The following is a 55600-nucleotide window of genomic DNA, read 5'->3' on the forward strand; positions in this document are numbered from 1 at the left end:
TAGGTGTCCTTCCAGTCCCAACCGCGTTTTTTCGCCTCGGCGGCCATGGCCGCGCCCTGTTTCTGGCCGACTTCAAAGGCGGCCATGCCCAGGTACGGCACGTCCTCCATGAAGTTGCCCTTGGCATCGACAAAGCGGTCATCCACGGCAATCACTTTCAAGCCGTTGGCCTTGGCCTTGGCGACGATCGCCGGGCCCAGGGACACATCCGGCGGGCAGATCACAAAGCCCTTGGCGCCGTTGGCGGCCAGGCTGTCGATGGCCGAGAGGGTTTTCTCGCCATCGGGCACGGCGATCTTGATCACGGTAAAGCCATGTTCCTTGCCGGCTTTTTCGGCAAAGGCCCATTCGGTCTGGAACCACGGTTCCTCGGCCTGCTTGACCAGGAAACCGATCTTCACTTCCTCGGCAAATGCGAAAGTACTGAGGCCGCTGAGCACGGCGGCAGCTGCCAGTACGCGTATTGCTTTTTTCATGAACGGCACCTCTTGTTGTTATTGGGAGTGGCAAGTTCTAGTCGTGGTACATCACCGACCGCCCGCCATCGATCATCAGGCAGGTGGCATTGATAAAGGGCGCCTCGTCGGTGGCCAGGAACAGCGCCGTCATCGCCACCTCGACGGGCTGGCCGATGCGCTTGGGCGGGTGCAGGTCGAACGCGCGCTGGCGCTCGGCGTGGGGGTCGGGGAAACCGTTCCAGTAATCGACGTTGAGCTGGGTCTCGATATAACCCGGGGCGATGGCATTCACGCGGATGCCCTTGGGCGCGTATTCGATACCCAGGGCGCGGGTGAGCCCGAGCAGGCCATGCTTGGCCACGGGATAAGGGAAACAGCCGGGAATGATGTGGCTGGAATGGGTGGAGGCGATATTGATGATGTTGCCGATGCCCTGCTCGATCATGTGCGGCAACACCGTGCGGCAGCCGTACCAGGCGCCGTCGAGGTCGATGGCGAAGCAACGGCGCCAGTCTTCGTCGCTCATCTCCAGCGGGTCGCGGAACACGTTGACCCCGGCGCAGTTGACCAGCACATCCACCCGGCCGAAGCGCTCAATGGCCACATTGACCAACGCCAGCCATTGCGCTTTGCAGGTGATATCGACGGGTTGGGCGTAGATCTCGGCGCCGCGTTCGCGCCAGTGGGCGGCGACTTTCTCGACCTTGTCGCCCTGTATATCCGCGATCACCAGGCGCGCCTGCTGGGCCTGGAAACACGCGACGATCGCCTCACCAATGCCCTGGGCGGCGCCGGTGATGATCACCACCTTGTTCTTCAGGCGCTCGCCGTAGGTTGGCTCGGGCACGGCGGGTAATGACAACGGTTGGGCCTGCATCGCGTCACCTGTTTTATTTTTGGCAGTGAGTGCTGATGCAGACGACTATAAACCCATCATTTGAAATATCTCAATATATAAATTTGCATCCCATATAGTGAGCAAAATCAAAAAATAATGTGGGAGCAAGCCGCCTCCCACATTTGATCTACAGTGCTTTCAAAACGGTGGCTTCAGCCGAGGGCGAAGTCCCGCAGCGCATCACCTTCCATGCGATAACGCACCCACTCCTCCTGCGGCTGGGCACCGATGGATTTGTAAAAGGCAATCGCCGGCTCGTTCCAGTCCAGCACGCTCCACTCGAAGCGCGCGCAACCGTTATCAAAGGCAATCTTCGCCAAATGACGCAACAGCTTCTTGCCCGCCCCGCCGCCACGCTGTTCCGGGTTGATGTACAGGTCTTCCAGGTACAGGCAGTTGCTGCCCAGCCACGTGGAATAGCTGAAAAAGAACACCGCAAACCCAATCGGCAAACCATCCCGCGAGCAGATCAGGCCATGGGCCGTGGCGCCCTCGCTGAACAGGCTGCGCTGGATGTCCACCACGCTGGCGATCACTTCATGCCGGGCTTTCTCGTACTCGGCGAGTTCGGTGATGAAAGTCAGGATCTGCGCAGCATCGCTGGGCACGGCGGGGCGAATCTCGATGGTCATGGGCGAGCCTTGGCAATTTCAAAGCACACATACTAAGGCGCTTTGATGACTGATTGCAGTGCAATTTATGGGGAACCCGGCAGCCGACACACAAAATCTTACAGGTGCCACGGCACCGTTCGTCGCCACCCAGGCACGATCATCAAGGCACAACTGACCAATAGAGGGTAAGGACATCAATCATATGGAGACACCCTCATGAAGCATTCCAAGTTTGCCGCCCTCGCATTTGCCGGCCTGTTGTCTTCGGTTTCGCTGAGTGGTTTCGCTGCCACGTCGTCCACCGGTCCTACCAACCCGGACGCCACCACGGAATCGCAGAAATCCATGGGCACCGGCCTGGACACCAACGGCGGCGCGGTCATCGATAACACCAATGGTGCCGACCCGCATACCCAGGGCCACGATACCCAACGCCAGGCTCCCGCTGCCGTCGGCAACGGCAAAATGGGTCCTTCGGTGAATGAGCCGAAGATCAATAAAGGCGATGACTCGAACCTGCCGGGCGCGCCGAAACAGCCTGCGCCTTAACGCTTCACACACAATCGCAACACCCGATCATTCCCCAATGAAGAGGTACGCATGAACGTCGATAAAGACCTTGAAAAAGAAGTCCTCACCCGCCTGCTGCACGCTCATCCCCAGGGGCTGGGCAAGGAGGTGCTGGATAACTACCGCGGAGAGAAAGTGGTCGCCAGTGCGTTGGCATTTCTGCAGGACCGCGGGTTGATCAAGGATGGGCATGTGACCACCGACGACGCCGGTGAATACTCGCTGAATCTGCCGATCAAGTTGACGGCGTCAGGTGTGGATGAAGCGCGCAAGCTCGAAGGTGAAACGCGCCAGTAGCCCTCATGCAAAACCCAATGTGGGAGGGAGTAAACCTTCCTCTCACATGCTTGGGCCTATCTTCAGTCCGTAAGTAATGCGTCGACTTCGGCGGTGCCCGGGGAAGTTGCCGGCCCCCAACGCGTCACCGCCAGGGCCGCCGCTGCATTCGCCCGCCGCGCCGCCTCAGCAGGTTTCAAACCATCCGCCAAACCCGCAATAAACACCCCCGCATGCGCATCCCCCGCGCCATTGCTGTCGACCGCCTGTACCTTGAAGCCGGGCACATGCTCGATCTGACCCGCACGCCCCACCCAGCAGCCATTCGGTCCGTCACGCACCACCAATAGCGTCTCGGCGCGCAGGTGCTGGCTGAGCGCCGGCAACGCGGCAGCGATGTCCGCCGCGCCGGTAAACGCCAAGGCTTCAGGACCATTGCTGGTCCAGATATCGATACGTGGCAACAGCGCACCCATCAAGGCCGAATCCGGCGCTTTGACCAGCGGCCCCGGATCGAACACCACCACGACTTCCCGGGGCAGTGCCAGCAGCCAGTCGATCAGCGCCTGGGCCTTGCCTTCCAGGAGCAGGCTGTAGCCACTGACATAGACGTAGTCGTCGACACGCGCTGCGACGGTGGTCAAATCCTCCTGGCTGAGTTCACCCTCGACGCCGATATGGGAAATGAACGTGCGCTCGGTGGTGGCTTCGGTCAAGGACACACACAAGCCAGTGTCCTTTGCGCTGCTGGCTGCCAGGGCCATTTCAATGCCCTCGGCCTGCATCGCCGCGCGGGCCAGGTCGCCGAAGCGACCAGTGCCGTGACGGCCCAGATAGACCACCGGCAAGCCATTGCGCCGCGCCGCCGCCATCACATTGAAGCCCCCGCCGGCTTCGAAGCGGGCGGACTTGGCCAGCACGTCGCCGCCGGTCGCGGGCAAGGTGTCGAGGGCCATGACCAGGTCGACGATGACCTGGCCGGTGTGCAGCAATCTAGACATTAGCACTCTCTACCAACGCCGGACGACGGTCAGTCGCGCCGCCCAGTACCGCATAAATCCCACCGGCAACCAGGAAAGTGACGATCCAGCCCAGGCCATTGTGGCCCAGCCAGGAGTCGGACAACGGCCCGGCGAACCAGATGTTCTCGGCAGTGGTGCCGATGGTGGTGAAGCTGAAACCCAGCACGATGGCCACGGCCCAGGCGCCGAAGGCGCGCCATTCCACACCGCCGCGATACCAGTAGGCGCTGCTCGGGCTCACGTCCAGCAGGTCCTTGGGGCTGTAGTAGTGACGATGGATCAGGTCGACCACGAAGATCCCCACCCACGCGGTGATCGGCACCGCCAGCAACGAGATGAAGGTGATGAACGGGCCGTAGAAACTGTCGGCGATCAGCATGAAGTAGATGGAGCCGGCGAAGATCGCCACGATGTCGACGATCACCGCATGCACGCGCTTGACCTTCAGGCCAAGGGTCAAGGTGGTCAGGCCGGCCGAATACACCGACAGGTTGTTCGACAGCAGCAGCCCGCCAAACGCAGTGATCAGGTACGGCACCGCCATCCAGGTGGGCAGCATGTCGCGGATCGCGATGATCGGGTCAGTGGCCGCGGCCAGGTCGTTGTTGCCGACCGACAGCAGGCCGCCGAGGGTAATCAGCAACACCAGCGGAATGCCCGCACCAAACGCCGCCGACGCCACCAGGCGCACGGCGGTGACGCTGCGGTGCTGGTAGCGCGACATATCGGCACCGGCGTTGGCCCAGCCGATACCGGTACCGGCGGCCATGGTACCGACGCCGATGATCATCGCGCTCAGGGGAGCCGGGGTGGTGTGGAACACCGCGCTCCAGTCGATGGTGGCGCAGAGGAAACCGCCCACCAGGATATTCAACGCGCCGAACACGTAGGTGGCCCACTTCTGGATCACCAGCAAGGTGGCGTGGCCGAGGCCCGAAACGGCCAAGGTCAGCAACACGAAAATGCCGATGAAGATCAGGGTGAGGACCGGTGCGCTTTTCGCTTCCACCGCAGAGCCGAACAGAATCGAACACAACGACAGCAGCACGAAGGCCGCCGTGGTGGTGTTGACGGTTTCCCAGCCCAGGCGCGACATCAACGACACCAGCGTCGGGCCGATATTGCCGCGCACGCCGAAGATGGCGCGGGACAAGGTCAGGCTGGGGGCACGGCCGCGACGGCCGGCGATGGAGATGATGCCCACCACGGCGAACGAGCCCGCGGCGCCGAGGATCGCGACGATGATCGCCTGCCAGATGGCCAGGCCGCGAAACGCCACGAGGGTGGCGCCGAGGGGCAGGCCGAGGATGCTGATATTGGCGGCGAACCACACCCAGAACAGTTGCAGTGGATGGCCGTTGCACTCGCCCTCAGGGACCGGTTCGATACCGCGGGTTTCCAATTGCCCGGCGCTTTGGCCGGAAGAAGTGCTGCTCATGAGTGGTGCTCCTGGTGCCTGTATTGTTGTGGTTGTGGCGGATACGCGGTCTTCCTGACTCAGCGCAATGCGAGCAAGCCTTGAACCAGCGGCTGCAGATCGAGGCCGTTGACCTGCTTGACCTGTTCGATCATCGATTCGGGCCAGCACGGCAGGCCGAGGCAGGCACCGAGCATCGCGCCGAGCATCGCGGCAATCGTGTCGGTATCGCCGCCCAGGCTGGCAGCCAGGCACAGGGCTTCGAACGCGTTCATGGCCCCCACCGCCACTTGCTGGGCGAGGGCAAACGACACCACCACCGACTCCTGGGAGGCGACGGAGGTGCCGATCAATTCATACAGCAGGTCGGCGAACAGGGCTGTGTCGCCGCTGCCGACGCTCAGGGTGCGCGCCCAACTGATACGGGTGGAGATGCGCCCGCCGGCAATCCAATGGCCATGGCCTTCCGCCTGTTGAGCCACCTGGGTGCCGATATTCAAGGCCTCACCCAAGTCCACACCGTTGATGCCTGCGGACACCACCGCCGCCACTGCCGCGGCGCTGGAGATGCCCAGGGTGGTGTTGTGGGTGACCTGGCAGGCCTGGATCACCGCCTGGATAAATCGCGCCGGGTCGCTGACATCGGCGGCGATCCCCACGGGCGTGATGCGCATGGCGGCGCCATTGGTGGTGCCGTAGCGCCCGGATTCTTCCGGGGTATGGCCGTTGAGGATCATGTCGATTGCACGCTTGGTCGACGGGCCGAGCAGATCCTGGGAACCTTTGGCGCGCATCACCGCTTCCCAATCGATCAGGCGCCGGGCGAGCACGGCGGGGTCGATCTTGCCTTGGCCCTCGACCAGCAGTTCACCCACCAGGATCGCTTGCTCGGTGTCATCGGTGATGGAGCCCGCCGGCATATTGGGCGCGATGGGTTGGTCGGCGTCGGCATCTTCCAGGCCGGTAATGGCACCGAAGCGCTGTTGCACTTGCTCACGGCTCAGGGATTGGGTGGGCATGCCCAGGGCATCGCCCAACGCCAGGCCGTAGAAAGCGCCGAGGGCGCGGGTATTCGGGGTCATTTCGAAGATCCAAACTGCAGGTGCAGGCGAAAGTGCAGAGGGTCGAGCAGGCTTTCGACGTACTCCATGAAGCGCTCACGACGATCGTAGGTGGTGCGGGAGGCCTTGAGGAACACCGTGCCCACCGGGCGGCCAAGCAGCTCGGCATCTTCATCGCTGAGGGGCTCGGCGCCGATCCACTGGTCACCTTCGGCACCGACGTAACCGTAGGCTGCCAGGGTGATGGTCAGGGAATTGTCGATCAGCCCAACGCGCGGCAGGCTTTCCAGGCCACCGGACGCGGGCATCAGCGAGCGCTCAAGGGAAACGGCCGTGCCATCAGTCGTGCGGCGACGGCGGTCGAGGGCGATAAATTGGTCGGTGCCGAAGCGACTGAACAGATCGGCGCGCGTCACCGCTTCCAGGCGCAGGATATCGGTGGTCACCAGGGCCCCGGTGTCCGCCAGGGCCTGGGCCCAACCGCTGGTTTGATCCAGCGCCATGCCATCAAATGTGACGATGGAGCCCACGCCGCTCTGGGTCGCGATGTAATTGCGCCTTTTGAGTTCGGCGAGGGCTTCACGCAGCGTGCCCCGGCTGACCGCAAACTCTTCAGCCAGTTGATGCTCGCCCGGCAACAGGAAACCATCGGCCATCACCCCTCCCTCGATACGGCGGATGAGCTCGTCGACGACGCGTTTTTTCTTATCAAATCGGACATGTCTAATCATGTACAAATTGATAACCGAAAGCGGCCATTTGCAGCAAGGGAATTATTTCAGGGAGATGAAAAAACCGGCCTCACGGCTCCAGGCCAATACGGAAAAACTCGCCGCCGCTCCATACGCCAAGCCAGTTCTGACCATTGATCGGGCGGCTCACTGCCAACTCCACCAATTGGTAGAACACATTGCGATGCACCAGGGCTTCGAGGTTGGTACGCACCCGCAGATAGGGGGACGGTTCCTGGGTGACGGGGTCGATCACCACCCGCAGTGGATGCTCGATATCGGCTGCAACCTGTTCGTCGACGTTGGTGGTGAAGCGCAGCACCTGGCTTTCGCCCTGCCCTTCGACGTCGAGGGTAACCGCGACAAAGGGCGCATCATCGACGGTGATACCGACTTTTTCCACCGGGGTGATCAGGAAGTAATCATCGCCATCGCGGCGGATGATAGTAGAGAACAATTTGACCATCGGCTTACGCCCGATCGGCGTGCCCTGGTAGAACCAGGTGCCGTCACGGGCGATGCGCATGTCGATGTTGCCGCAGAAATCCGGGTTCCACAGATGCACCGGCGCCGGTCCCTTGCCCTTGGGCAACTGAGCCAACAGATCGTTGGTCTTGGCGGAATCGGTCATGGTGTTCTCCTCGGTGTTACTGATCGCCCATTCCCAGCAGGCCTCGGGCGTACTGCGCCAAGGGGCGGGCAATCAGGTCTTCTGGCTTGTTGTCGTGGAACGTCAGTAAACCGCCACGACTGCGAATACGTGCAGTATCAATCAAATACTGGGTGCTGGTCTCGATCAACATGATCTGGATTACCCCGTTGTCCAGGCCAAGCCGGTCCAGCGCCTCTTGATCAGCCCATTCGTCGGCGTTGCCGATACGGTCATCGGCCTTGGCGAAGCGGCAGTACAGCAGATAATGGGCACCCGCCGCACGGGCTTCGGCCATCGCCTGCTCCAGGCCTTCCGGCTGACGAGCACGACGCACCATGGGGAAGTATTCGACGAAACCGTTGAAGGCTTCCTCCGCCACCACATTCGGCCGCGGGTAGGCGCTGCCGGGGGGTACGAACGCACCCTGGGCGATAAAGACAAAGGAATCCGGCTGTATGCGCACCGAGGCAGTCCGACGAGTGTCGCTGTGGTCCAGCAACCCGGCGTCGCTCATCTGATAACGGGTGCCTTCGGCCATATCGCTGACGGTCATGCAACCACTCAGCGTCAACGACGCCAGCAACAAAACCAGACTACGCATCCTAATCCTCCAGAAGCCGGTGACGGAAAACCGGCGAATGGGCACGAGATGCAGAATCCGCGCCATTTGGAAACAACGCAGAACTAAATGTGGGACGGGGCTTGCGCCCTCCCACATTGGATGATGTTTAATCTTAGGAAAGCATTATCCGCCGATGATCTTCATGACCGTCGCGCCGCCGGAGAAAGCCACTTCCTGCTTGTCTCCCAAGGCCTTCATCAGCAGGCCTTGCAGGGCCGGCAGCGCCTGGTGGCGAGGCTTGTCCAACAGGTCGCCGACATAGTGACGGTTGCTCGACGACAGGCAGCCATGCAGCCAGCCGGTCGACGACAACCGCAGCCGTGAACAGGTACGGCAGAACGGCACGCTTTCGTTGGCGATCACGCCGAAGAAGCCTTTGCCCGGCACCTCGTAGCGTACCGCCGTGGCATCCACGGGAGCGTTGGCTTGCAGGTATTCGTGGTGTTCGCCGATCAGGCCGAGCAGTTGTTGCAGGCTGACGAACTGCTGCAGGAAGGCATTGGAGTCCTTGGCCAGGTGGCCCATGCGCATCAACTCGATAAAACGCAGCTCGTAGCCACGCTCCAGGCAGTAATCGAGCAGCGGCATCACCTGGTCGAGGTTCTGGCCGCGCAACGGCACCATGTTGACCTTGATCTTGATCCCGGCGGCACGCGCCTGGTCCATGCCATCGAGCACGGTCGCCAGGTCACCGCCACGGGCGATGCTGCGAAAGGCATCGGCATCCAGGGTGTCGAGGGAAACATTGATACGCCGAATCCCCGCATCCACCAGCAGCGGCAGTTTGCGCGCCAGCAACTGGCCGTTGGTGGTCAGGCTGATGTCGCTGAGGCCCATGCCGCCCACCGCGCCCATGAAGGCTTCCAGCTTGGGGCTGACCAGCGGTTCGCCGCCGGTGATACGCAAGCGGTCGATGCCCGCGGCCTCGATCAGGTAGGCCACGCCACGGGCCATGGCCTCGGCCGAGAGTTCGTCCTGGGCAGCCACCAGCCGCTTGCCGTTCGGCACGCAGTAGGTACACGCGTAGTTGCAGGCTGAGGTCAGGCTGATCCGCAAATTGCGAAAACGCCTGCCTTGACGATCAACGATCATGGATCACTCCGGCAGAGGATGATTCGGGCGCGCTAAAAGCTGACTGATAAATCAGCTTTTAGCAAGATCCTTGCCTGAGTATATTCCTGGGTTACTGCGCCTGGCAGCAAATCATTACGTGGCCGGGGTTTCGACGGGGGCCGCTTCAACCAGTGCCGGCTCACTGCTGTGCTTGCGCTTGTTACCCATGCGCACACCGATATCCATCAGGAACTGGAAGAAACCTTCCTGGTCTTCCAGCACATTGCTCCAGAACGGTGAGTGGTACAGCGCCACGGCGCCGTGCACCAAGGCCCAGGCGGCGCAGTAGTGGAAGTACGGCGGTACGTCTTCAAGCTTGCCTTCGCTGATGCGGCCCTTGATCAGCAGGGTCAGGCGCTCGAAGTTCGAGGCGCGAATCTTGTGCAACTCCTCGACCATCTCCGGCACTTGATGGCCCTTGACCACCTTCTCTTCCAGGCGGTCGAACAGGCGGTAGCGCTGCGGGTCACGCATGCGGAACTCGAAGTAGGCGCGGGACAGCGCTTCCTTGTCCTTGTCGACATCGGCCGAATGCAGCAGCTCGTTCAAGTCGCGCTCGTAGTCGAGCATCAGGCGCAGGTAGATCTCGGCCTTGGACTTGAAGTGCTTGTAGATCGTGCCTTTGCCGATACCCACGGCATCCGCGATCATCTCGACGGTGACGCTGTCTTCGCCTTGTTCGAGGAACAACTTGAGTGCGGTATCGAGAATTTCCTGCTCACGGCGGCGAAACTCACGGACCTTACGGGGTTCTTTGTGCATGAGGAAGAGGTCTGCAAAGGTCGGAATAGGGAGGGCTGCGCAGGGCCACGAATACATGGCGATACGATTTACCCAGTGCGAGGGATTATCCCGACTGAACGGTCGTTGGGCAACGTCTATGTGAACCCGTCCTGCACTTTACTTTCAAGGCGCCAACGTTTTCATGTCTACCAGTCAGAAATAATACGCAACAACTGCACCCGTGCACTGCCCAATGAGAACTCAAGCGAAGCGCATGTATTCCAAATCTGTTTAAAAAACGATCAGTCGCGACTGGACTGAATCAGATACTGATCAATACTTGAACTGTCGGCGTGACATCTCCCCCAAGTGAAGCGCCGACCTGGGTACCGACGGACTGTGTGCCCTTGTTTTACTCCTAATGGTCTTAACCCGGATTCACCCCCCAGAACCCGGGTTTTTTTTGCCTGCGATTCAGTCGTGTCATGCAGCAACGTGGGCCAGCGGGAACAGGCGCTTGAAGTTCTCGGTGGTCTGATCGGCAAAGCGCTCATAGGACTCACCGCGCAGCATCGCCAGGTAATCCGCCACATCCCGTACATATTCAGGCAGGTTCGGTTTGCCACGATGGGGAATCGGCGCCAGGTACGGCGAGTCGGTTTCCACCAGCAGGCGGTCGGCTGGCACCTGGCGCGCCACGTCGCGCAGGGCATCGGCATTGCGGAAAGTGACAATGCCCGACAGGGAAATATAGAACCCCAGGTCAAGTGCGGCCCTGGCCATGTCCCAATCCTCGGTAAAGCAATGCAACACGCCGGCCTGGGGCAACGCGGCTTCGCGCAGCAGGGCCAGGGTGTCGGCACGGGCGCCACGGGTGTGGACGATCACCGGCTTGCCGGTTTGCCCGGCGGCCTGTAAATGCAGGCGAAACGAGGCCTGCTGCAACTCGGCGGCTTCCGGCTCGTAATGGTAGTCCAGGCCGGTTTCGCCAATGGCCACCACCCGCGGGTGATTGAGTTCGCCCAGCAGCCAGTCGAGGGCCGGGGCTTCGCCAGGCTTGAGATCCAGCGGGTGGATACCCACCGAGCAATCCACATCGGCATAACGCTCGGCCAGGGTTTTGACGTCGGCAGCATTGTCGGCGCTGACGCCAATGCACAGGAAATGCCCTACCCCACGCTGGCGTGCAGCGTCGAGGGCAGCATCCAGGGAGCCGCCGTGCTGGGCGAGGTCAAGGCGATCAAGGTGGCAATGGGAATCTACAAGCATAGGAAATTACGACTTAGGTCACGGAAAGTGTCTGGCCAACGATACATCCGTCGGCCACGGAAATTAACGCCGGCCGAGCAAGCCGACCCATTGCACCAGCAGCGCTTCAAGCAACAGCACGCGGTTGAGGTTGGCCTTGCCGAGCACCTTCTGGCGCTGGGCGAGGATCCAGTCCTGGATAGCCAGCACCTTGTCCTGGGCACTCTTCTGCGCGAGGTATTGCACCACCTTGCGCATGTCGGGCAGGCCCAGGCCGTTTTCGTCCTGGGTCAACTGGTAGCGCAGGATCAGGCTCGACCAATCACAGAACCAGTCGAACAGCAGCAGCAAGGGAATGTCCTTCCAGGCGCTTTCAGCCAACTGGGTGGCGGACAGCTCTTGCTTGAGCAGTTTTTTCACCCCATCCACAACCAGGGCGCGTTGCTCACGTACGCCTTGGGCTTGCAGCTTGACGGCCGCCAGCGGGGAACCGGCCGCCAGGGTCAGCAACTCGATCCGCTCCTCTGCGGAGCAATCCGGCAGCGCCTTCGCCAGCCATTGCAGGCTCATGGCTTCACTGGGCAACGGGCAGGCCTGCTGTACGCACCGGCTGCGAATGGTCGGCAACAAGCGGCTGGACTGGTGGCTCACCAGCAACAGCACCGTGTCGCCGGAGGGTTCTTCCAGGCTCTTGAGCAAGGCGTTGGCAGCGTTGACGTTCATGGCCTCCACCGGCTCGATCAGCACCACCTTGCGCCCGCCCATCTGCGCGGTCTGCACCACGAAACTGACGAGGTCACGCACCTGGTCGACCTTGATCGCCTTGTCGGCTTCCTCGGGTTCAAGCAGGTAGTTGTCCGGGTGGCTGCCGGCCTTGAGCAACAGGCAGGATTTGCACGCGCCGCAGGCTTCAAGGTTGACCGGGCGCTGGCACAGCAGGCTGGCCATGAGTCGCTCAGCCAGATCGCGCTTACCAATCCCGATCGGCCCGTGCAGCAGATAGGCGTGGGCGTGCTGGGCACGGCCGGCCAACTGCTGCCAGAGACTGTCCTGCCACGGGTAGGCTTCAGCCACGGGCGCGCTCCAACAGCTTGGGTAACAGGGCGTCGATGGCCTGCTGCACCTGCGTCAACGGCTGGGCCGCGTCCAGCAGGTGGTAGCGCGCCGGTTCAGCCTGGGCGCGCTTGAGAAACGCGCTGCGCACAGCATCGAAAAACCCCTGGCCTTCCAGTTCGAAACGGTCGAGACGCCCACGGGCGCTGGCGCGGGCCATGCCCACTGCCACCGGCAGGTCGAACAACAGAGTCAGGTCGGGACGTAGATCACCCTGCACAAAGGTTTCCAAGGTGGCGATACGCGCCAGGGACAAACCCCGGCCACCGCCCTGGTAGGCATACGTGGAATCGGTAAAACGGTCGCAGATCACCACGGCACCGCGGGCCAGGGCCGGACGAATCACCTCGGCCAGGTGCTGGGCACGGGCAGCGAACACCAGCAGCAGCTCGGTGTCCGGGTTCATCTGTTCTTCGCCTGGGGCCAGCAACACGTCACGGATGCGCTCGGCCAGGGGTGTACCGCCGGGCTCACGGGTCAACACCACCTCGACACCTTCAGCCCGCAAGCGGCCGGCCAGGTAATCGCGGTTGGTGCTTTTGCCGGCGCCTTCCGGGCCTTCCAGGGTAATAAACAAGCCAGTCACAGGCAGTCCTTAGTCAGAGTCATTGCGGGCTTTGCGGCGCGGCGGCATCCGGCGCGGGCTCGCCGGGAGCATCAGCAGGCGGCGCCAGGTCTTCCGGCGGTTTTACCAGCGGTGCCGGGCTTGAGCGGTAATCGGCACGGCGCTTGAGCTGGAACTCACGCACAGCAGCATTATGCGCACCCAGGTCATCGGAGAAAATATGGCTGCCGTCGCCACGGGCGACGAAATACAGGCTGCTGCCCGGCACCGGGTTCAACGCGGCATGGATCGCCTTGCGGCCGACCATGGCGATGGGTGTCGGCGGCAGGCCGGCCACCATGTAGGTGTTATAAGGGTTGGCTTCCTTGAGGTGCGCACGGGTCAACTTGCCGTTGTAGCGCTCGCCCAGGCCGTAGATCACGGTGGGGTCGGTCTGCAGCAGCATGCCGATCTTCAGGCGGCGTACGAACACACCGGCAATCTGCCCGCGCTCTTCCGGCACACCGGTCTCTTTCTCCACCAGGGAGGCCATGATCAAGGCTTGATAGGGATCGGTATAGGGCACGTCGGCAGCACGCTTGCTCCACTCCTGGGCGAGGACATCATCCAGGCGGTTATAGGCTTTCTTCAGGAACTCGACATCGGTCATGCCGCGCACGAAGCGGTAGGTATCCGGGAAGAACCGACCTTCGGGGAACACGCCAGGATGGCCGAGCTTGTCCATCACTTCGCTGTCACTCAGGCCCGCCAGGGTCTGCACGATCTTTTCATGCTTGGCCAGGGCCGAACGCACCTGGCGGAAATTCCAGCCCTCCACCAGCGTCAGGCTGTATTGCACCACTTCGCCGCGCTGCCACAGGCCGATCAGGCCTTCGGCGGTCATGCCCGGGGTCATGCGGTATTCACCGCTGTGCAGCGGTTGGCCGTCAAGGTTGAAGCGCCAATACAGGCGTAGCCAGAACGCGCCGTCGAGCACACCATCCGCCTCCAGACGATTGAAGGTGCCGGTGGGGGTGGCCCCTGCCGGCACATCGAGCAATTGCTCCTGGGTCAGATTCAACGGCTGCTTCAAGGCAGCGTCATATTTCCACGCGGAAAACCCCAACAGCAAAGCCGCCGAGAACAGACCGATCAGCAGCAGTACAACCAGTTTTCGTATCAACTCAAATATCCAATAGCGCGCGAACAATGCCCTGCAGTTTACGGGTGAGCGGCCCAACCGACCAGCTCATCGCAGCGCACCCACGCACCGGCCAAATGCCATAAACGCTGTTGCACACAAAGACTTCGTCAGCCTCCCGCAAGTGCTCAAGGCTGATGTCAGCCACGGCCACCGGGATGCCCAAGGCGCTCGCCTGAGCCAGAATCTCGGCGCGCATGACGCCTGCAACGCCGCAACGATTCAGATCGGCGGTTAGTAACAAGCCATTACTTACCAGGAACAGGTTGCTGAATACGCCTTCGATGACACGCCCGGACACATCCAGCATCAACCCTTCGGCATGTTCGGCATCCTGCCATTCGGCACGGGCGATCACCTGCTCGAGGCGATTGAGGTGCTTGAGACCGGCCAGCAACGGCTGCTCGGCCAGGCGGGTGGCACATGCAAACAGACGAACACCGTCGGTTCCATGGGCCTGGGGATAGGTCGCAGGCGGACTGCCCTGCAAGATACGACGCACCGGGGCCTCGGGGTTGATGCCATAACCGCGCAGGCTGTCGCCGCGGGTGAGGATCAGCTTGAGGACACCGTCGCCGAGAGCGGCGGCATAGGCCTGCACTTCGCTGCGGACCAACGTCTGATCCACAACGAAAGCGAGGCGCCTGCAGCCCTCATCCAGGCGCTGCAGGTGACGGTCAAGCAGCACGGGCTGCCCGGCCTTGACGGCGATGGTCTCGAACAGGCCATCACCGTACGCCAGGCCGCGATCTTTCAGGGGCACGCTGTCCGCTGGCTGACCGTCGACCCAGCTGTGCATCACTCGGCGAACCGGCGGAACACCAGGGAACCGTTGGTGCCACCGAAGCCGAACGAGTTGGAGATCGCAACGTCGATCGGCATCTGTTGCGGCTCATGCGGCACGAAGTTCAGGTCGCAGCCTTCGTCCGGCTCATCGAGGTTGATGGTCGGCGGAGCGACCTGGTCCTTGATGGCCATCACGCTGAAGATCGCTTCTACCGCGCCCGCCGCACCCAAGAGGTGGCCGGTCATGGACTTGGTGGAGCTGACCGCCAGCGTGTAGGCGTGCTCGCCGAACACCGACTTGATGGCTTCGGCTTCCGCCAGGTCGCCCGTCGGGGTCGAGGTGCCATGGGCATTGATGTACTGCACTTGGTCCGTGTTGACCTTGGCATCGCGCAAGGCATTGGTGATGCACCGCGCAGCGCCGGCACCGTCGGACGGTGGCGAGGTCATGTGATAGGCGTCGCCACTCATGCCAAAACCGATCAACTCGGCATAGATGGTGGCACCACGCGCCTTGGCGTGCTCCAACTCTTCGAGCACCAGGGCACCGGCGCCGTCGGCCAGTACAAAGCCGTCACGGCCCTTGTCCCACGGACGGCTGGCACGGGTCGGCTCGTCATTGCGGGTCGACAGGGCACGGGAGGCGCCAAAGCCGCCCATTCCCAGGCCACAGGCGGCCATTTCAGCACCACCGGCGATCATCACGTCGGCTTCGTCATAGGCGATGTTACGCGCCGCCATGCCGATGCAGTGGGTACCCGTGGTGCACGCGGTGGCAATCGCGTAGTTAGGCCCCTGCGCCCCCAAGTGGATGGACAGGAAACCGGAAATCATATTGATGATCGAGCCAGGCACGAAGAACGGTGAAATTCGACGAGGGCCGGAATCATGCAGCGTGCGGCTGGTTTCTTCGATATTGGTCAAACCGCCAATACCCGAACCCATGGCCACGCCGATGCGCTCACGGTTGGCGTCGGTCACTTCCAGGCCAGCGTTACGCACTGCCTGAAAACCGGCTGCCAGGCCGTATTGAATGAACAGGTCGAGCTTGCGGGACTCTTTGATCGAGAGATATTCCTCGACATTGAACCCCTTTACCGAGCCGCCAAAACGGGTGGAATAGGCAGAAAGGTCCGTGTGTTCGATCAGACCAATACCACTGCGGCCAGCCAGAATGCCCTGCCAACTGCTCGGCACATCCGTACCCAGTGGCGACAACATACCCATACCGGTGACTACGACGCGTCTACGCGACACAGCACTCTCCTTTTTCTAATGACGACACTTTGCTTCAGAGCTTACTTTTCATCAGCGCTAAAGAAAAAACCGCACGCCGTTACAGCAGTGCGGTTTTTCCCTAACAGCAGGCGACGACTACAAACTATTACGCCTGGTGGTTCGTAACGTAGTCGATAGCAGCTTGAACAGTAGTGATTTTTTCAGCTTCTTCGTCCGGGATTTCGGTCTCGAATTCCTCTTCCAGAGCCATCACCAGCTCAACGGTGTCAAGGGAATCGGCACCCAGGTCTTCTACGAAGGAAGCAGTGTTGACCACTTCTTCTTCTTTGACGCCCAGTTGCTCGGCAACGATTTTCTTGACGCGCTCTTCGATGGTGCTCATACCTTGTTTAACTCCTAATGGACAAATTCAGGCAGCTGGCCAGTGGGTAAGTGTATAGAAAGCCTTTTCAGCTTTTCAACTGAAAGCTTCACCCTGTACCCGGTTTGCCACCTGCCTATAAATTAAGTTGCAGCTTTATAACGGATTTTAGACAGCTCGTATGACATTTTTTTGAAGCGATCCGTCACAATTTAGCTCATGTACATCCCGCCGTTCACCGGGATTGTAGCCCCAGTCACGTATGCCGCACCGTCGGATGCCAGGAAAGCGACCACATTCGCGATCTCTTGAGCCTGGCCCAGACGGCCCAGCGGAATCTGCGTCAGCAAGCCTTCACGCTGTGCTTCCGGCAGTTCGCGGGTCATATCGGTGTCGATGAACCCTGGGGCCACCGAGTTGACCGTAATCGACCGCGAACCGACTTCTCGCGCCAATGCACGGCTGAAACCTTCCAGGCCGGCCTTGGCGGCTGCATAGTTTACTTGGCCTGCGTTGCCCATGGCACCCACTACGGAGCCAATATTGATAATTCGACCCCAACGGGCCTTGGTCATGCCGCGCAAAACACCCTTGGACAGGCGAAACAGACTGTTCAGGTTGGTATCGACCACGTCGTACCATTCGTCGTCTTTCATGCGCATCATCAGGTTATCGCGGGTGATACCGGCGTTGTTCACCAGAATCGCCGGCGCACCGAACTGGGCGGTGATCTCGGCCAGTACGGCAGCCACGGACTCATCGCTGGTCACGTTCAGCTCAAGGCCGGTGCCTTGAACGCCGTTTTCCTTCAGGGTCGCGGCGATACGCTCGGCGCCCAAGGCGGAAGTGGCGGTGCCGATCACGACGGCGCCCTGACGGCCCAGTTCCAGGGCGATGGCCTGGCCAATGCCACGGCTCGCGCCGGTAACCAGTGCAACTTTACCTTGCAGACTCATGCAGGCTTCTCCTAAGTTCGGGGATCAGGCCAGCGCCGCACGAGCGGCAGCGAAGGCATCCGGGGTATTGAGGTTGGCAGTCGACACGCCGTCGGCGCAGCGCTTGTTCAGGCCAGCCAGGACTTTGCCCGGGCCGCACTCGACCAGCTCGGTGGCGCCATTGGCGGCCAGGGTCTGGACCGACTCGACCCAGCGCACAGGCTTGTAGAGTTGCTCCAGCAGGTCGCGCTTGAGGGTGTCGAGGTCGGCGGCCACGGCCGCGCTGACGTTCTGCACCAGCGGAATCTGTGGCGCCTGCCAGTTGATGGCAGCGATGGACTCGGCAAAGCGCTCGGCAGCCGGGCGCATCAGCTCGCAGTGCGACGGCACGCTCACCGGCAACGGCAATGCACGCTTGGCACCGCGCGCCTTGCAGCCTTCGATGGCACGCTCGACGGCTGCCCTGGCGCCGGCGATCACCACCTGGCCCGGGGAGTTGAAGTTTACCGCGCTGACCACTTCACCCTGGGCCGCTTCGGCACAGGCTTCGATCACCACAGCATCGTCCAGCCCCAGAATAGCGGCCATGCCGCCCTGCCCGGCCGGAACGGCTTCCTGCATCAGCTGGCCACGACGCTCGACCAGCTTGACCGCTTCAGCAAGGGTCAGGCTGCCCGCCGCCACCAGGGCGCTGTATTCGCCCAGGCTATGACCGGCCACGAACGCCGGACGCGCACCGCCTTCGGCCAACCACAAGCGCCACAGGGCGATCGAAGCGGTCAGGATGGCTGGCTGGGTTTTATCGGTTTGATTGAGCTGCTCTTCCGGCCCCTCTTGGGTCAGCGCCCACAGGTCGTAACCCAGGGCCTCGGAAGCTTCCTTGAACGTGTCCAGGATCAGCGGGTATTGCGCGCCCAGCTCGGCCAACATGCCGAGGGACTGCGAACCCTGCCCTGGAAAGACGAATGCGAGGGATGTAGACATGTAACAAGCCCCTAATGATCTGGTCGTCGAAAATGGTCGCTCCTCGGTGGGAGCGCACGAAACTGACAGATTGGATGGTCAATTGAACTGGCCGGTCACATTTAAGCATTCCCCGGCCGATTCGCCTAAGGCAACAGGTCCTCGAGGCGGCCGTGCAAGCGTTGCGGCAGGTTTTCCTGGATCTCGATCACCGCGCGCGCAATCGCACTCTGGAAGCCTTCGACCCCGGCCGAACCGTGGCTTTTCACCACGATGCCCTGCAACCCCAGGAAGCTCGCACCATTATGCCGCGCCGGGGCCAGGTCGGCCTGCAGGCGACGCATCAACGGCAGCGCCAGGGCGCCCACCAGGCGCGATACCAGGTTACGCCTGAACAAGGCCTCGATACGCGAGGCGATCATGGTCGCCAGGCCTTCGCTGGACTTGAGCAGGATATTGCCGACAAACCCGTCGCACACCACCACATCCGCCTCGCCCCGGTACAACCCATCACCCTCGACAAAGCCGATGTAGTTCAGGCCTCGCGCACCGTGCAGCAAGGTGGCGGCAAGCTTGACCTGCTGGTTGCCCTTGATGTCTTCGGTGCCGATATTCAGCAAGGCCACCCGCGGCCGGGCCACGCCCAGCGCTTCGGCGGCCACCGAGCCCATCACGGCAAACTGGAACAGGTGCTCGGCACTGCAATCGACGTTCGCCCCCAGGTCCAGCAACTGGCAATAGCCCTTCTGCGTCGGAATCGCCGCCACCATTGCCGGCCGATCAATGCCCGGCAGCGTCTTGAGCACATGCCGCGACAACGCCATCAGTGCGCCGGTGTTACCGGCACTGACACAGGCTTGCACCTTGCCATCACGCAGCAGCTCCAAGGCCACCCGCATCGAAGAGTCAGGCTTGCCGCGCAGGGCCGTCGCCGGTTTCTCATCCATGGTGATGGTTTCGCTGGCCGGCGTAATCGTCAGGCGCGCGCGATCCACCGCCGGATGGCTGGCAATCAATTCTTCAAGGAGGGAGGGTTGACCGACGAGGGTCAGGTGCAGCGAGGGCGTGGCGGACAGGCTGGCAATGCAGGCCTGAACAATGCTGCGGGGACCGAAGTCCCCGCCCATTGCGTCAATCGCGATGACTTGAGCAGACAAGTGATTACTCGTCAGCGCCCTTGTCGATCACTTTACGGCCACGGTATACGCCTTCTGGCGATACGTGGTGACGCAGGTGAATTTCACCGGTGGTTTTTTCTACAGACAGAGTGCTTGCCGTCAGGGCATCGTGGGAACGACGCATGTCACGGGCAGAGCGGGATTTTTTGTTCTGCTGAACAGCCATAATTGATTAACTCCTAAACGTTTGGGTCACGCTTTAACTGCGCCAATACACTGAACGGGTTGGACCGCGTTACCTCGTCCTCGCTCGGTTCGGACTCGTCATCGAGACCCGCCGGCTGCTGGCATTCTTCCGGATGATGAGCAGGCACAATGGGCAAGGCGAGCAGAAGCTCCTCCTCGATCAGTGCATGCAGATCCAAAGGATCTTCGCCCAGTTCCAGCACGTCATAACCTTTCGGCAACGACTGGGTATTCGCACCCTCCTTTACCACAGCATAACTGCACTCGCTGTGAATCGGCAGGGTGACCAGCTCAAGACAACGCTGGCAAACCATTTTGACCTCGGTGTCGATAAAACTGTGAATTACCACAGATTTACGTTCATCTCGTTCAAAAACGAATTTGGCCTGCACCGTACCGACAGTGTCGGAAAGCGGGTCGCAGAGTCTCTCCAAATCGGCCAGCAGCAACTCACCTTGAAGGGAAGTGCCACGATCAGCCAATTTGCGCGGGTCAACGTGAGGTGGAATCGGGTCATTCAACATAGGCGCAGCATTATAGGGATGCCCCCAGCCATGTCAAAGGAAATTCAGCCCTGTGCGTCGGCCGGTCGCCCCGCTAGAATCGGCGGCTGCCTTGAGGAGACGTATATGCTGCCTTTATTACTCGCTTCCAGCTCGGTTTATCGCCGGGAATTGCTCAGCCGCCTGCACCTGCCATTCATCTGCAGCTCGCCGGATATCGACGAAAGCCATGCTGCAAACGAGTCCGCCACAGACCTGGTCAAGCGCCTGGCCGAACAGAAAGCCCGCGCCCTCGCCGCCAGCCACCCCGGCCACCTGATCATCGGCTCAGACCAGGTCGCCGCGCTGGAAGGCCGCATCATCGGCAAGCCTCACACCTTCGAAAATGCGCGCGAGCAGTTATTGGCCGCCAGCGGCAAGCGTGTCAGCTTCCTCACCGGCCTGGCCCTCCTTAACAGCGAGACCGGGCGCTGCCAGGTGGACTGCGTGCCTTTCACTGTGCACATGCGCGAGCTGGATGCAGCGCGCATCGAGCGCTACCTGCGGATCGAGCAGCCGTATGACTGCGCGGGCAGCTTCAAGGCGGAAGGGCTGGGCGTGAGCTTGTTCCAAAGCACCGAAGGGCCGGACGCGACCAGCCTGGTCGGCTTACCGCTGATTCGTTTGGTGGACATGCTGCTCAGCGAAGGCGTGCAAATCCCTTAAGAACACTGCTAAACCAAATATGGGAAGGGAGGGCTTACCCCCGATAGCAGTGTGTCAGCCAACCTTGGATTGATTGATCCGCCGCTATCGGGGGCAAGCCCCCTCCCACATTTTGATCTACGACAGACTTGAGATATTAACGCAGTGCCGGACCCTGGAAGCCCATGTACAGCGCCAGCTTCTCAGCCACGCTGGCGCCGAGCTTCTTGGAGAAACGATCAAACGGCGATTCTTCAACGGTGAAGTCCACCAGCTCTTTCTCGCCGACCACATCCCGCGCTACCGAACTGGCACTGCCCAAACCATCGATCAGCCCCAGCGGCAATGCTTGCTCCCCCGACCACACCAACCCGGAGAACAGCTCCGGATGGTCTTTGTCCTTCAGGCGATCCCCACGCCCCTGTTTCACGCTGGCGATGAACTGGCGATGGGTGGTATCGAGCACTCCCTGCCAGAACTGGGTTTCATCGGCCTTTTGCGGCTGGAACGGATCAAGGAACGACTTGTGCTCGCCCGAGTTGTAGGTACGACGCTCAACCCCCAGCTTTTCCATGGCACCGACAAAGCCGTAGCCGGCTGCCGTCACACCAATGGAGCCGACAAGACTGGCCTTGTCGGCGTAGATCTGGTCGGCGGCACTGGCAATGTAATACGCGCCCGAGGCCCCCAGGTCGGAAATCACCGCGTACAGCTTGATATCCGGGTGCAGGCCGCGCAGGCGGCGAATCTCGTCATACACATAACCCGATTGCACCGGGCTGCCGCCTGGGCTGTTGATGCGCAGGATCACGCCCTTGACCTTGGGGTCTTCAAACGCGGCACGCAGGCTGCTGACGATATTGTCAGCGCTGGCAGGCTCCTTGTCGGCGATCACTCCCCGCACTTCGATCAACGCGGTGTAGTTGGCGCCACGGGTCGCGCTTTTTTCCATGTCCATCAGCGGGCTGAACAGCGCCAGCATCAGCAACAGGTAAGTGAAGGTCAGCAGCTTGAAGAAAATCCCCCAGCGCCGTGCACGGCGCTGCTCCTGGACGCTGGCCAGGAGCGTCTTCTCCAGCAGTTTCCAGCTCTTGTCGTCACCGCTTTCAGCCTTTTCAGGCGCTTTCCACTCGTCACTCATGCCATCAACCCCAGCAAAGACTTATTGGGCCCGACCGAGCCAGGCCTGCAATTCAGAAAAATGATCAATCGTGACCCTCGGCTCGTATTGCTGCAACGCCTCGGCGGACTGGGCGCCATAGCTGACTGCCACGCTGTCCATGCCGGCGTTGCGCGCCATCATCAGATCGAAGGAAGCATCACCCACCATCAACGCCTCACGCGGCGACACACCGCAATGGGCAAGGATCTGCTCCAGCATCAGAGGGTGAGGTTTGCTGGCGGTTTCATCTGCGGCACGGGTGATGTCGAAATAATCCTCCCAGCCATGGGCGCTGAGCACCCGGTCCAGCCCGCGGCGGGCCTTGCCGGTGGCGACGGCCAGGTGATAGCCCCCGGCGCGAAAAGCCTCCAGCGACTGCGCCACACCCTCGAACAACGGCGAAGGTGTGGCCTCCAGCGCAATGTAGTGATCCGCGTAATGCTCGCGGAACGTCACCAGTTCAGCGTCGCTGATCCCGGGGTACAAGGTGCGGATCGCCTCAGGCAAGCCCAGGCCGATAATGCCTTTGACCGCCAGGTCAGTGCACACGTCGAAGCCCGAGCGGCTCGAAGCTGCGTGCATCGACTCGACAATCCGACCGATGGAGTTACACAGGGTGCCGTCCCAATCGAAAATCAGCAGCTTGTAGTCAAGGTGCGACACTCAAACGCTCCACGGTCTTGGCCCACATCTCATCCACCGGCGCCTGCAGCTTCAGCTCGCCGCCGTCAGGCAGCGGCACGGTGAGCATGTAGGCGTGCAGGAACAGGCGCTTGCCGCCCAGGTCACGGATTTCCCTGGAAAAATCCTCGTCGCCATACTTGGTATCGCCAGCGATGCAATGGCCTGCATGCAGGGTGTGCACACGAATCTGGTGAGTGCGCCCCGTCACCGGCTTGGCCTCGACCATGGTGGCAAAATCACCGAAACGACGCAGCACCTTGAACAGGGTCAGGGCTTCTTTGCCCTCCTCGTCCACTTCGACCATGCGCTCGCCGGAGCGCAGGTTGCTCTTCTGCAACGGCGCGCGGACGCTCTTGATCGAGCTGGCCCAGTTGCCGCGCACCAGCGCCATATAGCGCTTGTCCACGCCATCGCCGCGCAGGGCGGTGTGCAGGTGGCGCAACATGCTGCGTTTCTTGGCGATCATCAACAGGCCGGAGGTGTCGCGGTCCAGGCGGTGGACCAGCTCCAGCTCCTTGCAATCCGGGCGCAGCTGACGGAAGGCTTCGATCACGCCGAAATTCAGGCCGCTGCCACCGTGAACCGCAATGCCGCAGGGCTTGTTGATCACGATCAGCTTGTTGTCTTCGAAGACAATCGATGCCTCAAGGCGCTGCAACAGGCCCTGGGCCAATGGCACGGGCTCATCGCGTTCAGGCACGCGCACGGGCGGCACACGGACAATATCGCCCGCCTGCAACTTGTACTCAGGCTTGATGCGGCCCTTGTTCACGCGCACTTCGCCTTTGCGCAAGATGCGGTAGATCAAGGTCTTGGGCACACCCTTGAGCCTGGCCAGGAGAAAATTATCGATGCGTTGGCCGGCATATTCCGGCGAGACCTCGAGCAGCTGGACGCTGGGGGTCTGGGGGGCGGTAGTCGTCATGGCGGCGATGATAACAATTTTTTATGGAATTGAAGCACTTAATCATTGCTGCTATAGTCGCGAACGCCGCCAAAAGCGGCCTGGGCAGAGGACTAGCGGCAAACTGCCGGCCCTGACCATCGCAATTCATCAGGACGCGAGGCCGTCCTACGGGGCTTTCGCCACCCTGGAAGGCTCGAGATTGTAACAAGCGCAGGTGACATGAGGCCTGAAGCGAGTGCAGAAAGCAGAGTGAATACTCGCGTTCTGCGCCGATATTTACGGCCAGTTCACAAAGTGCAGTCAGTCTTGAGCCGGACCACGGCGAATGCTTCGGAAACAACGCCTGTTAAGAGCTGAGTGTGAGCGCAGTCGCCCACATTCAGTCTTGTTTAGCCATGAGCGTGGACTCCCCATTGGAGAACACGGTAAATGCCAACCCGCTGCGGATTCTGCGCGCGGCAGCACCCGAATTATCAGGGATACGTGTAGGGTGGAGATGCACAACCGTCGGACCGTGTAGCACTAGGCTTATATTTAGACGCTTCATCTCGTCCACAGTCGCCGGTTGATTCCTCCTCCTGACCTTAGCTTTTGTTGAAGTGGTGCCTTTGTCACCACCGCTAACAAGCAGGACGCGTCCGTCGCGATACCGGCCCAATTGGCCGATTTTGCTGGACACTGGAGTGGCCAACCACTCTTGACGCACCTGACACCGACCGTGAGAAGTCGTGTGTGCCGAACGCCGTTTCCGGCAGCCCGGAAACCGACGGTACAACATGAAAAGAATGCTGATTAACGCAACTCAACCCGAAGAGTTGCGTGTTGCACTGGTAGATGGCCAACGCCTCTACGACCTGGACATCGAATCCGGTGCACGCGAGCAAAAGAAGGCCAACATCTATAAAGGCCGTATTACTCGCATCGAACCAAGCCTTGAGGCTGCCTTTGTCGATTTCGGCTCCGAGCGCCACGGCTTCCTGCCCCTCAAAGAAATCTCCCGCGAATACTTCAAGAAATCCCCCGAAGGCCGCGTAAACATCAAGGACGTCCTGAGCGAAGGCCAGGAAGTCATCGTTCAGGTCGAAAAAGAAGAACGTGGCAACAAGGGCGCCGCCCTGACCACCTTCATCAGCCTGGCCGGCCGTTACCTCGTGCTGATGCCGAACAACCCGCGTGCCGGCGGCATCTCCCGTCGCATCGAAGGCGAAGAGCGCAACGAACTGCGTGAAGCGCTGAACGGCCTGATCGCACCGGCCGACATGGGCCTGATCGTGCGCACTGCCGGCCTGGGCCGCAGCAGCGAAGAAATGCAGTGGGACCTCGACTACCTGCTGCAACTGTGGACCGCCATCAAAGAGGCCTCCCTGGATCGTTCCGCGCCGTTCCTGATCTACCAGGAAAGCAACGTGATCATCCGCGCCATCCGCGATTACCTGCGCCAGGACATCGGCGAAGTGCTGATCGACAGCGTCGAAGCCCAGGACGAAGCCCTGACCTTCATCCGCCAGGTGATGCCGCAGTACGCCAGCAAGATCAAGCTGTACGAAGACAGCGTGCCGCTGTTCAACCGTTTCCAGATCGAAAGCCAGATCGAGACCGCTTTCCAGCGTGTGGTCGAACTGCCTTCCGGCGGCTCCATCGTGATCGATCCGACCGAAGCCCTGGTGTCCATCGACATCAACTCGGCGCGCGCCACGAAGGGTAGCGACATCGAAGAAACCGCCCTGCAGACCAACCTGGAAGCGGCTGAAGAAATCGCCCGCCAGTTGCGCCTGCGCGACATCGGCGGCCTGATCGTGATCGACTTCATCGACATGACCCCCGCCAAGAACCAGCGCGCCGTGGAAGAGAAAGTCCGCGAATGCCTGGAAGCCGACCGAGCCCGCGTACAGGTCGGCCGTATCTCGCGCTTCGGTCTGCTGGAAATGTCCCGTCAGCGCCTGCGTCCATCCCTGGGCGAGAGCAGCGGCATCGTCTGCCCGCGTTGCAACGGCACCGGCATCATCCGTGACGTTGAATCGCTGTCCCTGGCGATCCTGCGCCTGATCGAAGAAGAAGCCCTCAAAGACCGCACCGCCGAAGTCCGCGCGCAAGTGCCGATCCCGGTCGCAGCCTTCCTGCTCAACGAAAAACGCAACTCGATCACCAAGATCGAACTGCGCACCCGTGCTCGTATCGTGATCCTGCCGAACGATCACCTCGAGACGCCGCACTTCGAAGTACAGCGCCTGCGTGACGACAGCCCGGAAGCCCACAGCGGCCAGTCCAGCTACGAAATCGCTGCCGCCGCCGCCGAAGTGGAAGAAGTCCAGCCAGCCGCCGCGACCCGCACCCTGGTGCGCCAGGAAGCCGCCGTGAAAACCGCCCCAGCCCGTGCCAACGCACCGGTGCCGGTTGAAGCCGCTGCCCCGGTTGCCGCACCGGCCGCCCTGCCTGAGCCGAGCCTGTTCAAGGGCCTGGTGAAGTCGCTGGTCAGCCTGTTCGCCACCAAGGAAGAGCCTGCGGCACCGGTCGTGGTTGAAAAACCTGCGACCGAACGCCCTGCACGCAACGAAGAGCGTCGCAACGGTCGCCAGCAGAGCCGTAACCGCAACGGTCGCCGTGACGAAGAGCGCAAGCCGCGTGAAGAACGTGCGCCTCGCGAAGAACGCGCACCACGTGAAGAGCGTGCACCTCGCGAAGCGCGTGAAGAAACCCCGGCCGTAGCCCGTGAAGAACGTGCACCGCGCGAAGAGCGCGCACCACGTACCCCACGTGCTCCGCGTGAAGATCGCAAGCCGCGTGGCGAGCGTGAAGAACGTGTGCGTGAACTGCGCGAGCCATTGGATGCCGCCCCTGCCGTTGCAGGTGTTGCAGCCGCTGCCGCTGAAGAGCGCCCAGCTCGCCAGCCGCGCGAAGAGCGTGCACCACGTGAAGAGCGCCAGCCGCGCCCACCGCGTGAAGAGCGTCAACCACGTGCCGAGCAAGCCGCTGCCGCCAGCGAAGAAGAAGTGCTGGCCGGCGAAGAGCAATTGCAGGAAGACGGTCAGGACAACGCCGAAGGCGATCGTCCACGCCGCCGCTCCCGTGGCCAGCGTCGTCGCAGCAACCGCCGTGAGCGTCAGCGTGATGCCAATGGCAATGTGATCGAGGGCTCGGAAGAGGCCGGCGAGAACGCAGAAGGCGCCGCCCACGAACCGACCGGTGCCGAACTGGCTGCCGGCCTGGCCGTTACCGCAGCGGTTGCCAGCTCGGTGATCAGCGCACCTGCTGAAGCCCAGGCTCACGAACAGGCTGAACGCGCGACTGCCGCTGTCGAAGAAACCGTTGCCGTTGAAGCGCCAGTTGCCGAGACCCCAACGGTTGAAGCACCGGTCGTTGAAGCAACTACCCCTGTCGAAGCCCCAGTGGTTCCGGAAGTGGAAGTGGCACCGACCCGCGACGCCCAGCCAGAAACCGAAGTGGTCGCAGTTGAAGCCGCTCCGGTGGTTGAGCCTCAGCCAGTAGTTGAAGTCGCCGCTGAAGCCCCGGCTGTCGAAGAAGCTGCCCCGGCAGTGCGTGAAGTTCGCGAAGAACAGACCGCCTTCCAGTGGACTGCCGAACCTGCCGCCCCGGTTGAAGCACCAGCGCCTGCACCGGTGGTAGAAGAAGCGCCTGCGCCGGTTGCCGAAGTAGTGGTTGCCGAGCCTGCGCCAGCTGTCGAGGCTGCGCCAGTGGTTGTTGAAGCCCCGGTGGTTGCCGAAGCACCCGTGGTAGAAGCCGCACCAGCCAGCGCCCTGACCGAAAACGGCCGTGCGCCGAACGACCCACGTGAAGTGCGTCGTCGTCGCAAGGAAGCTGAGGCAGCTGCCGCCGCTGCTGCTGCCGCTCCAGCCATCGTCGAAGCTGTCGAGGCGCCAGCCCCGGTTGCTGAAACCGTGGTTGAGCACACCGCTGCTGAAGCAGGGGTAGAGCACAAGGCCCTGGAAGAAGAACACGAGCCTAAACCCCTCGCCTGATTCCATCAGCCACTAAAAAGCCCCGCCTGAGTGATCAGGCGGGGCTTTTTTTATGTCCTTTACTTAGTCCGCACTAAAATTTAACCGTTTCGGCAGATCCACATCCCACAGAACACCCGCATCTTCCACCTGCACTTCCCGCACCCGGACACGTGCGAACAATGGCTTGCCTCCACGATCCCCGGTCAGCGCCATCAAGTCCGGACCAAAAGCGCGACCAAAGGCCACTGGATGCCCATAGTCACCCGCCTGCACCGGCACGCTGATGCCATCCTCCTCCAGCGCGTCAATCACCCGTTCAATGCTCGATGACTGGATAAACGGCATATCCCCCAACACCACCAGCCAGCCATCCGCCGAGGCACTGGCCGCGACGGCTGCGGCGATGCTCTCGCCCATGCCGGCTGACTGCAACAGCAAGACCTGGCAGCCATACGCCTGGGCCAACCGAATGATCTCCGTGCGATCCGGCGTGGTCACCAGCCAGCGCGCCATCAGGCGATCCGGCAAATTCACCAATACCTGCTCGATCACCGGACGCATCACCCCATCACGGCCCACGCAATCGGCCAGCAACTTATCCTGGTCAGCCCCCGCCTCGGCTCGGAACCGGCTGCCCCGCCCCGCCGCCAAGACAATCGCCGCCAGCATTATTCAGCAACCGCCGGCAGGGGCTTTTTCTGCATTGGCGCCACGCCGTTCTTGATCGCGACAATTTCCGCCATCAACGACAAGGCGATCTCCGCCGGCGTATGGCTACCGATATGCAGGCCAATCGGCCCATGTAAACGCGCAATCGCGTCCGTCGACAACCCCAGCGCCGCCAGGTTCTCGCGACGCGTCTGGCTATTGACCCGCGAACCCAGCGCGCCGATGTAGAAGGCACTGGAGTTCAACGCCGTCAGCAACGCCATATCATCAAGGCGCGGATCATGGGTCAGGCAGACAATGGCCGTGCGCTCGTCGGTCTGGATATTCAGCACCGCCTCATCAGGCATACCCGGCACGAAGCGGCCGTGCTGCTCTTCCCAGCCGTAGACAAACTCACTACGCGGATCGCATATCAATACTTCGAAATCCAGCAGGCGCGCCATTTCCGCCACGTAGCGCGACAGTTGCCCGGCACCGATCAACAGCAGGCGCCAGCGCGGGCCATAGATAGCCCGCAGGCGTTCGCCATCAAAGGTGACCACATCGGTCTTGTTCGCACTGCTCAACGTGACTTCACCGGAGACCAGGTCCAGTTCCCGCGCGACAATTTCATGCGCTTCGCAACGCTCCAGCAACTGCGCGACCCAGGCCCAGTCTTGCACCCGCTCTTCGGTCAAGCGCAAGGTGCCGCCGCATGGCAGGCCGAAACGCGCCGCCTCGTCGCGCGTCACGCCGTAGGTCACCAACTGCACCAGCGGCCCGTCGTGCGTCAGGCGACCATCCTGCAAGCGGGCGATCAAGTCGTCCTCGATGCAACCGCCGGACACCGAGCCGATCACCACGCCATCCCCCCGCAACGCCAGCATGGCGCCCGGTGGACGCGGCGCGCTGCCCCAGGTCTGGACAACGCTATACAACACCACCTGCTGCCCGGCGCGGCGCCATTCGAGCACGCTGCGCAGGACATTCAAATCAACACTGTCCATATATCCTCCTGCCAGTCTGCGTTTGGAACATGCCGCGTAGCGCGAATTTCATCAGTCACTGACTCTAAGTGAAAATATTGCAAAAAAATAATCCCGCACAAACGCAAACGCCCCGAACCAGTCGGGGCGTTTGCGGATAGCTGTCGGCGCGGATTTCACGCCATCAGCGGTTTACTTGATCACAGGGGCTGGGCCCTCGGCCACGCCCAGGTCATCGACTTCGCGGGTTTCAGAGATACCGGTACCGCCGGATGCCAGCTCGCTTTGCAGCTTGTCGGTGTCCAGTTCCTTGACCCACTTGGCCACAACGATGGTAGCAACGGCGTTACCCACCAGGTTGGTCAGTGCACGGGCTTCGGACATGAAGCGGTCGATACCCAGGATCAGCGCCAGGCCGGCAACCGGCAGGTGGCCGACAGCCGACAGGGTGGCAGCCAGTACGATGAAGCCGCTGCCGGTCACGCCAGCAGCACCTTTGGAGGACAGCAGCAGCACCAGCAGCAGGGTGATCTGGTGGGTGATGTCCATGTGGGTGTCAGTCGCCTGGGCGATGAACACGGCCGCCATGGTCAGGTAGATCGAGGTACCGTCGAGGTTGAAAGAGTAACCGGTCGGGATTACCAGGCCGACTACGGATTTCTTCGCGCCCAGACGCTCCATCTTGATCAGCATGCGTGGCAGTGCGGACTCGGAGGAAGAAGTACCCAGTACGATCAACAGTTCTTCACGGATATAGCGGATCAGTTTGATCACGCTGAAACCGTGGGCGCGGCAGATACCGCCCAGCACCACCAGCACGAACAGCAGGCAAGTGATGTAGAAGCAGATCATCAACTGGCCCAACTGCACCAGGGAACCTACACCGTAGGCACCGATGGTGAACGCCATGGCGCCCAGGGCACCGATTGGCGCGAGCTTCATGATCATGTTGATGATGTTGAACATCACGTGGGCGAAGCGATCGATGAAGTCCAGCACCGGCTTGCCGTAGGCACCCAGGCGATGCAGGGCGAAACCGAAGATCACCGAGAACATCAGCACTTGCAGGATGTCGCCGTTGGCGAAGGCGCCGACGATGGTGTTCGGGATCACATTGAGGATAAAGCCAACGATGCTCTGGTCTTTACCGGCAGTGACGTAGGCCGCCACTTTGGAGGCGTCCAGGGTTGCCACGTCGATGTGCATGCCGGCGCCCGGTTGCACGACGTTCACCACGATCAAGCCGATCAGCAGTGCGATGGTGGAAACGATTTCGAAGTACAGCAGCGCGTAGCCGCCGGTTTTGCCGACCGATTTCATGCTTTGCATGCCGGCGATGCCGCTGACAACGGTGCAGAAGATGATCGGGGCGATGACCATTTTGATCAGCTTGATGAAGCCGTCACCCAGTGGCTTGAGCGCCACGCCGGTCTGCGGGTAGAAATGACCGAGCAAAATACCGATAACGATTGCAACGATCACCTGGAAATACAGGGATTTGTAGATTGGCTGACGAGTCGTCATTGCAAAATTCCTCAATCGTCCCGTGTGGCAAATATCCGCCATTGCCCACGACACTTGAATTGCGAACCCTCCTGCACTGGAGGGATTTGTTGTTTGCGAAGCCTGTAGGACCAGGCTTGCGCTGTAATCCTTATCGCAAACGCCGTGCCACTTTGCTGAAAACCCCTGGGAGCCTTAATACATCAGGGTTGCGGATTTCAAAGCCGCCACCAATGTGCCGAATAGGCTGGCGGATTTCCGCCACGCCGCCCAATCCCGTCCTACAATTTGGCGGATATCCGCCTTGTCGCCCTGCCAGGTGATGACTACCATCCGCCATTCCATGGACGAGGGCCCCGCATGCGTGAACGTACCATCGCCAGCCATTACGCCCGGGCAGCCCTGGGCGGTGCGCGTCGAACCGGTTACGACTATTCGGGCCTGTTGCAACAGCTGGGCATCACCCCGGAACTGTTGGCCGAACCCCGTGCCCGCATTGCACCCGAGCAATTCACCCGGCTGTTGCAAATGCTCTGGCTCGCTTTAGACGATGAGTACCTGGGGTTCGCCGACGGCCCGAGCAAACGCGGCACCTTCGCCATGATGTGCCATGCGCTGATCCACTGCCGCACCCTGGAGAAGGCCCTGGAGCGCGGCTTATTATTTTATAGCCTATTCCTACAAGGCCCGCGCTGGCAGCTGACACGAGAAGGCGAAATGGCCCGCCTGAGCCTGGATGATTCTCACCTGTGGGACCCGGATCACTTCCTCAGCGAATGCCTGCTGGTGATCTGGCACCGCCTGGGCAGTTGGCTGATCGGCCGGCGCATTCGTTTGCACCAGGCCACCTTCAGCTACCCGATGCCGGCCCACGCCGCTGAATATGACCTGCTGTTTCCCTGCGCCCAGGTGTTCGGTGCCCCGCACAGCAGCCTGGTGTTTCCCGCCCGCTACCTGAGCCTGCCGCTGTTGCAGGACGAGCGCACCCTCAAGCATTTCCTCGAGCGCTCCCCCGCCGACCTGCTGTCACGCCCGGATGAAGGCGACAGTTTGAGCAGCCAGCTGCGACGCTTATTGAGCCGCGACCGCACGCCCTGGCCAGACCTGGAGGCCGTCGCCCGGCACTTGCACGTCAGCCCGCAAACCCTGCGCCGACATTTGCGCGAAGAAGGCACCAGCTTTCAGGCGCTCAAGGATGAATTGCGGCGGGACATCGCCATCTACCACCTGGGGCGGGCGGACTTGTCCTTGCAGGCGATCGCCGAGCAATTGGGGTTCTCAGAACCGTCGGCGTTTCATCGGGCGTTCAAGAAGTGGACGGGGCTGACACCGGGGGCCTATCGGGCGCAGGAGAGTTAGCGCTGCGTCGTGTGTGAGGGCTTGCCCCCGATAGGGCCAGCCCAGCCACTACGGTTCACAAGGCCGGAAAGTGAATCTTGAACGCCGCACCACCCAGCGGCGAATCCCCCAGGGTCAATCGCGCGCCGTAGCTTTCTATGATGTCCTTGACCACCGCCAACCCGATCCCCTGCCCCGGATGCTGACGGTCCAGGCGCTCGCCCCGTTGCAGGATCCGTGCACGCTGGTCCGGCGGCACTCCGGGGCCGTCGTCCTCGATGCACAACTCGAGCCCTTCGGAATTTTCCACCAGGCTGATGCGTACTTCACTCAGGCACAACCGGTAGGCGTTTTCCAGCAGGTTGCCGAGCAATTCAAGCAGGGCGCCCTTCTCGATCGGTACATCGCATTCGTCCGGCAATTCAAAGGACACCGTGACGCCCTTGTCGCGGTAGACCTTGCCCAGGGTATCGCAGAGGCTTTGCACTACCGGCTCCAGGCGCACCTGATGGCGCACCAGGCCGCTTTTACGCAGGCTGGCACGCTGCAGCTGGTAGCCGATCTGCTGGCTCATGCGTTCGATCTGGGATTGCAGCACCCAGGCCTGGTCGCGATCTTCCGGACGTTGCGCCATGTCTTCGCTCACGCTTTGCAACACGGCGAGCGGCGTTTTCAGGCTGTGGGCCAGGTCATCGAGGGAGTCGCGGTAACGTGCCCGTTGTTCGCGCTCGCTGTGCAGCAGGCGGTTAAGGGAGCCGGTGAGACGCAGCAATTCGCGCGGGTGTTGCTCGGAGAGGCTTTCGCGGGTACCGCCTTCGATCTGGTCAAGCTCCTGGCTCAATCGCCGCAGGGCCTGCAGGCCCCAGGTCAGGCCCAGCCACAGCAAGGTCAGCAGCACCAGCAGTGCCGCGCCGAAGCCCAGGTAGAGGTTTTCGCGCAGGCCTTCGAGGGTCAATTGGTATTCGCGCACCGGTTGCAGGGCCACGATACTGAACGCCGCGCTCTTGCCACCGAGCAGCCTGACCTCGACGTCGTAGACGAAGAACTCCTGGCCGTCGGCCTCGCGAATCCGCGCGAACTCATTGCCGCGCCCGTCATAGCGCGGCTTGTAGTTGATGTTTTCGTCCCGGGTGGCCCGCGAACGCCACACCAGGTGGCCTTCGCGGTCATAGATATAGCCGAGCAAGCGGCTATCGGTGAGGTTGAAGCGTTCATCCGGCAACTGCGCCGGCATCAGCAGGCGATTGTTTTCCACCCGCGCGGCGGAGATCAGGGTGGTGACGTCCGACGCCAGGCGCTGCTCGATGGAATCCTGCAATGCCAGGCTGAACGCACCCTGCATGGCGGGCAACAGGCCCAGCATAAACAGCACGGCCAGGGTGGCGGCCGCCAGCATCAAGCGCACACGGAGCGAGCGAATCAACGGCAGCGCTCATTGAACAGGTAGCCCAGGCCGCGCACGGTGTCGATCGGCTTGAACCCCGCCGGGCCTTCCAGCTTGCGGCGCAGGCGGCCGACCAGCACTTCAATCACATTCGGATCGCGCTCATCGTCGTCGGGGTAGAGCTGCTCCATCAGGCGGTCCTTGGCGACGACCTGCTGGTGATGGCGCATCAGGTATTCGAGGATGCGATATTCATAGGCGGTCAATGCCAGGGGCTGTTCATCGAGGGACGCCTGCTTGCGGTTGAGGTCCAGCAGCAAGGGCCCGGCGACGATGGTCGACTGGGTAAACCCGCTGGAGCGGCGCAGCAAGGCGTTCATCCGCGCCTCCAGCTCTTCGAACTGGAACGGCTTGACCACATAGTCGTCGGCCCCGGCGGCCAGGCCTTCGACCTTGTCCTGCCAGTTGCCGCGCGCGGTGAGGATCAGGATCGGAAAGGTCTTGGCCTGGCTGCGCAGTTGGCGGATCAGGTCCAGGCCGCCCATGCCGGGCAGGCCCAGGTCGATGATCGCCAGGTCATGGTTGAATTGACCGGTCTGGTACAGGGCCTCTTCGGCATTGGCCACGGCCTCGACCACGTGGCCGCTGTCGGTCAGGCGGGTAAACAGGTGATGGCGCAGCAGCGCCTCATCTTCCACCACCAGCAATTTCATAAGGCTCTCCAAAGCAAATCAACTGTCCGACAGAGGGGTATCATAGCGGCCCTGCAGGTCTTGCGGGCGCAGTTTAATGCCGTTGAACCGGCCGGTCAGGTGTTCATAGCCGGCGCGATAGCTCGGCTGCGGGGTGGCCTGGCCCAGGGACTGGCCCCAGGGCGCGGGCTGACTGCCAGCATCTTCGATGCTGACGCGCTGCATCAGGATGCTGGACTTCTTGGTTTTCTCACGACCGAATGCGGCAAAGGCACCATCGGAGGCCTGAACCCCGACGGTGGCACTGAGCATGGTTAAGGCCAACATCAGCTTCTTGATCGCAGTCATGGTGTTACCTCATTACGCGTTTGGCTGTGAGGCCAGACTACGCAAGCGCCCCTGAACTCCCCCTGAACAGGCTTTGAACCTCGCCTGAATCACGGCGGGCTATCCTCTTGCCCTCCAACTCGGCAAAATACCGCCCATGACCCCCCTACCCGCTTGCTGCACCCCACTCGACGCCCATTGGCCGCTGCCCGCCCCCTTGCCGGGCACGGTGTTTCTCAGCACCCGGTTCGATCCTGCATTGCTGGCACCCGGCGACTTCCAGCATTGCGCCGTGCCGCCACCGGCGAGTATCCAGCGTTCGGTGGCCAAGCGTCAGGCCGAGTTTCTCGCCGGTCGCCTGTGCGCGCGCGCGGCCCTGCAACGGCTCGATCAGATCAACTGCATCCCGGCGATCGGCGAAGACCGCGCACCAGTGTGGCCCGCCCATATCAGCGGCTCCATCACCCACAGCACCGGGCATGCCGCCGCGATTGTCGGGCACAAGGCGCAATGGCGCGGGTTGGGGATGGACCTGGAAAACCTGCTGAGCCTGGAACGGGCGGAGCGCCTGGCCGGGGAGATTCTGACGGCGCAAGAGCTGCAGCGTATGGCCGACCTGCCGCGAGAGCAGATCGCCTTGCTGGTGACGCTGACGTTTTCGGTCAAGGAGAGTTTGTTCAAGGCGCTCTACCCGATCGTGCAGAAGCGCTTTTATTTTGAACATGCCGAGGTGGTGGAGTGGTCAGAGGCCGGGCATGTGCGCTTGCGCTTACTCACAGACCTGTCCAGCGAGTGGTGCCACGGCAAGGAACTTACCGCGCAGTTTGCGGTGAATGAGGGGCAGTTGTTGAGCCTGGCTGCCATCGGCGCTTGATAGACCGACATCAGGGTTTGTCTTGATCCCTTGGCCAACTCAGGCTGAAACACGCACCGCCCAGGTTGTTGCTCTTGCTGATCAATGCTCGCCCGCCGTGCCAATAAATGATGCGCCGCACAATCGACAACCCCAGGCCATGCCCGCCCGAGGCGCGGGTGCGGCTGTCGTCCAGGCGCAGGAACGGCGTGAAGATACGCTCCCAGGCGCTTTCCGGCACACCGGGCCCGTCGTCCTCTACATCAATGCGACAGCGCACCTGGCCCACCTGATAACTGATCAGCACCTGGCCCTGGGCGTGGCGCATGGCGTTGCTCACCAGGTTTTGCAGGGCGCGGTGCAAGTAGCGCGGCTCGGCATCGACCCAAGCGTCGTCCCAATGTGCCGACGACAGGCAAATCCCCCTGGCCACGCTCACCTGCGGGCGCAGTGGCGATAATTCGCCGATCACCTGGTCAAGTAGCGCATCGAGGTCGACCCGCTGGAAAATCAACGCCGGCGCACCCTGCTCCAGCCTTGCGTAGGTGAGCATTTCATCCACCAGGCCGTCGAGGTCCTGGATATCACTGTCCATGCCTTCCAGGTACTTGCGCCGGGCTTCAGGCGTGGCGGCGTCGCCGATCATCTCCAGGCCGAAGCGCAGGCGTGCCACCGGTGTGCGCAATTCATGGGACACCGCGCGCACCAGTTCACGCTGGATCGCCAGCAGTTGCTGCAGGTGCTCGGCCATGCCATTAAAGGCCGCCGCCAGGCGCCCCACCGAGTCGGCACCCCGGGCCGGCACACGCACCTCGAGATTGCCTTTGGCGATGCGCGTGGCGGCGGCTTCCAGGCCTCGGAGCCGGCGCTCAAGCTGACGCACCAATAGATAGACAATCAGGCCGATCAGGGTCAGGCCGATCAACGCGATCAGGACCAGCCATTGCGCCGGATACGGGTTCATCTGATACAGCGGGCCAAGCTCCAGCACCCAGGGCGTGCCGACCATGCCGGCAAACACGCGGATCGAATCGCCGCCCTTGCCCAGGGCCATGACCGTATCGCCCTCCGATACGCGGCGGCGTTGGTCGTCGTCCATGTCGGCCTGGTCGAGGGTCATCAGGTGCATTTCGAAACCAAAGCCCTTGGCTTCCTTGATATCCGCCAGCCGTTGCGGCTGCTCGGCCACGGGGAAGCGCACCAGTTCATCGGCCAGCAGGTAAATGGTCGCGCGGGCCAGTTGCTCGCTGATCTGCTGCACCTCCCCCGTCAAAACCCACTGTTCCTTATCGCTGACCAGGCGCAGCACCCGGGCGGCGTGGGGGCCGGTCTGTTCCACCAACACCTGGCCGCGTTGCAGGCGGGTTCGCTGGCTGAGGTCCAGTTGGGCATCGGTAAGGCTGCGCAATTCCAGGGGGATGCCGAGCAAACGTTCCCACACGGCCAGGGCGCGCTGGCGTTCGATGGCGCTCATGGGCTGCAGGTTATCGCCCATCAAGGCAAAGGTGCCGTGGGCCAGGCGCTCGCGGTATTGGCCGCTGCGCACCTCGTTGAGCAGGTGCAGGGCCAGCACGCCGAGCAGCGCCACCAGAATCAGCGCCGCGCACATGCCGCCGTAGATACGCAGGAAGATCGAGTTCACAACGGCATATCGGCAGCGGCTTCAGGGACGAACAGATAGCCTTTGCTGCGGATGGTCTTGATCAGCCGTGGGTGGATCGGGTCATCGCCGATTTTCGGGCGAATCCGTGAGATGCGCACATCAATGGAGCGGTCCTGGCCGTCATAGCCGATGCCGCGCAGGGCGATAAAGATTTCTTCGCGGGACAGGATGCGCCCGGCATTCGCCACCAGCAGCCACAGCAGGTCGAACTCGGCACTGGTCAACTCGATACCTTCACCCTGCAGCCAGGCTTCGCGCAGGGCGTTGTCCACCAGCAGCGGGCCGAATTGCAGGCGGCGCTGGCTTTCCACGCTGGTGGGTTCCGCCGGCTCACTGCGGCGCAACAGGGCCTGGATACGCGCGAGCAACAGGCGCGGGCGCACGGGTTTGCACACGTAGTCGTCGGCGCCCATGTCCAGGCCGAGCACCTGATCCATGTCGTCGGTGCGGGCGGTGAGCATCAGGATCACGCCGTCGTAGCGTTCGCGCACTTTGCGGCAAATGCTCAGGCCGTCTTCGCCGGGCAGCATCAGGTCGAGAATCACCAGGTCCGGCTGCTCGGCGATGATCCGCGCCGCAGCCAGGGCACCATCACCTTCCACAGAAACCCGCAGGCCGTTGCTCTCCAGGTAATCGCGGGTCAACTCGGCGAGTCGCTCGTCGTCCTCGACGATCAGGATGTGCCAGGCTTCTTGCTCCACGGGTGATCCTCGTTGTTATAAAGGGATGCGTTGGCCGAGCAGGCCACACCTTATTTGTAATGTTTTGAGGGCATAACAGAGGCCGATTGTAGCCATGCCCAAGCCCTCTCGCACAAGCCGGGAAATCCATTCGGTGATCGCGCTTTTCTGTGATAGGGTTCGCGCCCTCAAAAATCCAACCGGCTGTTTTCAACTTGGAATATTCAGTGACAAACGGCCGAATCCAGCAGTGCTGCGGCCTACACGGGTGTTCCACGTTTCATACACATTTTACCCACAACGTTATCCACAGGTAGTGCGTTGCTAAGCCCCCCAAAACGCATTATCTTGTAGCTCGGCGCAAAAAAAACCCTACATGTAGGGTTTTCAGCGAAAAGACCCAACACAAATCAGACAAGAAACTCAAGCCCTTTCTTGCTCCTGTTGGGTCTAATCCAAGCATTTTTTGAAAGCCCAAACCGCTCAAGCGGATGGCAGCCGTTTTCCAGCTCCAACAGCGGAAAACGGTACGGGTGTTGCAGTGCTTGAACCTGGCAACTGTCACCCACCAGGAATACGGCCAAGGGCGTTTGAGCCCCGAACCGAAGACTTCGGCATGGAAGCGGCGCGTTCAGCTCCCTTCCTCCTGTCCCGAAGTTGTTATGCCAGGCCCAGGCCTGCTGTAAGTGCTTCAGGACGGAACGGTGGGCACCGTGATGGTGCCCAAATAAATATAGAAATGTGGAGACAACCCCCCATGCAAACCGACACAACTCGCGAGAACCCGCAAGGCTCCGTGCCGCAGGCCGCCGATTCGACTATGGATCTGTCCGCCACTGCACCTGGCCAATTGCGCGTGATCAAGCGTAACGGCACTGTCGTTCCTTACACCGATGACAAAATCACCGTCGCCATCACCAAAGCGTTTCTTGCAGTTGAAGGCGGCACCGCTGCTGCCTCGTCGCGCATCCACGACACCGTTGCCCGCCTGACCGAACAGGTCACCGCGACCTTCAAGCGTCGCATGCCGTCGGGCGGCACCATCCACATCGAAGAAATCCAGGACCAGGTCGAACTGGCCCTGATGCGTGCCGGCGAGCAGAAAGTGGCCCGCGACTACGTGATCTACCGCGATTCGCGCGCCAAGGAACGTGCCGTCCGCACCCCGGCCGAAGAAGCCGCCGTGCAAGCGCACCCGTCGATCCGCATCACCCTGGCCGACGGCAGCTTCGCGCCGCTGGACCTGGGCCGCCTGAATACCATCATCACCGAGGCCTGCGAAGGCCTGGAAGAAGTCGACGGTGACCTGATCCAGCGCGAAACCCTGAAGAACCTGTACGACGGTGTGGCCCTGACCGACGTCAACACCGCCCTGGTGATGACCGCCCGTACCCTGGTTGAACGCGAGCCGAACTACTCGTTCGTGACCGCGCGCCTGCTGATGGACACCCTGCGTGCCGAAGGCCTGGGTTTCCTGGGCGTGGCCGACAGCGCCACCCACCACGAAATGGCCGACCTGTACGCCAAGGCGCTGCCTGCCTATATCGCCAAGGGTATCGAATTCGAATTGCTGAACCCGGTCCTGGCCACCTTCGACCTGGAAAAACTCGGCAAGGCGATCAATCACGAGCGCGACCAGCAGTTCACTTACCTGGGCCTGCAAACCCTGTACGACCGTTACTTCATCCACAAGGACGGGATCCGCTTCGAACTGCCGCAAGTGTTCTTCATGCGCGTGGCCATGGGCCTGGCGATCGAAGAGAAGCACAAGGAAGACCGTGCGATCGAGTTCTACAACCTGCTGTCGTCCTTCGACTACATGTCGTCCACTCCGACCCTGTTCAACGCCGGTACCCTGCGTCCACAGCTGTCGAGCTGCTACCTGACCACCGTGCCGGATGACCTGTCGGGCATCTACCACGCGATCCACGACAACGCCATGTTGTCCAAATTCGCCGGTGGCCTGGGCAACGACTGGACACCGGTGCGCGCACTGGGTTCGTACATCAAGGGCACCAACGGCAAGTCCCAGGGCGTCGTACCCTTCCTGAAAGTCGTGAACGACACCGCCGTAGCGGTTAACCAGGGTGGCAAGCGCAAAGGCGCTGTGTGTGCCTACCTGGAAACCTGGCACATGGACATTGAAGAGTTCATCGAGCTGCGCAAGAACACCGGTGATGACCGTCGTCGTACCCACGACATGAACACCGCCAACTGGATCCCTGACCTGTTCATGAAGCGCGTCTTCGATGACGGCAAGTGGACCCTGTTCTCGCCATCCGAAGTACCGGACCTGCACGACCTGACCGGCAAGGCCTTCGAAGAGCGCTACGAGTACTACGAAGCCCTCACCGAATACCCAGGCAAGGTCAAGCTGTTCAAGACCATCCAGGCCAAGGACCTGTGGCGCAAAATGCTGTCGATGCTGTTCGAAACCGGCCACCCATGGCTGACCTTCAAGGACCCGTGCAACCTGCGCAGCCCGCAGCAGCACGTGGGCGTGGTCCACAGCTCGAACCTGTGCACCGAGATCACCTTGAACACCAACAAGGACGAGATCGCCGTTTGCAACCTGGGCTCGATCAACCTGCCGAACCACATCGTCAACGGCAAGCTGGACACCGCCAAGCTGGAACGCACCGTCAACACCGCCGTACGCATGCTCGATAACGTGATCGACATCAACTACTACTCGGTGCCACAGGCGCAGAACTCCAACTTCAAGCACCGTCCGGTCGGCCTCGGCATCATGGGCTTCCAGGACGCACTGTACCTGCAGCACATTCCCTACGGTTCGGACGCTGCGGTCGAGTTCGCCGACAAGTCCATGGAAGCGGTCAGCTACTACGCGATCCAGGCTTCCTGCGACCTGGCCGACGAGCGCGGCGCCTACGAGACATTCCAGGGTTCGCTGTGGTCCAAGGGCATCCTGCCGCTGGATTCGCAACAGATCCTGATCGAACAGCGTGGCCAGAAGTACATCGACGTTGACCTGAACGAATCCCTGGACTGGGCGCCGGTACGTGCCCGTGTGCAGAAAGGCATCCGTAACTCCAACATCATGGCCATCGCACCGACCGCGACCATCGCCAACATCACTGGCGTATCGCAGTCGATCGAACCGACCTACCAGAACCTGTATGTGAAATCGAACCTGTCGGGCGAATTCACCGTGATCAACCCGTATCTGGTCCGCGACCTGAAAGCCCGCGGCCTGTGGGACTCGGTCATGATCAACGACCTGAAGTACTACGACGGTTCCGTGCAGCAGATCGAACGCATCCCGCAGGAACTCAAAGAGCTCTACGCGACCGCCTTCGAAGTGGACACCAAGTGGATCGTCGACGCCGCGAGCCGTCGCCAGAAGTGGATCGACCAGGCTCAGTCCCTGAACCTGTACATCGCCGGCGCATCGGGCAAGAAGCTCGACGTGACCTACCGCATGGCCTGGTACCGTGGCCTGAAAACCACTTACTACCTCCGTGCCCTGGCCGCGACCAGCACCGAGAAGTCGACCATCAACACCGGTAAGCTGAACGCTGTGTCCAGCGGTAACCACGGTGATGATTCGGTGCTCGCCGCCCCGGCCGGCCCGGCGCCAGTGCCAAAGGCCTGCGCGATCGACGAGCCGGATTGCGAAGCTTGTCAATAAGCTGAGCGGTTCCCGGGCTTGAACGCCCGGAACTGAAAAAGCCCGATAGACACCGACTGTATAGGGTTTATCGGGCTTTTTTCGTTTTCCGGCAAGGCGTTTGCCACTCCAACCTCTAGAGAAATGTGTATGCAATACCCGCTTTGGGATGACCGCCACGGGTCCCCCACATCTCCACCAGCCCGCCAATCACAGCCATTGAATGGCCGTCATAGGCCACGATCCCCAACCTGCCATTCGCGAGTTCACTGCTCGTAGAAGGCCTGTAGAGCCCCCTCAACCCCAGACGATCCAAGGCCTCATGGGCCGCCTCGCCGTTGTTCATGCTTTCCAACGCATCGGCATAGCTCCTTTTTGATTTATTGATATCGTCGTCGATACCATTACCCTCCATTTCAATGCGCTTGCCGCTCACGGCAAACATGAAAATGGCGTCGGCCAGCATCTCCGGATCGGTCCCTTTAAACTTAGACGCAAGGGCAGCCTGCCTTAACTCGTCCTTGGTTAAATGAAGCTCAAATCCATCCCGCATCTTCACGTAATAGCCATCGTCCGTTTCTTTCACCTCCTTGAAGACATCGGTGGGTTTCTGGCCAAACTGCATCATTGCAGCCTTTATCGCTGAAACGGTGACGCAATTGCCATCAGGCCCCTGGCTGAATCCACTCCAAATATCATTGGGTTTCTTGCCAGGGTTGGATCGATCCGGTCGATAGTTAAAATAATTCGCCCCACTCAAAATGGGCTTGTTGCTCATTTTCTCGCCAAACCCATATACCCTGCCGCTTGAAGGTCCACCGCCAGCCGCACCTCCTCCTACTCCTAGACCCCCAGCAAGCCTTGGACCGAGCAACGGCTGAAGAAGCTGGCGAAACTGCGGGGACTCCGAGCCCGCAGCCAGCTCGCCAAGTATGTTTTTGAATTGTTCAGCACCCAGTTCCTCGCGAAGATCGTTCAGCTTATCGCGCAAGTCCTGAGCCAATTGTTTTTTTGAGCCTTGCTCTGCGTAAAACAGCTGGTTGAGCAACTGCTTGACCGCCGACCCGCCAGCCACGGGCTGAGTGCGAGTCGATGCTCCTGAAGCGATACCGGGCACGAATGTTACGTGCCCAGCGCCTGACACGGACACTATTGAACTGCACATCTTCACCTCTCCATAGATTGATGAGCCTGCAGGCCCTAGACCAATCAGTGGCAAGGTAGGAATGGAGTGTTCCTCTCCATACATTTCAACGCGTAACCTGCCGCGTCTAGAGGTATTTTCCCACATCCACAAAAAAGCCCCTCTTACGAGGGGCTTCTTGTGGAGCACTACCGCATCAGGTCATCTGAATGATGGTCTGCATGATGGTGCTCTGGGTGGAAATGGTCTTGGCGTTCGCCTGGTAGTTGCTCTGGGCCTTGATCAGGTCCACCAGTTCGTTGGTCAGGTTGACGTTGGAGTTCTCCAGGGAGTTGGCCACGATCGAACCCAGGGTGCCGGATTGCGGAGCGTCGTAACCCGGCTGGCCCGAGGCGAAGGTCTCTCTCCAGGTGGTGCCGCCCGATGGCTGCAAGCCTTGCTCGTTGTTGAAGCTGGCCAGGGAGATCTGGCCGATGGCCTTGCTCTGCTGGTTGCTGAACGTGGCGAACATTACGCCATTGCCGTCGATTTTCAGGCCGGTGATCTGGCCAGTGGCGTAACCGTCGGTGGTCGGCGGGTTGCGGTAACTGGCGGAGTTGTACTGGGTGATATTGGCCATGTTGACGGCAATGTTTGGCGCTGTAGCCTTGTTAGGCGTCCATACGCCATTGGTCACCGAGCCCGGGATCCAGCCGGTGAGCGTCAGGGTCGTGCCGGACACGCCTGCGGTGGTGATATCCGTCAGTTTACCGGCACCGTCAAAGCTCAATACCGACGGCACGGGAGCAGTGGTACCCGTCGTTGTAGGCTTGGAACCATCCAGGTTACGGCCATCGATCAGCGTGTAGGCGCTCCACTTGTTGGCGTCGGTTTTCACCATGTACTGCACCATCTCGTGGGAGTTGCCCTGGGAGTCGTACAGGGTGGTGCTGTACTGGGTGGTGAAAGTGGTGGTGTCAGTCGGGTCGAACGGCTTGGTGGTCTGGTTGATCACCGGCTCCGACGAGTTCAGGTTACTGGTGGAGTCCACTTTGGTGGACGCCTTCGGTGGCAGGTACGACAGGTTCAATTGCAGGTCGGTCAAGCCGCCTTTGATGATCTTGCCGTCGTCATCTGCCGCGTAGCCCTGCAGGCGCGAGGTACCGGTGTTGTTGGTGATGTAGCCGTCTTTGTCGGCACGGAAGGCACCGCTACGGGTGTATTCCAGCGAGCCATCGCTGCCCTTCTGCACGAAGAAGCCACCGCCCTGGATCGCCATGTCCAGCACGCCGCCGCTGTTGTTGACGTCACCCTGGGTGAACTGCTGGGACACCGCTGCCAGGTTCACACCGTTGCCGATGCTGTTCTGGCCAGTGCCCAGTTTGGACGCGGCGTAGATATCCGCGAATTCCGCACGGGACGACTTGAAGCCAGTGGTCGCAACGTTGGCAATGTTGTTGCCGGTTACGTCCAGTTGTTTGTTGGCCGCATAGAGGCCGCTAAGGCCGATATTAAAAGACATGTTTCTCTCCCTCTGCCGTATTTAGCCGGCTCTATGTACCGATAGTCTGAATTTGCGACAGCTTGACGCTGCCCATGCCACCTGCAAGGTTCAGCAGCATTTCGCCGCCGGTCTTGCTCAACGTCACGCTGGTCACCGTTGCCGGCAACGAAGTCGCCATGGCCACCGATTCACCCTTGTCGTTCTTGGTCGTCGCCGCGAAGGTGTAGGTGCCGGCCGGGGCGACCTCACCGTTCTCGTTCTTGCCATCCCAGATAAAGTCGGACGAACCAGCGCTTTGGGCACCCATATCGATAGTGCGCACCACGTTGCCGTCTTTATCGGAGATCTTGATCGAGACGTTGCCTGTCGCCGCAGTCACCGCCACCGAACCGGTCATGCTCTTGCTCGTGTCCACCAAGGCCTTGTTGGTCTGGGTGATGATCGAGCGCCCCACCAGCGACGAAGCCTGCAGCGCCTGCGACGAGCTGAAGTTGCTGGAGATCGCATTGACCGAGTCGTTCAGGGTGTTGATGCCTTCCAGGCTGCTGAATTGCGCCAGCTGGGCCACGAACGCACCGTTGTCCTGAGGCGACAGCGGGTTCTGGTTTTTCAGTTGGGTCACCAGCAGTTGCAGGAACGCATCCTTGCCCAGGGACTGGCTGCCCGTCGCCGTCTTGGTAGCATCGGCGACGGTGGTGTTGTCGGTGGCGGTCTTGACCTTGGAGTTGAAAAGGTCCTGGACTGCCGTGTTGGTCGTGGTATCAACGATGGCCATTATTTGGCGCCCCTTATCACTGACCCAGGGTCAGGACCTTCTGCATCATGGTTTTGGCGGTGTTCATCATTTCCGCGTTGGTCTGGAACGAGCGGCTGGCGGAGATCATGTCTGCCATTTCCTCGACCACGTTGACGTTGGGGTAATAGACGTAACCCTTTTCGTTCGCGGCAGGATGGTTCGGCTCGTAACGGGCCTCGAGGTTGCTCTGGTCTTCGACCACACCGAGGACCTGCACGCCCTGGCCGGCAGCATCCTGGTTCTGGAACAGCGAATCGCTGCCACCGCTCTGGCCACCCTGGAACATGGTGGCGAACACCGGGTGACGGGCGCGGTAGGTCTGGTCGATGCTCGAAGACACGGTCTCGGCGTTGGCGATGTTACTGGCGACGGTGTTCAAGCGCGTGGTCTGCGCGCTCATGCCACTGCCGGCAATATTGAAAACACTGGACAGGGACATGGCTTACTCTCCACGCAGGGCTGACATCAGCCCTTTGAATTTACTGTTGAGCAGGGTAAAGCTGGCCTGAAAGTTCACCGAGTTCTCGGCATAGGCCGATTGCTCCAGCTGGGCGTCGACGGTGTTCTGGTCGATCGACGGCTGCATCGGCGTGCGATACAGCAGCGACTCGTCACCACTGCTCAGGCCTTGTGCTTCGATATGACGGTTGTTGGTCATGTTCAAGGCGAAGGTGCCGTTCTTGGTCTTGTCCTGCTGTGCGGCGAGCACGGCGGAGAAATCCAGGTCCCGAGCCTTGTAGTTCGGGGTGTCGGCGTTGGCAATGTTGTTGGCCAGGACTTCGGCACGCTGGGCGCGAAAGCCCAGGGCTTGTTCGTGGATACCGAGCGCTTTATCGAAGCTGATGCTCATGGCGGAAACCTTTAGGCTGACCTGCTGTTAACAGGGTTATAGCAAGGCGCATGCCAATATCTGATACCCCCGTAAATCAAGGGGTTGCGAGGAGCTTGCCGGCGGCAATGCCAGAAAAGCGGCAACGGGTTTCCGCGTGGCGCCAGTAAAGCGGCAATGGGGAGTTGCCGCTTTCTTCAACTTTTTTGCCGCAGAAACAAATGTGGGAGGAGGCTTGCCCCCGATAGCGGCTGATCAGTTGATGTCTCTATCACTGATACACCGCTATCGGGAGCCAGCCCGCTCCCACATTATTATCTGGCCTGATTATTTGGCCTGGTAGATGATCCCAGGGCTGCATTGCACCATCTGGAAGTGATCCGGCAAACCATTGAGCGCCTCGGATGCACCGAGAAACAGGTAGCCGCCACGCTTGAGGGTGCCGTGGATGCGCAACAGGATGTCTTTCTTCACCTCGGCCGAGAAGTAGATCAGCACGTTGCGGCAGAACACCATGTCGAACTTGCCCAGGCTGGCGTAGCTGTCGAGCAGGTTGAACGAGCGAAACTCCACACGGTTCTTGATCGGCGCCTTGACCGCCCAACGCCCTGCCCCTTTCGGGTCGAAGTAACGTTGCAGGCGTTCCTGGGACAAGCCACGGCCCAGGGCCAGGCTGTCATACTCGCCGGTCTTGCAATTGGTGAGCATGGTGCCGGACAGGTCGGTGGCGACGATCTGCGCCCCGGCTTTAAGCTGGCCCATGTTGGTCCGCTCGAACTCATCGATGGACATCGAAATCGAGTACGGTTCCTGACCCGAAGAGCAGGCGGCCGACCAGATACGCAGGCGCTGGCCCGGGCTGGCCTTGATGGCCTCCGGCAGCACTTTGCTCTTGAGCACTTCAAAGGGGTAGGTATCGCGAAACCACAGGGTTTCGTTGGTGGTCATGGCATCGACCACCATCTCCTTGAGGCCACTGCGCGGCTGGCCCTGGATCCGCTGAACCAACTCGCCCAGGGACTTGATGCCCTGCTGCTCCATCAGTTTGTTAAGACGGCTGGATACCAGGTATTGCTTGTTTTCACCGAGCAATATGCCACAGGCTTTTTCCAGGAAGACCCGGAACTGTTCAAAATCCAAATTACCCGTAGACACTGATACCGCCTCTAAAATCGTATGACCGCCAGGGGAAAACCCTAGCCGTGATCTGCTGCCTTGATCCGGTCGACTACCCGGGATGCCAGGTCATCAGGGCGGAATTTGGCAAGGAAGTCATCGGCACCGACTTTCTTGACCATCGCCTGATTGAATACGCCCGACAACGAAGTATGCAGGATGATATGCAGTTTTTGCATGCGTGGATCGCTGCGTATCTCAGCAGTGAGGGTATAGCCGTCCATTTCCGGCATCTCGATGTCAGAGATCATCATCAAGAATTCTTCTTCCGGCTTCTTACCTTCATCCACCAGCTTGCGCAGGTAATCCAACGCTTGGCGCCCGTCATTGAGGGCGACAACGTCCACGCCGACGGTTTGCAGGCAACGAGTCACCTGTTTGCGCGCTACCGAGGAGTCATCCACCGTCAGCACACGCAGCGAGACCGCCTTGTGCGCCGTTTCGGCGTCGACCACTCCCACGGAAATCGACTCCGAGGTGGGCGCCACTTCGGCGAGGATCTTCTCCACGTCGATGATCTCGACCAACTGGTTATCGACCCGCGTCACCGCCGTGAGGTAGTGATCGCGACCGGTGCCCTTGGGCGGCGGATGGATCTCTTCCCAGTTCATGTTGACGATGCGCTCCACCGAGCGCACCAGGAAACCCTGGGTCTTGGTGTTGTACTCGGTAATGATCACGAATGGGTTCTCGCGATCCTGCAGGCCGGCCGAACCGGTGGCCAGGGCCAGGTCAAGAATCGGGATAGTCGCACCACGAATATTCGCCACACCGCACACCACCGGACTGGACTTGGGCATGATCGTCAGCTTGGGACATTGCAGCACTTCCCGCACCTTGAATACGTTGATGCCATACAGCTGCTTGCCATCCAGGCGAAACAGCAGCAACTCCAGGCGATTCTGCCCTACCAGCTGTGTGCGCTGGTTTACTGAATCCATTACTCCTGCCATGCCATGACTCCTACGCTAAAACCTTTGGCTATACCTACAAGGGCGGCGCGCCCCAACACTAAAACGGCACGAGCTTTGCTATTTGTTCAATTATGGACATTACAACGACAGTTTCCCGACGCCTTCACCTGACACGGTTTTGCAGATCGCTCTGCGCACCGCTGGCGCTGCTTGCCTTCAGCCTGGGCACCACGGCCCGTGCAGAGAACGTCACCTTGCCTGATCTACTTATCGGCGTCACCCAAGGCTTTCTTGAGTTCACTGTAGAAGATTATCTGGCAACCACACAGACGCCGGGGCGTTATGAAATCCAGGTCAACCAGTTGGACCCGCGCCTGCGCATGCCGATGTGCGACAAGGAATTGACAGCGACCCTGGAAAGTCCCGCCCAACCCATCGGGCGCGTAACGGTCAAGGTACGCTGCGAAGGCGCCTCGCCCTGGACCGTGTTCGTACCGGCCCAGGTCAAATTGTTCCGTGATGTGGTGGTGGTTGCCCGCCCACTGAAGCGCACGGGCATCATCGATTTCGAGGACGTCGTACTGCGTGAGCGCGACATCAGCCAGATCAGCCAGGGCTACCTGACATCCCTGGACCAGGCCATCGGGCAGAGATTGACCCGACCAGTGGTCACCGATCAGGTGATTACCCTAGTGCACCTGGAACAGGCCGAGGTCATCCGCAAGGGCGACCAGGTGGTGATTTCCGCGAGCAGCGGCGGCTTGAATGTGAAAATGCCGGGCGAAGCGCTGTCCAACGGCGGCATGAGCGAACAGATTCGCGTCAAGAACCTCAACTCCAACCGCGTGATCAAGGCGCGGGTAACAGCCCCAGGGCAAGTCGAGGTCGCTTTATAGATTACTGGTACAGGACGCTGGGTTTTCCTACACTGTGCACGAGAAGCCCCGTGCGGAGATTTATTGTCATTCGCGCCTAAAGTTTGTCCGGGTATGGCCGAAAACATGGCAAGCGTCCAAATACCCAGAGGTTTTTTTATCATGGTCATCGATTTCAGCCGTTTGAATAACACCCCGACGACGTCAGGCACTACGCGCACCACCAGTCTCAAGGACAACGTAGAAGCCAAGGCCCCGGCGCTGCCCGCCAAGGCAGAACAGGCCAGCGCCAGCCAGAGCGGGGAATCCGTACACCTGAGCAATGAGGCTCAACAGTTGCAGAAGGTCACTGACTCGCTGCGCGACCAACCGGTAGTCAATAAAGCCCGCGTGGCCGAATTGAAACAGGCGATCGCCGATGGCAGCTATAAAGTCGACAGCAACCGTGTAGCCAGCAAGCTGCTTAACTTCGAAGCCGAGCGCTAGGCAAAGGCCTGCGCAGGGCTTTTGGACGCTTAAAACCCAAGGCCAGCCATGCATCACGACGAACATTTGCTTCAACTGATCATTGATGATCTAGCGCCGACGCAACAATTGCTCGAGCTGCTCAAAGAAGAATCACTGGCCCTCTATGGCCGGGACATGCCGCTGCTGGAAGAAATTCTGGCACGCAAGCAGTCGTTGATCGTCCTGCTGGAACAGCACGGCAAAAAACGCAGCCAGATCCTCATCAGCCTCGGCCTGCCGGCAGACCACGACGGCCTGGCGCAGTTGGCCAGCCACTCCTCGGTCGGCGATCAATTGCTGGCCCAGAGCAAAGAACTCAACCAATTGCTCGCCCAGTGCCAGGAAGCCAACCTGCTTAACGGTCAGTCGATCCAGCTTCAGCAAGCCACGACCGCCAACCAGTTGCGTATACTCCACGGCGGAGAGCCTCCGGCACTCTATAACGCCCAGGGCTCCACCTCGCGCCTGGTCAAGCCAAGCACCCGCAGCCAAGCCTGACACCGGTTTACAGCGCGCCCTATCCAAGGCGCGCCACATGCTGGCAAAATGCCGGTTCTTGCGTGTAGTCGTATTTTGTCTGGAGATGGAAGAACCGTGTTCAACGCCCTTAATGCGGAAGATGCCCCGCAGCCACCCAAGGTCCTCACCACGCCTCTGGAAATCGCCGGCACCTTGCGGATGCTGCAAGACAGCCATGATCCGCTGATCATCACTTTCCATGAACGCAGCCAGCGCTTCCAGAGCTACCTGGTGGACGTCAACCGCGACAGCAACACGCTGGCGCTGGACGAAATGATCCCCCGTGACGGCGAGCGCCACCTCGAAAACGGCGAACCCTTTCGCATCGAAGGTTTCCATGATGGCGTACGCGTCGCCTGGGAAAGCAAAGGCACCCTGACCATCAGCGAAAAAGGCGGCCACCGTATCTATACCGGCAGCCTGCCGGACGAGGTGGTCTATCATCAGCGCCGCAATGCCTTCCGCGCCGCGTTGAAGCTGGCGCAACTGGTGAATATCGAGCTGGGCGGCGAGAAGCTTCAGCTGCCGGTCAACGGCAAACTGCTGGATATTTCCGCCACCGGCTGCAAATTGCGTTTTGAAGGCGATATTTCCGAGCGCCTGCAACTGGGCCAGGTCTACGACCGTTTTATCGCAGCCCTGCCGTTTGGCAGCATGACCACCGCCGTCGAACTGCGATACCTGCACTTCGAAGAAAGGATCAACACGACCTTTGCCGGCGTGCGCTTCCACAACATGAGTGGTTTGGTGCAACGCCAGGTCGAGCGCTTTGTGTACCAACTGCAGCGTGAAGCACGACGGTTCGACAAAGACGACGATTTTTGATCCTTAACCATCGCAGCAAAAAAACGGGCAGACCCTTTGGGATCTGCCCGTTTTTGCTTTCAGGGGCGTGCCCTGCTCAATTCGTGAGGATGCTCGTCCGGCCCCAGGGGCTCAGGTGGGCCTTGGAAGGCGGGCTCATCCACCGGCGGCTCCGGATCGGCCTGCGGCTCGGGGTCGGGTACAGTCTGCATCTGCTCCTGCACCACCTGCTCGTCGACCCGCGGGTCCAGCGCCGCCACCAGCGGTGAACTCGACATACTGTCGGGCATTGCCACGTGATGCAGGGGGGCATCTTCCACCTGGTGCAGGTTGGTCACCGCCTTAGGACGGATTCGCCACACCAGGATCAGCGCGCACAGACTGAAAAACGCATACAGCATCTGGCTGCCGAACAGCTTCATCACCACACCCGCCAGCAACGGCCCGACACTGGCGCCGATCCCGTACGTCACAAGCAGCATGGCCGTCAGCGATACCCGGCGATCCCCCTCTACATGGTCGTTGGAAAACGCCACCGCCAAGGGATACAGGCAAAACTGCACGAGAGAACACAGGAAGCCCGCCACAAACAGCACTTCCAGCGGCACTTGGGTCATGATTGCCAACGGCAGTGCCGCCACCGCCAGGCACAAGGCGAAGCAGCGGATCAGCAGCGCGCGATCATAACGATCCGACAACCAGCCCAGGGGCCATTGCACCAGCAACCCGGCAAAAATGCAGCTACCCATGAACAGGCCCACCTGTTCGGTGCTCAACCCTTGCTGGGAGGCATACAGCGGCGCCAGGCCGTAGAACGAACCGACGATCAACCCCGCCCCCAACACCGTACTCAGCGACTGCGGCACACGCTTGATAAAGAAGCGCGGCTCCATCGGCGCAGGATGCAAGGCCGCCGGGTGAATGCGCCGGGTCATGGCCACCGGCACCAGGCACAGGGCGAAACACAGCGCCACCAGCATCAGCAGCTCAAGGCCAAGCTGGGGATGCATCACCAGTATCAACTGGCCCAATACCAGACCCAGGTAGGAGGCGATCATATAACCGCTGAACACTACGCCACGCTGCTTGGCATCGGCCTGCTCATTGAGCCAGCTCTCGATGACCATGTACTGGCACATCATCCCCAGGCCCACGATTATCCGCAGCACAATCCAGGCCGGCAGCCAATCGACCAGGCCATGGCCCAGCACCGCCGCACCGACAATCCCGGCACAGGTGGCATAGGCACGGATATGCCCGACCCGGGCAATCAGGCGATGCCCGATCTTGCCGCCCAGTACCAGGCCAAAGTAGTTGGCCGCCATCAGTGCACCCACCCATAGGCTGTCGACATGGTCGGCCGCCAGGCGCAAGGCCAGGTAGGTACTGAGCAGGCCGGAGCCAATCAGCATCATCAAGGAGGCGAAATAAAGGGCTCGAAAAGATTTCCAGATCTGGCGCATCGGCGTTCCGAGCGGCTCCTTGCGGTGAGAGACAGGGCTATCGGCATGATAGTCCGGGGTGACCGGGTCCGGACAGGCAACATGCGCTGTTTCCGGGGATTATTTTGCTTAACAGCTCAGACGCTGTCGGATGGCGCGCAAGGTACATGGTTGCGACAAATACATCACAGCACCTGCTGTGAACCTTGATCGGCGGCAAGGTTCGACCTGCGTGCAAAAAGATCGAGCACGCACAAAAAAGCCCCGCCAGGAGGTTCTGTACGGGGCTTTCTCTATGGGCTACGAATCTGGTGTCCCAGGGCCGGTTCGAACGGCCAACCTTCCCCTTAGGAGGGGGATGCTCTATCCAATTGAGCTACTGGGACAAATGACAGCCATCAGGCCAAGGGCACTGCGACGGACGGCGTGCATGTTAACGGCCGAGGTGGGTTTTGTCATGTCGTCCGTGGGCTTTTTAAGTGTAGGCCGAGCCTTGCCCGAGCCATTGCGGTTTCGCGCCGCGAATACGGGCATCTGGCCTGATCGTGCAAAATGCAATCACCCAAAATGCCAGCATTGCAAATTGCAATCCTTCACCCCCTCAAAGTAAACTCAAGCCATTGATTTTATTGAATTAATACATTGGCACGACACCTGCAACAGTTCTCCTGCAAACCCCATCCAGCCAAGGCATTAAACGGAGAACATGACCATGAACAGTGCCATTCTGTTAGCTCTCAACACCGTCGCCCTGGCTGCACTGGTGATGTTCCACTTTCAATCGACTGGCAGCAACGACCCCGCCCAGATCAGCCAGCAGGCAGTCCCCCACCACTTGCAACAACGTCCGCAACTGGCCGTGATGACACCGAATGCACAAGCGCCAGTACGCCTGACTCAAGGCACCCACGCCGCGCCAGCATCTGAACACTGGGTTTTTTAAGGACGCTGATCATGAGCAAATTTGCCTGGCTGTTCCTGAGCCTGACCATCGCCACTGGCCTTATGGGCCTGAGTGCAAGCTCCCAGGATGGGCAAACCAGCGCATTCGTCGCCGCCGGCGTTTTCGCAGGCCTGCTTCTGTTGACGCTCGTCGTGGGTCGCCGAATCAAATTTGACCCGGTTTTACGCTGACCCCTCCCTTCCCTGCGCTGCCCTCCCCCTACCTTATGTCGCCTCGTCCTAGTAAATCGGCAAATTGCCACTAGTCTTAAAACTAAGGGCAAAAGGCCACTTTGCTATAGGATGTGCGACCTCAAACCCTGTGGTGGCCTGGACTTACGGGAAGTTCCCTCGTGGAATCACTCATGGAAAAGTTTTCCAACCAGTCCGCAAAAATGCAAATGAGTGCTGGCATAAAGCCTCTAGGCAGTTCAATATTTGTCACAGAATTGACGCCAAGGAACTGGCAAATCTGAGGCATGATGCGGCCTCTTTGCAATTCGGGTTGAACTTTGGTCGTGAGTCTTGTCTTAACACTCATCTTGCGGCCAATTCCAATAACCGCTCCCCTGAACTAACCGGTTAAATATATGCGCCCATTGAAACAGGCAATTTATTCCAGCCGTACGGCTGACAAGTTCGTCGTACGTCTGCCAGACGGAATGCGGGAACGCATTGCCGAGGTGGCTCGCAATCATCACCGCAGCATGAACTCCGAAATCATCGCGCGCCTGGAGCAGAGCCTTATTCAGGAAGGTGCGCTGGGTGACGAACTGAGCATGCGCCTGGACAGCCCCGAGCTGTCGCTGCACGAACGCGAACTGCTGCAGCGTTTTCGTCAGCTCTCCCACCGCCAGCAAAATGCCCTCGTCTCGCTTATCGCGCACGACGTAGAGGCGGCCGCAGAAGCCAATTGATCCGCCACTGAAAGCCGAAGCCAGCCCTGTGCTGGCTTTTTTTTGCCTGGGATTCACAGGGCTCGGCATTCTTATCACGTAGCAGAGGGCGCCCGCCCGAGACAGATCAGAGCAGGAAGATCGTCGCCAAACCGAGGAAGATGAAGAAGCCACCACTGTCGGTCATGGCCGTGATCATCACGCTGGCGCCCATGGCCGGGTCGCGCCCAAGGCGTGCCAAGGTCATGGGGATCAGCACCCCCATCAGGGCCGCCAGCAGCAGGTTGAGGGTCATGGCAGCGGTCATCACCACCCCCAGGGACCAACTGCCGTACAGCAAGTAGGCCACCACGCCAATCACCCCACCCCACACCAGGCCATTGATCAGGCCCACGGCCAACTCCTTGCGCAGCAGGCGCGAAGAGTTGGCGGTACTGACCTGGTCCAGCGCCATGGCGCGTACGATCATGGTGATGGTCTGGTTGCCCGAGTTACCACCAATGCCTGCCACAATCGGCATCAACGCTGCCAAGGCCACCAGCTTCTCGATGGAACCTTCGAACAGCCCGATCACACGGGAGGCGATAAACGCGGTAATCAGGTTAACGGCCAGCCAGGCCCAGCGGTTATGCAGGGAACGCCAGACTGACGCAAAAATATCTTCCTCTTCACGCAAACCCGCCATGTTGAGGACTTCGGTTTCACTCTCTTCACGAATCAGGTCGACGATTTCGTCGATGGTCAGACGGCCGATCAGCTTGCCGTTCTTGTCGACCACCGGGGCAGAGATCAAGTCGTAACGCTCAAAGGCCTGCGCTGCGTCGTAGGCATCCTCATCGGGGTGAAAGCTCACGGTATCGCTGGCCATCAGGTCAGCAACCTTTTTCTCCGGATCGTTGACCAACAGGCGCTTGATCGGCAGCACGCCCTTGAGAATGCCTTCATAGTCGACCACGAACAGTTTGTCGGTATGACTCGGCAGCTCTTTCAGCCGGCGCAGGTAACGCAAGACCACTTCCAGGCTGACATCTTCGCGGATGGTGACCATCTCGAAGTCCATCAGTGCGCCGACCTGATCCTCGTCATAGGACAACGCGGAGCGCACGCGCTCACGCTGCTGGCCGTCAAGGGCCTCCATCAACTCATGGACAACATCACGCGGCAACTCTGGAGCCAGGTCGGCCAGTTCGTCAGCGTCCATCTCCCTGGCGGCCGCCAGGAGCTCGTGATCGTCCATGTCGGCGATCAGGGTTTCACGGACCGAGTCGGATACTTCGAGCAGGATATCGCCGTCGCGGTTGGCCTTGACCAACTGCCAGAGGGTCAGTCGATCATCCAGGGGCAAGGCTTCGAGAATGTAGGCAACGTCGGCGGAGTGCAGGTCATCGAGCTTGCGTTGCAACTCGACGAGGTTCTGGCGGTGGACCAGGTTTTCGACGAGGTCGTTATTCGGACCATCCTGGCGGTGCGTGAAATCTTCGACCACGCGCTGGCGCTGCAGCAGCTCGATGACTTGAGCCAGGCGATCCTGCAGGCTTTCCTGTGTTTTCTTTACTTCTACTTCGGTCATAGGCGAACTCCACTCCCAGCAGCGGGGCACGCCGGAAGGATCAATCAGTCAATTCATGATTGGTAAAACGGGGTACTGAGTAACTACTGGGTAAGTCCATGGAGGTATTCCATAAGCCCCGGCGGGGCTGACGGGCGCAATGATACACCGTGCGTCCGGTTTTAACGTCAAAAAACTGGAAAGAACAA

The 55600-nt window shown here is 60.6% G+C and carries 58 protein-coding genes and 1 tRNA gene; 14 read left to right on the forward strand and 45 right to left on the reverse strand.

What is annotated here, in order from left to right; all coding sequences use genetic code 11:
• The 3 genes from B9N88_RS30150 to B9N88_RS30160 form a co-directional block, all read right to left on the reverse strand.
• On the reverse strand, window positions 1–476 hold a 476-nt coding region (locus B9N88_RS30150; protein ID WP_143491282.1), incomplete at its 3' end, for a substrate-binding domain-containing protein.
• Between the two features lie 37 nt (window positions 477–513).
• Window positions 514–1335: an SDR family oxidoreductase gene (locus B9N88_RS30155; RefSeq protein WP_027607825.1), complete on the reverse strand. Its 822-nt coding sequence runs from the start codon at window positions 1333–1335 to the stop codon at window positions 514–516.
• Window positions 1336–1508: 173 nt separating this feature from the next.
• Window positions 1509–1988: a GNAT family N-acetyltransferase gene (locus tag B9N88_RS30160; protein WP_027607824.1), complete on the reverse strand. Its 480-nt coding sequence runs from the start codon at window positions 1986–1988 to the stop codon at window positions 1509–1511.
• 198 nt (window positions 1989–2186) lie between these two features.
• On the opposite strand from B9N88_RS30160, the gene B9N88_RS30165 reads away from it, so the two are divergent.
• Window positions 2187–2519, forward strand: a complete 333-nt coding sequence (locus B9N88_RS30165; RefSeq protein WP_027607823.1) for a hypothetical protein — start codon at window positions 2187–2189, stop codon at window positions 2517–2519.
• 51 nt (window positions 2520–2570) lie between these two features.
• Window positions 2571–2837 (forward strand): hypothetical protein, encoded by a 267-nt coding sequence (locus B9N88_RS30170; RefSeq protein WP_027607822.1) that lies wholly within the window; start codon window positions 2571–2573, stop codon window positions 2835–2837.
• A 62-nt stretch (window positions 2838–2899) separates the two neighbouring features.
• On the opposite strand, the gene B9N88_RS30175 is transcribed toward B9N88_RS30170, so the two are convergent.
• The 20 genes from B9N88_RS30175 to B9N88_RS30270 form a co-directional block, all read right to left on the reverse strand.
• Window positions 2900–3817: a PfkB family carbohydrate kinase gene (locus B9N88_RS30175; RefSeq protein ID WP_027607821.1), complete on the reverse strand. Its 918-nt coding sequence runs from the start codon at window positions 3815–3817 to the stop codon at window positions 2900–2902.
• Entirely contained in the window at window positions 3810–5276 is a 1467-nt protein-coding gene (locus B9N88_RS30180) for a purine-cytosine permease family protein (RefSeq protein WP_027607820.1), read from the reverse strand. Before B9N88_RS30180 ends, B9N88_RS30175 begins: the two co-directional genes overlap by 8 nt.
• 59 nt (window positions 5277–5335) lie before the next feature.
• Window positions 5336–6337, reverse strand: coding sequence for an ADP-ribosylglycohydrolase family protein (locus B9N88_RS30185; RefSeq protein ID WP_027607819.1), 1002 nt, complete (start codon window positions 6335–6337; stop codon window positions 5336–5338).
• Window positions 6334–7047: a GntR family transcriptional regulator gene (locus tag B9N88_RS30190; protein WP_051429403.1), complete on the reverse strand. Its 714-nt coding sequence runs from the start codon at window positions 7045–7047 to the stop codon at window positions 6334–6336. Before B9N88_RS30190 ends, B9N88_RS30185 begins: the two co-directional genes overlap by 4 nt.
• Before the next feature lie 70 nt (window positions 7048–7117).
• On the reverse strand, window positions 7118–7678 hold the full coding sequence (locus tag B9N88_RS30195) for a DUF1285 domain-containing protein (protein WP_027607817.1): 561 nt from the start codon (window positions 7676–7678) through the stop codon (window positions 7118–7120).
• 16 nt (window positions 7679–7694) lie between these two features.
• Window positions 7695–8300 carry a DUF4823 domain-containing protein gene (locus B9N88_RS30200; RefSeq protein ID WP_027607816.1) on the reverse strand — a complete coding sequence of 202 codons (606 nt, stop codon included), beginning with the start codon at window positions 8298–8300 and terminating at the stop codon, window positions 7695–7697.
• A 144-nt stretch (window positions 8301–8444) separates the two neighbouring features.
• On the reverse strand, window positions 8445–9413 hold the full coding sequence (locus B9N88_RS30205) for a GTP 3',8-cyclase MoaA (RefSeq protein WP_027607815.1): 969 nt from the start codon (window positions 9411–9413) through the stop codon (window positions 8445–8447).
• Between the two features lie 114 nt (window positions 9414–9527).
• On the reverse strand, window positions 9528–10196 hold the full coding sequence (locus B9N88_RS30210; protein ID WP_027607814.1) for a TetR/AcrR family transcriptional regulator: 669 nt from the start codon (window positions 10194–10196) through the stop codon (window positions 9528–9530).
• Between the two features lie 444 nt (window positions 10197–10640).
• Complete coding sequence (locus tag B9N88_RS30215) at window positions 10641–11426, reverse strand: TatD family hydrolase (RefSeq protein ID WP_027607813.1); 786 nt, start codon at window positions 11424–11426, stop codon at window positions 10641–10643.
• A 63-nt stretch (window positions 11427–11489) separates the two neighbouring features.
• Entirely contained in the window at window positions 11490–12479 is a 990-nt protein-coding gene (locus B9N88_RS30220; protein ID WP_027607812.1) for a DNA polymerase III subunit delta', read from the reverse strand.
• Entirely contained in the window at window positions 12472–13104 is a 633-nt protein-coding gene (gene tmk, locus B9N88_RS30225) for a dTMP kinase (protein ID WP_027607811.1), read from the reverse strand. Before tmk ends, B9N88_RS30220 begins: the two co-directional genes overlap by 8 nt.
• 19 nt (window positions 13105–13123) lie before the next feature.
• On the reverse strand, window positions 13124–14245 hold the full coding sequence (gene mltG, locus B9N88_RS30230) for an endolytic transglycosylase MltG (RefSeq protein ID WP_027607810.1): 1122 nt from the start codon (window positions 14243–14245) through the stop codon (window positions 13124–13126).
• 1 nt (window position 14246) lies between these two features.
• Window positions 14247–15062 carry an aminodeoxychorismate lyase gene (gene pabC, locus B9N88_RS30235; protein ID WP_027607809.1) on the reverse strand — a complete coding sequence of 272 codons (816 nt, stop codon included), beginning with the start codon at window positions 15060–15062 and terminating at the stop codon, window positions 14247–14249.
• Entirely contained in the window at window positions 15062–16306 is a 1245-nt protein-coding gene (gene fabF / locus B9N88_RS30240; protein ID WP_027607808.1) for a beta-ketoacyl-ACP synthase II, read from the reverse strand. The genes pabC and fabF overlap by 1 nt, the downstream gene beginning before the upstream one ends.
• Before the next feature lie 127 nt (window positions 16307–16433).
• A complete protein-coding gene (gene acpP / locus B9N88_RS30245; RefSeq protein WP_003442511.1) occupies window positions 16434–16670 on the reverse strand; it encodes an acyl carrier protein in 237 nt (78 codons plus the stop codon).
• A gap of 191 nt (window positions 16671–16861) precedes the next feature.
• Window positions 16862–17605, reverse strand: coding sequence for a 3-oxoacyl-ACP reductase FabG (gene fabG / locus B9N88_RS30250; RefSeq protein ID WP_027607807.1), 744 nt, complete (start codon window positions 17603–17605; stop codon window positions 16862–16864).
• A 24-nt stretch (window positions 17606–17629) separates the two neighbouring features.
• Window positions 17630–18568 carry an ACP S-malonyltransferase gene (gene fabD / locus B9N88_RS30255; protein ID WP_027607806.1) on the reverse strand — a complete coding sequence of 313 codons (939 nt, stop codon included), beginning with the start codon at window positions 18566–18568 and terminating at the stop codon, window positions 17630–17632.
• Window positions 18569–18693: 125 nt separating this feature from the next.
• On the reverse strand, window positions 18694–19704 hold the full coding sequence (gene plsX / locus B9N88_RS30260; RefSeq protein ID WP_081744488.1) for a phosphate acyltransferase PlsX: 1011 nt from the start codon (window positions 19702–19704) through the stop codon (window positions 18694–18696).
• Between the two features lie 4 nt (window positions 19705–19708).
• Complete coding sequence (gene rpmF, locus B9N88_RS30265; protein ID WP_008152339.1) at window positions 19709–19891, reverse strand: 50S ribosomal protein L32; 183 nt, start codon at window positions 19889–19891, stop codon at window positions 19709–19711.
• A gap of 13 nt (window positions 19892–19904) precedes the next feature.
• Window positions 19905–20435, reverse strand: a complete 531-nt coding sequence (locus B9N88_RS30270; RefSeq protein WP_027607804.1) for a YceD family protein — start codon at window positions 20433–20435, stop codon at window positions 19905–19907.
• Between the two features lie 105 nt (window positions 20436–20540).
• Between B9N88_RS30270 and B9N88_RS30275 the strand changes: the two genes are divergently transcribed.
• Window positions 20541–21119, forward strand: coding sequence for a Maf family protein (locus B9N88_RS30275; RefSeq protein WP_027607803.1), 579 nt, complete (start codon window positions 20541–20543; stop codon window positions 21117–21119).
• Between the two features lie 136 nt (window positions 21120–21255).
• Here B9N88_RS30275 and B9N88_RS30280 read toward each other — a convergent pair whose 3' ends face one another.
• Genes B9N88_RS30280 through rluC form a run of 3 tightly spaced genes read right to left on the reverse strand, consistent with a single transcriptional unit; the run spans window position 21256 to window position 23869 of the window.
• Window positions 21256–22239, reverse strand: a complete 984-nt coding sequence (locus B9N88_RS30280) for a S49 family peptidase (protein ID WP_027607802.1) — start codon at window positions 22237–22239, stop codon at window positions 21256–21258.
• Between the two features lie 21 nt (window positions 22240–22260).
• Window positions 22261–22923: an HAD-IA family hydrolase gene (locus B9N88_RS30285; protein ID WP_027607801.1), complete on the reverse strand. Its 663-nt coding sequence runs from the start codon at window positions 22921–22923 to the stop codon at window positions 22261–22263.
• The gene (rluC, locus tag B9N88_RS30290) at window positions 22910–23869 is read right to left on the reverse strand and encodes a 23S rRNA pseudouridine(955/2504/2580) synthase RluC (RefSeq protein ID WP_027607800.1); all 960 of its coding nucleotides are present in this window, start codon (window positions 23867–23869) and stop codon (window positions 22910–22912) included. Before rluC ends, B9N88_RS30285 begins: the two co-directional genes overlap by 14 nt.
• A 767-nt stretch (window positions 23870–24636) precedes the next feature.
• On the opposite strand from rluC, the gene rne reads away from it, so the two are divergent.
• Complete coding sequence (gene rne, locus B9N88_RS30300) at window positions 24637–27828, forward strand: ribonuclease E (protein ID WP_027607799.1); 3192 nt, start codon at window positions 24637–24639, stop codon at window positions 27826–27828.
• A 63-nt stretch (window positions 27829–27891) separates the two neighbouring features.
• Here the strand turns inward: rne and B9N88_RS30305 are convergent, their stop codons facing one another.
• The 4 genes from B9N88_RS30305 to B9N88_RS32610 form a co-directional block, all read right to left on the reverse strand.
• Window positions 27892–28482, reverse strand: coding sequence for a nucleotidyltransferase family protein (locus B9N88_RS30305; protein ID WP_027607798.1), 591 nt, complete (start codon window positions 28480–28482; stop codon window positions 27892–27894).
• Window positions 28479–29465, reverse strand: a complete 987-nt coding sequence (locus B9N88_RS30310) for an XdhC family protein (protein ID WP_027607797.1) — start codon at window positions 29463–29465, stop codon at window positions 28479–28481. Before B9N88_RS30310 ends, B9N88_RS30305 begins: the two co-directional genes overlap by 4 nt.
• A 171-nt stretch (window positions 29466–29636) precedes the next feature.
• Entirely contained in the window at window positions 29637–30968 is a 1332-nt protein-coding gene (locus B9N88_RS30315) for a dicarboxylate/amino acid:cation symporter (RefSeq protein WP_027607796.1), read from the reverse strand.
• A 174-nt stretch (window positions 30969–31142) separates the two neighbouring features.
• Complete coding sequence (locus B9N88_RS32610) at window positions 31143–31280, reverse strand: hypothetical protein (RefSeq protein ID WP_155954385.1); 138 nt, start codon at window positions 31278–31280, stop codon at window positions 31143–31145.
• Between the two features lie 27 nt (window positions 31281–31307).
• Here B9N88_RS32610 and B9N88_RS30320 point away from each other — a divergent pair, with 27 nt between their 5' ends.
• Window positions 31308–32306 carry an AraC family transcriptional regulator gene (locus B9N88_RS30320; RefSeq protein ID WP_027607795.1) on the forward strand — a complete coding sequence of 333 codons (999 nt, stop codon included), beginning with the start codon at window positions 31308–31310 and terminating at the stop codon, window positions 32304–32306.
• A gap of 55 nt (window positions 32307–32361) precedes the next feature.
• On the opposite strand, the gene B9N88_RS30325 is transcribed toward B9N88_RS30320, so the two are convergent.
• From B9N88_RS30325 to B9N88_RS30335, 3 genes are read right to left on the reverse strand one after another with little or no spacing between them, the layout of a single operon-like run.
• Window positions 32362–33708, reverse strand: coding sequence for an ATP-binding protein (locus tag B9N88_RS30325; protein ID WP_027607794.1), 1347 nt, complete (start codon window positions 33706–33708; stop codon window positions 32362–32364).
• Complete coding sequence (locus B9N88_RS30330) at window positions 33705–34382, reverse strand: response regulator (RefSeq protein WP_017138377.1); 678 nt, start codon at window positions 34380–34382, stop codon at window positions 33705–33707. The genes B9N88_RS30325 and B9N88_RS30330 overlap by 4 nt, the downstream gene beginning before the upstream one ends.
• 18 nt (window positions 34383–34400) lie before the next feature.
• Window positions 34401–34709 (reverse strand): hypothetical protein, encoded by a 309-nt coding sequence (locus B9N88_RS30335; protein WP_027607793.1) that lies wholly within the window; start codon window positions 34707–34709, stop codon window positions 34401–34403.
• Between the two features lie 136 nt (window positions 34710–34845).
• On the opposite strand from B9N88_RS30335, the gene B9N88_RS30340 reads away from it, so the two are divergent.
• Window positions 34846–35562, forward strand: a complete 717-nt coding sequence (locus B9N88_RS30340; protein ID WP_027607792.1) for a 4'-phosphopantetheinyl transferase family protein — start codon at window positions 34846–34848, stop codon at window positions 35560–35562.
• Between the two features lie 10 nt (window positions 35563–35572).
• On the opposite strand, the gene B9N88_RS30345 is transcribed toward B9N88_RS30340, so the two are convergent.
• Both B9N88_RS30345 and B9N88_RS30350 read right to left on the reverse strand, forming a co-directional pair.
• Window positions 35573–37183, reverse strand: coding sequence for an ATP-binding protein (locus B9N88_RS30345; protein WP_027607791.1), 1611 nt, complete (start codon window positions 37181–37183; stop codon window positions 35573–35575).
• Entirely contained in the window at window positions 37180–37905 is a 726-nt protein-coding gene (locus tag B9N88_RS30350; protein ID WP_027607790.1) for a response regulator, read from the reverse strand. Before B9N88_RS30350 ends, B9N88_RS30345 begins: the two co-directional genes overlap by 4 nt.
• A gap of 736 nt (window positions 37906–38641) precedes the next feature.
• Here B9N88_RS30350 and B9N88_RS30355 point away from each other — a divergent pair.
• Window positions 38642–41536 (forward strand): ribonucleoside-diphosphate reductase subunit alpha, encoded by a 2895-nt coding sequence (locus B9N88_RS30355; RefSeq protein ID WP_027607789.1) that lies wholly within the window; start codon window positions 38642–38644, stop codon window positions 41534–41536.
• 115 nt (window positions 41537–41651) lie between these two features.
• Here B9N88_RS30355 and B9N88_RS30360 read toward each other — a convergent pair whose 3' ends face one another.
• The 7 genes from B9N88_RS30360 to B9N88_RS30390 all read right to left on the reverse strand — a co-directional run bounded on the left by B9N88_RS30360 (window position 41652) and on the right by B9N88_RS30390 (window position 47896).
• A complete protein-coding gene (locus B9N88_RS30360) occupies window positions 41652–42632 on the reverse strand; it encodes a hypothetical protein (RefSeq protein ID WP_223841624.1) in 981 nt (326 codons plus the stop codon).
• Between the two features lie 223 nt (window positions 42633–42855).
• Entirely contained in the window at window positions 42856–44160 is a 1305-nt protein-coding gene (flgE, locus tag B9N88_RS30365) for a flagellar hook protein FlgE (RefSeq protein WP_027607787.1), read from the reverse strand.
• A 31-nt stretch (window positions 44161–44191) separates the two neighbouring features.
• A complete protein-coding gene (gene flgD / locus B9N88_RS30370; RefSeq protein ID WP_027607786.1) occupies window positions 44192–44917 on the reverse strand; it encodes a flagellar hook assembly protein FlgD in 726 nt (241 codons plus the stop codon).
• A 16-nt stretch (window positions 44918–44933) separates the two neighbouring features.
• On the reverse strand, window positions 44934–45377 hold the full coding sequence (gene flgC, locus B9N88_RS30375) for a flagellar basal body rod protein FlgC (RefSeq protein ID WP_024076985.1): 444 nt from the start codon (window positions 45375–45377) through the stop codon (window positions 44934–44936).
• A gap of 3 nt (window positions 45378–45380) precedes the next feature.
• The gene (gene flgB, locus B9N88_RS30380; protein WP_017529461.1) at window positions 45381–45788 is read right to left on the reverse strand and encodes a flagellar basal body rod protein FlgB; all 408 of its coding nucleotides are present in this window, start codon (window positions 45786–45788) and stop codon (window positions 45381–45383) included.
• Between the two features lie 306 nt (window positions 45789–46094).
• The gene (gene cheR / locus B9N88_RS30385; protein ID WP_027607785.1) at window positions 46095–46922 is read right to left on the reverse strand and encodes a protein-glutamate O-methyltransferase CheR; all 828 of its coding nucleotides are present in this window, start codon (window positions 46920–46922) and stop codon (window positions 46095–46097) included.
• A gap of 41 nt (window positions 46923–46963) precedes the next feature.
• Window positions 46964–47896: a chemotaxis protein CheV gene (locus B9N88_RS30390; RefSeq protein ID WP_027607784.1), complete on the reverse strand. Its 933-nt coding sequence runs from the start codon at window positions 47894–47896 to the stop codon at window positions 46964–46966.
• Window positions 47897–47988: 92 nt separating this feature from the next.
• Here B9N88_RS30390 and flgA point away from each other — a divergent pair, with 92 nt between their 5' ends.
• From flgA to B9N88_RS30410, 4 genes are all read left to right on the forward strand, one after another.
• Window positions 47989–48753 carry a flagellar basal body P-ring formation chaperone FlgA gene (gene flgA / locus B9N88_RS30395; protein WP_027607783.1) on the forward strand — a complete coding sequence of 255 codons (765 nt, stop codon included), beginning with the start codon at window positions 47989–47991 and terminating at the stop codon, window positions 48751–48753.
• Between the two features lie 141 nt (window positions 48754–48894).
• Window positions 48895–49218 carry a flagellar biosynthesis anti-sigma factor FlgM gene (gene flgM / locus B9N88_RS30400; protein ID WP_027607782.1) on the forward strand — a complete coding sequence of 108 codons (324 nt, stop codon included), beginning with the start codon at window positions 48895–48897 and terminating at the stop codon, window positions 49216–49218.
• Window positions 49219–49266: 48 nt separating this feature from the next.
• Window positions 49267–49737, forward strand: a complete 471-nt coding sequence (locus B9N88_RS30405; RefSeq protein ID WP_027607781.1) for a flagella synthesis protein FlgN — start codon at window positions 49267–49269, stop codon at window positions 49735–49737.
• Between the two features lie 96 nt (window positions 49738–49833).
• A complete protein-coding gene (locus tag B9N88_RS30410; RefSeq protein WP_027607780.1) occupies window positions 49834–50583 on the forward strand; it encodes a flagellar brake protein in 750 nt (249 codons plus the stop codon).
• A 59-nt stretch (window positions 50584–50642) separates the two neighbouring features.
• Here B9N88_RS30410 and B9N88_RS30415 read toward each other — a convergent pair whose 3' ends face one another.
• A complete protein-coding gene (locus B9N88_RS30415) occupies window positions 50643–52025 on the reverse strand; it encodes an MFS transporter (RefSeq protein ID WP_027607779.1) in 1383 nt (460 codons plus the stop codon).
• Between the two features lie 288 nt (window positions 52026–52313).
• Window positions 52314–52390, reverse strand: a tRNA-Arg gene (locus B9N88_RS30420).
• Between the two features lie 326 nt (window positions 52391–52716).
• Here B9N88_RS30420 and B9N88_RS30425 point away from each other — a divergent pair.
• The 3 genes from B9N88_RS30425 (at window position 52717) to B9N88_RS30435 (ending at window position 53863) form a co-directional block, all read left to right on the forward strand.
• On the forward strand, window positions 52717–52947 hold the full coding sequence (locus B9N88_RS30425) for a hypothetical protein (RefSeq protein WP_027607778.1): 231 nt from the start codon (window positions 52717–52719) through the stop codon (window positions 52945–52947).
• Between the two features lie 11 nt (window positions 52948–52958).
• The gene (locus B9N88_RS30430) at window positions 52959–53138 is read left to right on the forward strand and encodes a PA3371 family protein (RefSeq protein WP_027607777.1); all 180 of its coding nucleotides are present in this window, start codon (window positions 52959–52961) and stop codon (window positions 53136–53138) included.
• Between the two features lie 398 nt (window positions 53139–53536).
• On the forward strand, window positions 53537–53863 hold the full coding sequence (locus B9N88_RS30435) for an Arc family DNA-binding protein (protein WP_003175643.1): 327 nt from the start codon (window positions 53537–53539) through the stop codon (window positions 53861–53863).
• Between the two features lie 106 nt (window positions 53864–53969).
• Here the strand turns inward: B9N88_RS30435 and mgtE are convergent, their stop codons facing one another.
• On the reverse strand, window positions 53970–55412 hold the full coding sequence (mgtE, locus tag B9N88_RS30440) for a magnesium transporter (protein WP_027607776.1): 1443 nt from the start codon (window positions 55410–55412) through the stop codon (window positions 53970–53972).
• Window positions 55413–55600 lie beyond the last annotated feature (188 nt).

It is taken from the genome of Pseudomonas sp. LAMO17WK12:I1 (assembly GCF_900177315.1).
GTDB lineage: Bacteria > Pseudomonadota > Gammaproteobacteria > Pseudomonadales > Pseudomonadaceae > Aquipseudomonas > Aquipseudomonas marginalis.

Excerpts from the sequence above, each read along its gene's own strand:
- B9N88_RS30155 (WP_027607825.1), bottom strand. The coding sequence starts at position 1,335 with ATGCAGGCCCAACCGTTGTCATTACCCGCCGTGCCCGAGCCAACCTAC.
- B9N88_RS30160 (WP_027607824.1), bottom strand. The coding sequence starts at position 1,988 with ATGACCATCGAGATTCGCCCCGCCGTGCCCAGCGATGCTGCGCAGATC.
- B9N88_RS30165 (WP_027607823.1), top strand. The coding sequence starts at position 2,187 with ATGAAGCATTCCAAGTTTGCCGCCCTCGCATTTGCCGGCCTGTTGTCT.
- B9N88_RS30170 (WP_027607822.1), top strand. The coding sequence starts at position 2,571 with ATGAACGTCGATAAAGACCTTGAAAAAGAAGTCCTCACCCGCCTGCTG.
- B9N88_RS30175 (WP_027607821.1), bottom strand. The coding sequence starts at position 3,817 with ATGTCTAGATTGCTGCACACCGGCCAGGTCATCGTCGACCTGGTCATG.
- B9N88_RS30180 (WP_027607820.1), bottom strand. The coding sequence starts at position 5,276 with ATGAGCAGCACTTCTTCCGGCCAAAGCGCCGGGCAATTGGAAACCCGC.
- B9N88_RS30185 (WP_027607819.1), bottom strand. The coding sequence starts at position 6,337 with ATGACCCCGAATACCCGCGCCCTCGGCGCTTTCTACGGCCTGGCGTTG.
- B9N88_RS30190 (WP_051429403.1), bottom strand. The coding sequence starts at position 7,047 with ATGATTAGACATGTCCGATTTGATAAGAAAAAACGCGTCGTCGACGAG.
- B9N88_RS30195 (WP_027607817.1), bottom strand. The coding sequence starts at position 7,678 with ATGACCGATTCCGCCAAGACCAACGATCTGTTGGCTCAGTTGCCCAAG.
- B9N88_RS30200 (WP_027607816.1), bottom strand. The coding sequence starts at position 8,300 with ATGCGTAGTCTGGTTTTGTTGCTGGCGTCGTTGACGCTGAGTGGTTGC.
- B9N88_RS30205 (WP_027607815.1), bottom strand. The coding sequence starts at position 9,413 with ATGATCGTTGATCGTCAAGGCAGGCGTTTTCGCAATTTGCGGATCAGC.
- B9N88_RS30210 (WP_027607814.1), bottom strand. The coding sequence starts at position 10,196 with ATGCACAAAGAACCCCGTAAGGTCCGTGAGTTTCGCCGCCGTGAGCAG.
- B9N88_RS30215 (WP_027607813.1), bottom strand. The coding sequence starts at position 11,426 with ATGCTTGTAGATTCCCATTGCCACCTTGATCGCCTTGACCTCGCCCAG.
- pabC (WP_027607809.1), bottom strand. The coding sequence starts at position 15,062 with ATGCACAGCTGGGTCGACGGTCAGCCAGCGGACAGCGTGCCCCTGAAA.
- acpP (WP_003442511.1), bottom strand. The coding sequence starts at position 16,670 with ATGAGCACCATCGAAGAGCGCGTCAAGAAAATCGTTGCCGAGCAACTG.
- fabG (WP_027607807.1), bottom strand. The coding sequence starts at position 17,605 with ATGAGTCTGCAAGGTAAAGTTGCACTGGTTACCGGCGCGAGCCGTGGC.
- fabD (WP_027607806.1), bottom strand. The coding sequence starts at position 18,568 with ATGTCTACATCCCTCGCATTCGTCTTTCCAGGGCAGGGTTCGCAGTCC.
- rpmF (WP_008152339.1), bottom strand. The coding sequence starts at position 19,891 with ATGGCTGTTCAGCAGAACAAAAAATCCCGCTCTGCCCGTGACATGCGT.
- B9N88_RS30270 (WP_027607804.1), bottom strand. The coding sequence starts at position 20,435 with ATGTTGAATGACCCGATTCCACCTCACGTTGACCCGCGCAAATTGGCT.
- B9N88_RS30275 (WP_027607803.1), top strand. The coding sequence starts at position 20,541 with ATGCTGCCTTTATTACTCGCTTCCAGCTCGGTTTATCGCCGGGAATTG.
- B9N88_RS30280 (WP_027607802.1), bottom strand. The coding sequence starts at position 22,239 with ATGAGTGACGAGTGGAAAGCGCCTGAAAAGGCTGAAAGCGGTGACGAC.
- rluC (WP_027607800.1), bottom strand. The coding sequence starts at position 23,869 with ATGACGACTACCGCCCCCCAGACCCCCAGCGTCCAGCTGCTCGAGGTC.
- rne (WP_027607799.1), top strand. The coding sequence starts at position 24,637 with ATGCTGATTAACGCAACTCAACCCGAAGAGTTGCGTGTTGCACTGGTA.
- B9N88_RS30310 (WP_027607797.1), bottom strand. The coding sequence starts at position 29,465 with ATGGACAGTGTTGATTTGAATGTCCTGCGCAGCGTGCTCGAATGGCGC.
- B9N88_RS30315 (WP_027607796.1), bottom strand. The coding sequence starts at position 30,968 with ATGACGACTCGTCAGCCAATCTACAAATCCCTGTATTTCCAGGTGATC.
- B9N88_RS32610 (WP_155954385.1), bottom strand. The coding sequence starts at position 31,280 with ATGGTAGTCATCACCTGGCAGGGCGACAAGGCGGATATCCGCCAAATT.
- B9N88_RS30320 (WP_027607795.1), top strand. The coding sequence starts at position 31,308 with ATGCGTGAACGTACCATCGCCAGCCATTACGCCCGGGCAGCCCTGGGC.
- B9N88_RS30330 (WP_017138377.1), bottom strand. The coding sequence starts at position 34,382 with ATGAAATTGCTGGTGGTGGAAGATGAGGCGCTGCTGCGCCATCACCTG.
- B9N88_RS30335 (WP_027607793.1), bottom strand. The coding sequence starts at position 34,709 with ATGACTGCGATCAAGAAGCTGATGTTGGCCTTAACCATGCTCAGTGCC.
- B9N88_RS30340 (WP_027607792.1), top strand. The coding sequence starts at position 34,846 with ATGACCCCCCTACCCGCTTGCTGCACCCCACTCGACGCCCATTGGCCG.
- B9N88_RS30355 (WP_027607789.1), top strand. The coding sequence starts at position 38,642 with ATGCAAACCGACACAACTCGCGAGAACCCGCAAGGCTCCGTGCCGCAG.
- flgE (WP_027607787.1), bottom strand. The coding sequence starts at position 44,160 with ATGTCTTTTAATATCGGCCTTAGCGGCCTCTATGCGGCCAACAAACAA.
- flgD (WP_027607786.1), bottom strand. The coding sequence starts at position 44,917 with ATGGCCATCGTTGATACCACGACCAACACGGCAGTCCAGGACCTTTTC.
- flgC (WP_024076985.1), bottom strand. The coding sequence starts at position 45,377 with ATGTCCCTGTCCAGTGTTTTCAATATTGCCGGCAGTGGCATGAGCGCG.
- flgB (WP_017529461.1), bottom strand. The coding sequence starts at position 45,788 with ATGAGCATCAGCTTCGATAAAGCGCTCGGTATCCACGAACAAGCCCTG.
- B9N88_RS30390 (WP_027607784.1), bottom strand. The coding sequence starts at position 47,896 with ATGGCAGGAGTAATGGATTCAGTAAACCAGCGCACACAGCTGGTAGGG.
- flgA (WP_027607783.1), top strand. The coding sequence starts at position 47,989 with ATGGACATTACAACGACAGTTTCCCGACGCCTTCACCTGACACGGTTT.
- flgM (WP_027607782.1), top strand. The coding sequence starts at position 48,895 with ATGGTCATCGATTTCAGCCGTTTGAATAACACCCCGACGACGTCAGGC.
- B9N88_RS30405 (WP_027607781.1), top strand. The coding sequence starts at position 49,267 with ATGCATCACGACGAACATTTGCTTCAACTGATCATTGATGATCTAGCG.
- B9N88_RS30415 (WP_027607779.1), bottom strand. The coding sequence starts at position 52,025 with ATGCGCCAGATCTGGAAATCTTTTCGAGCCCTTTATTTCGCCTCCTTG.
- B9N88_RS30425 (WP_027607778.1), top strand. The coding sequence starts at position 52,717 with ATGAACAGTGCCATTCTGTTAGCTCTCAACACCGTCGCCCTGGCTGCA.
- B9N88_RS30430 (WP_027607777.1), top strand. The coding sequence starts at position 52,959 with ATGAGCAAATTTGCCTGGCTGTTCCTGAGCCTGACCATCGCCACTGGC.
- B9N88_RS30435 (WP_003175643.1), top strand. The coding sequence starts at position 53,537 with ATGCGCCCATTGAAACAGGCAATTTATTCCAGCCGTACGGCTGACAAG.
- mgtE (WP_027607776.1), bottom strand. The coding sequence starts at position 55,412 with ATGACCGAAGTAGAAGTAAAGAAAACACAGGAAAGCCTGCAGGATCGC.